A 57,671-nucleotide genomic window follows, 5' to 3' on the forward strand; every position below is an offset into this window, starting at 1 on the left:
AATTAAAATCTCATAGGATACAGCGTCAAGAGTACTAACTCCAGCAAGTAACTGTCCGGTGGTAATTCCGGGGATGGCTACCATCCCTACAAGCATCATTTGATTGAGAGTAGGAAGCAATGCGGATCTAATCGCCTCTCTGCGGTACTGGCTGACTGCTTGTGCTGGCGTTGCGCCTAAACTCAAGTGAGTTTCTATTTCTATAGGAAAAGTGTTTACGGAATTGACAAGCCGTTCACCTGCGATCGCGGCTGCATTCATCGCATTCCCTATTACCATACCTGCTAGGGGGATTACATAGCGCGGTTCATACCATCTATCTGGTTGAATGATGAGGAAAGTTGTGTAAAGCACTGTCAGGGCAGTACTGACAAAAATTGAACCCCATACCAAAGGTAATACATAAGGGATTTTCTGACTAATGCGATTTCGGGCGACAATCGCCGTAATTGTCAACATGATCCCTAAAATTGCCAAAACTGCCAAAGGGGTATCTAAAGCAAAAATGAAGTCTAAAATATACCCCAAAACCAATAACTGTAGGATAGTTCTACCAGTAGCGATCGCTAAATTCAACTCCAATCCCAATCTTTCCCATGCCGATAAACCAATAGCAATCGCCATCAATCCCACAGCCATACCCAAATCAGCCAAGTCTAACTTAATTAAATCCTGCATAGTCAATAGTCCATAGTCAATAGTCCATAGTCCACAGTCAATAGCCCATAACTGTTTTGGCCAATTACGAATTACAAATTACAAATTACCACCCTATGTCAGTTGCAGAACAGGCACTCATAACTCACCAATAATCTCAATCTTACCCATAGAATTATTTCAGTAATAATCCTTGTTTGATGCGTATCTAGAGCGACAACATTTTAAAATTTCTTGAAAGAAAAATTTCTACAGTCAAAATTGACAGTTGAAATGTATTCTGTGTATCTCCAGACAAAATGAAAACTCATGATCCAAAGCCTAAGTTCGATCCCAGCCTTTGATATTAAGCAGCAATATACTTCCATAGAAGCCGAAGTGAGTACAGCCGTTGTAGAAGTGCTGGCTTCTGGTCGTTATATTGGCGGCCCGCCAGTGGAAAGTTTTGAGCGACAGTTTGCTGCTTATCATGGCGTGACTGATTGCGTAGCTTGTAATTCTGGTACAGATGCCCTATTTTTAGCCTTACGCGCTTTAGGAATTGGTGCAGGTGATGAAGTAATCACCACGCCCTTTACTTTTGTGGCTACGGCTGAAGTAATTAGCGCAGTAGGTGCAAAGCCAGTATTTGTTGATATCGATGAGACAACATTTAACCTCGATCTACAACAAGTAGAAGCGGCGATTACCCTCAAAACCAAAGCAATTATCCCAGTGCATCTGTTCGGACTGCCTGTAGATATGACAACGCTAATGGCGATCGCCGAGGCTCATAATGTAGCAGTAATTGAAGACTGCGCTCAATCCACAGGCGCAAGTTGGGATGGAAAGAAAGTTGGTAGTATTGGTCATATTGGTTGCTTTAGTTTCTACCCCACCAAGAATTTAGGTGCTTGTGGTGATGGGGGAGCAATTACAACTAATGATCCTGAAATTGCTGCTAAGGTACGGATCATCAAGGAACATGGACAAAGACACCGTTATCAATATGAGGAAATAGGTGTTAATAGCCGCTTAGATGTAATTCAGGCAGTAATTTTACAGATTAAGTTACGTTATCTTGATACTTGGAATCAGCAAAGACAAGCGATCGCTGCCTATTACCAAAAATTCCTCAGTCAAATTCCGGGTATCATTGTCCCACAAGAATTAGCTGGTGGCGTTAGCGTCTGGAATCAATATACTATTCGCGTTATTACAGAAGGACGCAACGGTACAAGCGCCGCACATAGAGAAACAGTACGTAACAGCTTGCAAGAAAAGAAAGTAGGTTCAATGATTTACTATCCCTACCCTCTGCATTTGCAACCAGTTTATCAATATCTTGGTTACAAGCCAGGACAATTACCAGTTGCCGAACAAGCCTGTAATGAAGTTTTATCCTTACCCATGTTCCCCGAACTAACAACCCAACAGCAAGAGCAAGTTATCTATGCGTTGAAGGATATTCTTTGTTAGGGGAGTAGGGAGTAGGGAGTAGGGAGTAGGAAAAGAGTTTTAGATGTTCTCCCTCAATCTCCCTCATCTCCCTGATCCCCCTCATCCCTAACTAGACGATTACACGATCAACGGTTCCCAAAGCTTCTACTAAGCCGCGTACAGCCGCAATCATAGCTACTTCACTATTGAGTTGGTTGATGGCAGAACCGACACCAACACCAGCAGCACCAGCCGCGATCGCCAACGGTGCGGTAACGTTAGAAATGCCGGAAGCACACAATACTGGTACTGACACAGCACGAGAAATTTCATAAGCTGCGGCCAAGGTGGGGGCAGCTTTTTCAATTAACCCCAAGCTTCCGGGGTGGGTAGGCTGGCTGCTAGTACCGCCTTCAGTTTGGATAATATCTGCTCCAGCCTTAACTAGTTCTTCGGCTAACTGTACCTGTTGATCTAGTTTGAGAATGTGGGGAACAGTCACAGATAGGGTAATTTCTGCTAACGAAGCACGGGTTTGTTTTGTTAACGCTAGGACTTCTTCAGCCTCAAATCTGCGTCCTTGAGCGTAGAAAGAATCGAAGTTACCAATTTCAATTAAATCTGCACCAGCCTCTACTGCTAAGACAAATTTTTCTGGTTCTACTGCTGAGACACAAACTGGTAGAGTGATCAATCTTTTAACTAGCTGAACCAAATCAGCATCGGCGGCGATATCTACAAAAGTTGCACCACCCAGTTCAGCAGCTTTTACAATAGCTGCGACGTGATTAGCGTCAAAGTTGTTCAAACCGCTAATTACTTTCAGTACGCGGTGGTTGGTGAATGCACGTTGCAGTGTCGAAGGCATTGCCATAATTATTCTGTTGAAGCTACGAAAATTAGGTTTATTTTACCGCCCCTCAGATGACGACAGCACTAAATTTATCTAAAAAAGAGTGGGCGATCGCCACCGCAAGAAGTACCATAACATTCAAATCGGCGATTTTATCTGAGCATTTTTACCAATGACTATTTATTTCTACACAACTGGCGAACAATACGGTTGTTTTTCTAACTTTTCATCTCACGGATTTGTATTAGATGATTTGTATTGGTTCACCAGTGAACATTACTTTCAATCCCAAAAGTTTTTAGGCACACCTCATGTAGAACAGATTCGTTTAGTAAAATCACCAAAAGAAGCTGCCAAAATGGGACGAGAGAGAACTCGCCCTTTACGTCCAGATTGGTCAGAAGTTAAAGACGATATCATGCGGAAGGCGGTGTTACGCAAATTTGCAACTCATGCTGATATTAAGGAAATTCTGCTGTCAACTGGCGATGAAGAAATTGTTGAGAACTCTCCCATCGATTACTACTGGGGTTGTGGAGCCGATGGTAGTGGTAAAAATATGTTAGGCATAATTTTGATGGAAACTCGTGAAATATTACGCTAAATTAAAAATGTTAAAGTTAAATAATATACCAGTAATTTTGAAGTTTCCAATCATTGTAGAGGCTGATAATTAAGTGATATAATGATTTCATAGCACGAAGATAGTCTATTCTCCATTACAGTGGTAGTAAAAGTTACTAATCTTCGGTTAACACATTCTTAATTTCTGCTCCATATGCTGGCTCACATACACAAGCATATTCTTTTGGAGTACCTTGAGAATATGAGTCTCTATATTTAGGAGTAGAGCAATTATGTTTTCAACAAAAGAGCAAAAAAGATATTGTAAATGGTTTTGGGATGAAACCCTTGGGGGAGAGTTCGATACTTGGGGAACTAGTACCTACTTTATGGAAGTAACGCAGGTAGGGAATGATTTATGTCCTACCCGACAAATAGAGGTTTACGAAAATGGTAATGTCTTATCCTATGATGACAACCATTTTGCTGATAATTACGGGATGTTGTGTGATAAACCTTTAAATAAAGCAGATTTACAAGAATTTGGCATTACAAAGGCAGAATTTGAACAAATTTGGAATACAAAAACACCAATAAATAGATGACCCTGATAAGGTGAAGCTAATCACTATGATGCTTCTAGCTAGGGGAAGTCCAACTGCGTTTAGCAGTCCAATGGCGATCGCTTGACTGATAAATCTGCACACCCACCAACCCTGCTGTTATAATCAATTGACCAACCTCCTCTAAAGTCAGGGCAGCATGGAGGGAGTCACGAAATAATTTTTTTTGATAATCGTCGTATTCGTCACCAATAGTAGATACTAAAGCATCCATAGTTACTTCATCTTCCGGCCGGAATAAGTCACGGATAAAAATGCCGCCATGAGGTTTACAGACGCGCTTGATTTCTGAGAAGAAAGGTAAAGGATCAGGTAAGTGATGAACTAGGCTATTAGAGATAACTAAATCAAACATTCCATCTTCATAAGGTAAACGTTTCGCATCCACCAGTTCCAAACGCAAGCGTTCTTGCAACCCAGCTTGCTGGACATGCTGTGCTGCAATTTGCAGCATATTTTCAGCCATATCAATTGCTATTAAATGCCACTGAGGCTTTTTCTGACATATTAAAACCGGAATACGACCAGGGCCAGTACCCACATCCAAAACTAAACCCTGTCCTTGTGGCCCGAAAGTTATAGCTTCTTCAGCAAAAGCATTATTTATTTCAGTAAAGTCCATTGCATCGTATTCACTAGCTTCTTCCCAGCTATCCATCACTTCCGGCTCTAATTGTCTTTCCATTGCTAATTCCTACATACACCTGGCATAAGTCAAAATTAGCAAGAAAAAGGAAACTAGAGCTAGAGATTATTATTAGGTATTCATTGCACCAATATTGAAACAACCTGGGAATTTTGGGGAACACTAAAGATGTCATCCCAGCTAACAGGAATGGTCAATGTCACACGGTGAAGGGAACAACAACACTAACAACAGAGTTCCTGCGCAAGTTGCCAAATACTTAAAACAGGTAAAGCGCAACACAATTACCCATGAGTTTGGCCAAGGCGTGCCGAAAGAATTACTGACTTCCCAAGAAAACGATAACCATTCATCAGAAGCAGCCAAGTTACTACGGCAAGGAATGCAACAGCAGCAAGCTGGGGATTTGATAGCAGCCATCAAGTCTTTAGAACAATCTTTAGAGATGTTTCAGTTAGCTGGGAATACACAACAGCAACAACAAGTCCTTTCTTTACTGGCATTAATAGCTTACACCTCTGGAGACTATAGAAGCGTTATTTCTTACTGTCAAAAGTGCTTATCTATCAAAGATAAACCAGACCTAACAGTCAAAATGCAGGTATTGTCTCATATAGGTAATGCTTACCGCCATCTCAACGACCATAACAAAGCTAGTGAATTTCTTGAAGCCTGTTTGCAACTAACTCAACAGTTACAAGATAAGCGTAGTCAGGTAGCAGCCTTAAATAATTTAGGATTGGTATACAAAGCCTCTGGTAATTTTACTCAAGCGATAGAGTATCAAGAGCAAAGCCTGAAAATTGTCCAAGAACTCAAAGATAACTGGGGAATAGAACAGGTTTTGAAAAATTTGGGCAATACTTGGTATGCTTTGGACAACTACCCAAAAGCGATCGCCTACTACGAAAAATGTGTCAAAATCTCACTTAGCCTCAATAATCCTCGTAGTGCGGCTCAAGTATTAAAAAATTTAGGGAATGCTTGCTATGCAATAGGTGATTATGCCAAAGCAATTAAATATTATGAAAAACGTTTGCAATTAGCTAGAGAACTCAAAGATCAGCGTAGTGAAGAACAATCTCTTGGTACTTTAGGAGTTGCTTGTGAAGCTCTAGGAGACCACAGCAAAGCCATAATATATTATGAAGCACGCTTGTTGTTAGCTAGAAGCCTTAAAGACAAGCGGATTGAAGAACAAGCTCTCGCTAGCCTTAAAATTGCCTGCTATGCGTTAGGAGATTACGCCAAAGCAATGCAATATCAACAAGGGACGTAAATAATTACTAATTCGTAACGATGCTCCGCCCCGCTACGCTAACGTAATTCGTAATTAAAGAGGGTATAGCAAAATACCCGACTTATGAAAAAATCGGGCATTTATAATCTATGCTTTTACCGTTTAATTACTTGTTAAAAGCGTCTTTGATGTTATCAATAGTACGCTCAACGGCATTGAGGTTGTTGTCTACTGCTCTTTCTGTACGCGCAGCATCTTCGTCGGCTCTTCTTTGAATGCGAGACGCATCTTTGTTAGCTTTGCGCTCTACAGCACTACCAGTTTCGTCTGCATCATTGACACGGTTAGCATTTGATCTAGCTGCATCTTTAACTGTAGATTTTGTGTCGCGGATGAACTCTTTGGATTTTTCGCGTAAACCTTCGGTAGCGTCAGAAGAGGCGATTAAATATGTAGAGGTTCCAGCCATCGCTGAGGTATTAGCGAAAAATGTACCTTGCCAAACGAAAGCGATCGCAGATAAACAAAATACGGCTGTAGCTATCCAACGTCCTAAACCTGAGAACTTTTTCATAAAATTATTCAGTTCCATAGAATCATTAAGCATTCTATTTTTACTGTATCTAGCTCATCAGCCATATCGTTCTCTAGGCTGAGGTTTGATTGTCAAAAGTGATTAGATAAAATCGCTCTTTTAATAGATTGATTGAATAAACTCGATATTTTAAATTAGTTTTATTTACAGATTTTAATATATATAAACCTATAAGTTTTTTTATGTATAAATTTAAGTAACTCTATAGTTATAAATATAGGGTAGGCATAATGCCCACCCTAAAAAATAGAGAATTTCCTTTGAGAAAATCTCCATGTCAAAACAGAATTAACCTACAGTAGATGGTTGCTTCTGAAAGTAAGCTTCTATTACTCTTTCTGCAATTTGACGACCAGTTAAGCCTAATTCTGCCTTAGATTCTTCTGGAGTAGCGTGTTCCACCAACACATCAGGAATACCGATGCGCTTGATAGGAACTAAAACATCAGCATCTAATAAGGCTTCTGCAACTGCGGAACCAAAGCCGCCCATGACACACCCTTCTTCGAGGGTGACGACTTTGCCGATTTTCTTAGCCAAAGGCAGAATTAATTCTGTGTCCAAGGGTTTCACAAACCGAGCATTAATTACAGTTGCTTCAATGCCATGTTCACTGAGAATTTCCGCCGCCTGCATACTGGGGTAAACCATTGTGCCGTAGCCAATGAGTAACACATCGTCACCGTTGCGGAGAATTTCGCCTTTACCGATTTCCAAAGGTTCCCAACCTTCTTCCATCAGAGGGACACCATAGCCATTACCGCGAGGGAAACGCATAGCGATCGCACCATCGGTATAGTTAATACCAGTGACTATCATGCTTTGGAGTTCGGCTTCGTCTTTAGGAGCCATCAGCACAATGTTGGGAATGCAGCGCAGATAGGCAATATCATACATACCTTGATGGGTGGGGCCATCAGAACCCACAATGCCAGCCCGATCCAAACAGAAAAATACTGGTAAATTTTGGATACAGACATCATGGATAATTTGGTCGTATGCCCGTTGCAAGAAAGTAGAGTAGATGGCGGCGACGGGACGCATCCCTTCAGTCGCCAACCCCGCAGCTAGAGTGACAGCGTGTTGTTCAGCGATACCCACATCAATATATTGATTGGGCAGTTTGGCTTGCAACTTATCTAAACCTGTTCCTGTCGCCATAGCCGCAGTAATCCCGATAATTTTCGGGTTTTGTTCGGCAAGCTTCACTAGGGTATGAGAGAAGACTTTGGCATAGGAAGGAGGTTTGGGTTTGCTGGAAGGAATTGCTTTACCAGTTGTCAGATTAAAAGGAGTTTGGGCGTGATAGCCTACTTGGTCTTTTTCGGCGAGTTCATAACCTTTCCCTTTAGTTGTGGCTACATGAACTAACACTGGTCCAGCTATTTGGTGTGCTTGTTGGAATGTAGCAATCAATTCCTCTAAATTATGCCCATCGACTGGCCCCATGTAGGTGAAGCCCAGTTCTTCAAACACAGCACCCACTTTGGGAACAGCCAACCGCTTCATCCCTTCCTTGATTCGTCCTAGTTCGGGAGACCAAGTTTCGCCCACGAAGGGAATGTGTTTAAACTGTTCCTCAAAATTATCCTTGATAAACTGCACCGGAGGACTGAGGCGCATTTTGTTGAGATAGCGAGGAATTGCCCCAACGTTGGGAGAGATAGACATCTCATTATCATTGAGAACAACTAGGAGGTTGGTTTTAGGCAAGTGTCCAGCGTGGTTGATGGCTTCCAACGCCATACCGCCAGTTAATGCACCATCACCTATCACCGCAGCGACTTTAAACTTTTCCCCATTCATATCTCTGGCTAAAGCCATGCCCAATGCGGCGGAGATGCTGGTGGAAGCATGTCCTGCACCAAAATGATCAAATTTATTTTCACCACGTTTGAGATAACCAGCAATTCCATCTTTTTGTCTGAGGGTGTGGAAGTTGCTGTAACGCCCTGTAATCAGTTTATGGGGATAAGCTTGGTGTCCTACGTCCCAGATAACTTTATCCCTGTCTAAATCTAGAGTCTGGTAAAGCCCCAGTGTTAACTCGACAACACCCAAGCCAGGCCCCAAATGTCCACCAAATTCGGCTACTGTTTGTAAATGTTTATCTCGAATTTGACGGGCGATTTGTTGCAGTTGCCGGATAGATAGACCGTGCAGCTGATTGGGATGTGTGATTTCACTCAGATGCATATTATAGGGTTTTCCTCTCTAATCTCTACTTTTGGTATTCTGATTCTCCCACGGTCGGGTAGCCCAGAAAATTGAACTGTTACTAAGTAGCAATCTAAAATGTATTTACAAATGATGGGTAATTAAGCACTAGGCTTTAAGCATTTTTTACTAGTAATTACGCCTTATACCCTACACCGTAAAATTACTTTAAAGAGTGTAATTAGATTCATTTTGCAAAAATTACCAAGTTGTTGATGATTGTGATCAATTCCTCGTTGGGGTGGTCAATAGTCAACAGTCCATAGTCTAAAGCCCATAGCCCGTAATCAAAAATTGATTAGTATTGGCTATGTCATATTTTTAGTTTTGCTTTGGGGTTTTTACTTAATTATATAACTAAGGTAATTGTGGACTGTCGGTAGTCGTTGGAACTACTGGTGTTTCTGGTTGTTGTTGTTGTCTTTGCAAATATTTACTCAGCAAATAAGCCATGTCTCCACGAGTCATAGGTTTTAGTGGGGATATGTTATTCTGAGCATCAGTGTTGATAAATCCTTCTGTGACTACAGTGGCGATCGCTTTTCTCGCCCAAGGGGGAATAGATGCGGCATCAGGATAAGGCGCAAGTGTTTCGTTAACAGCATCATCAGAGAATTGAAATACACCATAGGCTTGAGCAAAAATCGCTAAAGCTTCCGCCCTTGTCACCCGTTGGTTAGGGAAAAACAAATTCCCCCGATAACCTTTCATCACATCCGTCTTCAAAACTGTCTGAATATCTTGATACGCCCAATGAGAACGGGGTACATCTCCAACTGAGATGGTTTTCGACTGGTTAGCGGCTTCTTGTTTATTCAGACGAAATGCTTTCACCAAAATAGAAGCTAGTTCAGCACGATTAATCAGCCTTTCTGGATAGAAATTACCATCAGTCGAATTAGTCATCAAATTGGCAGCAATTACCTGTTGTATCGCTTCCGATGATACGCCCCCAGTATTTTCGGTTACTTGAGCTTGAGCCACTACTGGAAAGCCTTGGAGTATCACTACCAATGAAAGGGTGCTTAGTAAATGCCGCATAGTTCTTACCTAAGATAACCAAAACTAATTTAGCAAGTGAATGTTGGGTTGTGAGTTGTGTTAGCGGTAGCGGGGCGTTCAGCCCGTGCTGAGAAATTTTGAATTTTGAGTTGATACACCACGCATTGACGCATTTCCACCCAGCTAAGTGTCCTATTTTCCAGATGAAGGTTTTGGAGGACAAAAGATTATTGAGAAATTTTTGAAATTTTTTTGTGAAACTAACTGAGAATTGTTTGCACTTAGGATATGCTAGTAACAGATGCTCTACTCTTAAAGATTCTCAATACTTGAGGAGTAGAAACATCATATTTACTGCAAGTTGGTTGTGCTTTGAGGGCTAGTCGCTTGAAACCGTTCAGTTCCGAAGTAGATGAAAAGTCTGTTGTAGAAGTAAATTGGGTAGATCGTTGGCTGGTATATCAGCGTCTACAGGAATTAGAGATTCCCTGTTGCTGTGAAGCTAATCAACCGTTAAAAGTTGAAGTTGTCAACCCTACGACAGTTGTTCAACTTTGGAGCGTGATGAGACAATTTACTTCTTCTCGCCAAGATTTAATTTACTCTCTTGAGATTTGTTGGCAAAGCCGCTATCCACATTCTTAATTAGTGGCTGCAATGTGTCTCATTTCATAACTCAGGCTTACTTTAGTTAATCAGAGGTGAAAGAATATGGGTGTATGTAATAGTAAAAATGTATCAGAGTTTTGCCTTGAGGGTAGATTTATTGAATTTGTTATTAAAGATGGCTATAAGCTTAAAGGCTTGTTATTACTCACTGCTGATGGTGAATGTTACGTTAAACTTGCCAAGCACTTAAGATTTACTTTTGATTTACGCTTACCTGCTGGTACTTTGTTACAAGTCGTTGGTCAAAAGAAGTATGATGCCAAAACTGGTGAAGTGACATTTAAAGCTGAACGTGTGATGGCGGCTAGAGGGGAAACACAAAAAGTTCAGACTATATCACCAATTAAGCAAGTGCCAGCTATGGAAAATACTGCCCCAAAACCAAATAAGGCAAAAGCAACGATTTTGGTATGTCAAAAGTCCGATTGTATGAAACGCGGTGGTAAAGCAGTGTGCCAAGCATTAGAAGCTGCTTTAAGCGATCGCGGTCTTGAAGACCAAGTTACCATTAAAGGTACTGGCTGCATGAAAAACTGCAAAGCTGGCCCTAATTTAGTGATGCCAGATAAAACTCGCTACACCCGTATTCAAGCCAGCCAAGTTTCATCTGTAATCAATACCTTAGCCAATTTACGAGGGTTCAACACCTGTGGAAAGGGGATGAATAAGTCCCAAAGAAGTGAGCTTGGCAAAAATTTGGGCTAATAAAATAGAGTCAGGCTTTTGAGGAAGTATTTTTAACATTTCATGAAAATATCGAAAACCCCGGTAATAAGCTTTCAGGTCAATAATGCCAGAACCAGGATTATGTTTACGGAAATCAGCCAGGAGATGATGGGATAAATTAACCATAAAGAAGGCGAGATTAGCAGCGTTAGTCACAGCAGTTTGACTCAGATTCATAAAATCTTCCAACCCCCAGAATTGTTTAGCATCCCGAAAATTAAACACGAGAGTGGAAACGTAGCTTGTAATAATCAATAATTTTCTCAAATGTCAAGTCTAGGTCGCTGGAAAATAAAATTACATGGCTAGCCGTATTGGTCTTAAGATTAGTTTTGACCAAAATAACTACATGTTTACGAAAAAACAGCCAAAACAATGTTGCCCAAGGTATGACTGTAGAGAAAAATCTCCCCATCGTCCGATAGCTACCACCTGTATCTGTCCAACGTGCAATTCCCAACATCGTGACTCGACCACTCATTGCTAACATTGCCAGGATAATTTGGTTCAACTGCCGCATCGTTGTCGCGTTTATCTGCGGTAGCAGGCATTGCAAGAGTGATAAGATGTCCGGCATGGGCTAAATCGTAGTTTTTGAGTTGTCGTTTGGCAAGACCATGCGATCGCACTCTCTGCGATGGTATTGGTAAAAACTAGCTTTGTGGTCAGAAATCAATAACGGTGATCGCACTTTTGGTAATTTGGCGGGGCGATCGCTGACAAACAAGAAACAATGCAATTCTTAAAATAGGCGATCGCACGTATGAGCAATCAAAATTGCTGAAGTTCCCTCTCCTTTGCAAGGGGAGGGTTAGGGTGGGGTAATGTGATTTGAACGATAATTTAGCCAAACGGTCACGAAATACTTCACTCTGTACTAGGACAACATATAGTTCAAAGCTATAAATGGAGTTCAAAAAACTCAAAACTTAATTACAGCAAGGAACATAGTCAAATAGTTCATTTGTACCGTACCGTAATGAGAGAGAAATAAAAATTCAGATTTCAGGCGATCGCTTTATCACTCAATTTTTGGCGAAACATATTTTTGAACCATATTGTGGACATTTTGAATTATATTTTGACCGAAAGTTTAAAATTTTCGACTAAATTAGTGTGTCTTGCTCGGCATTTTTTACCACATCTAAAAATAAAACTTTTGGTCGTATTATGGTTCACATTTAAAACACGCGGACATAATTTGATTCATAAAGCTAAGTTATTGATTGGCTCAAAAGCTTGAAATTACGTTAACTTTTAGTCACGTTATGGTTCAAAATTTGGTCACGCAGGGGGTAAAATCACAGGTAATCTGCCGCAATTGGCAAACTGTTTGTGCAATCATTGCGATCACACCTTCCAACTCTTGATAAACCTGTTGATTTGTAAACCTCAAAAAACGAGTTCCCTTAGATTCAAGAAAACATTGTCGTTCATAATCACAAACCTGCGCCCCTGCTTGAAAATGACTATCACCATCAAGTTCTATAGCAAGTTTTAATTCAGCACAATAAAAATCCACAACAAATACATCAATGCTGTATTGTCTACGAAATTTAAAACCATCAATTTGTCGATTTCTCAACTTGTCCCACAGAATCTTTTCCGCAGGTGGCATATTATTACGGAGCGATCGCCTTTTTTCTTTTTGTGAGGTTTTGTTATAAAGTTCTGTCACAATACTTAGTTTCAATATGCCTAATATTAAATTACCCCCCTTAATCCCCCCTTGCAAAGGGGGGAAACTAGAAATTCAGTTCCCTCCCCTTTGCAAGGGGAGGGTTAGGGTGGGGTATTTTTCATCCATATATCTCTATTTCCCAAAACCCTTACCGCGATTGGTTGAAGGAAGACACAGACAGTTTTCTAATTGAGTGAGTAAGGTTTCACGGTCTAAGTTTTGCCCAATTAATACTACTTGGTTTTTTGGTGTACCTTTCCACTCCTCATCATCTAAGGTAAAGCGTTTACCGCACAGGTGAAAAATGTGGCGTTTGGGACTTTCATCAAACCACATAATACCCTTAGCGCGGAAAATATTTGTGGGTAGTTGGTTATCTAGAAAATACTGGAACTTCCTAATAGAAAATGGCTTATCACTTTGGAAGGATATCGATGTGAAACCATCATTTTCTAAATGGTGCGAGTGGTCATGGTGGTCATGGTCGTGATGGTCATGACCGCAAGTTGAATGAACATGGTCATGGTCGTGATGGTCGTGACCGCAGGCTGAATGGTCGTGGTGGTCGTGGTGGTCGTGGTGGTCGTGACTATGAGTATCGACTGTATCAAAATACTTGTCAGACTCAAACAGACCAACACTTAAAATTAAGGGGAGAGGAACTTGCGATCGCTTCGTCCTTAATATCCTTGCACCTTCCTTGACTTCATTGATTTTTCTTTCCAATTCATTCAAGGTAGCTTCATCGACCAAATCTGTTTTATTCAACAGAATCACATCACCGTAGGCAATTTGACTATATGCGGCTTGTGAATTAAATAAATCTAAACTGTAATTCGCTGCATCGACTACAGTGATAATCGAGTCCAAACGGGTTAAATCCTTCAACTCTGTACCCAAAAATGTCAGGGCTACTGGTAAAGGGTCTGCTAGTCCAGTTGTTTCTACAACTAAGTAATCTAGCTTTTCTTCCCGTTCTAAAACTTTATATACCGCATCAACCAGGTCATTATTAATAGTGCAGCAGATACAACCATTATTTAATTCCACCATGTTCTCATCAGTGGAAACAATTAACTCGTTGTCAATGCCGATTTCCCCAAATTCGTTGACCAAAACGGCGGTTTTTAAGCCTTGTTGATTGTTGAGAATGTGATTAAGTAAAGTTGTTTTACCACTACCGAGAAATCCAGTAATAATTGTTACTGGCATTCCTTGTTTCGGAGCATCCATAGGTTGAGAATTTTGAGTAACTGCTGATTGCATAGCAAGAAAATCGCAAAATTAGAACAAATAAAAGAACTTTTGGGGCAACTGCTTTCCAGCAGAATGGCAAAATGGTAGCGTAGATTGTCTAGAAAACACTAGCATAGGGATACTCGGCACAAGTCCGAGCTGCTTAACCCTATTATTGCTTATCTTCTTATTTCAGCATTACTCTGTTATGGCACTAACTGTTTACAATACCCTCACCCGTCGTCAAGAACCCTTTAAGACAGTCGAACCCGGCAAGGTTAAGATGTATTACTGCGGCGTGACGGTTTACGATTATTGCCATTTGGGTCATGCTAGAGCTTGCATTGTCTGGGATGTGGTACGGCGTTATTTGCAATTCCTGGGCTATGAAGTGCGCTATGTACAAAATTTTACCGATATTGATGACAAAATCCTCAACCGAGCGCGGCAAGAAAATTCCTCAATGGAGGCGGTAGCAGAACGCTTCATTAAGGCATATTTTGAGGATATGGCACAGCTAGGGATTAAAGAAGCCGATGAATATCCCCGTGCTACTCATACAATCAACGGCATTCAACGCTTAATTCACGAGTTAGAAAATAAAGGCTTCGCTTATCCCTCGCAAGGCGATGTTTACTACGCAGTACGGCAATTTGCTGAGTATGGCAAGCTTTCAGGACGCAGACTGGAGGATATGCAGGCAGGTGCAAGCGATCGCGTCAATGTAGATGATCCAGAATATCAGAAAAAGAAAGACCCTTTCGACTTCGCTCTGTGGAAAGCAGCTAGACTTGGAGAACCTTCTTGGGAATCACCTTGGGGTGCAGGTCGTCCAGGTTGGCATATAGAATGCTCGGCAATGGTACGCGATCGCCTGGGTGAGACAATAGATATTCATGCTGGTGGTGCTGACTTAATTTTCCCCCACCACGAAAACGAAATCGCTCAATCAGAAGCCGTTACAGGCAAACCTCTAGCAAACTACTGGCTACACAACGGTATGGTCAAAGTTGATGGGGAGAAAATGTCCAAATCCTTGGGCAACTTTACCACCATCCGCGATTTACTAGAACGGGGCGTTGATCCGATGGCGATGCGGTTATTTGTGCTAACGGCGCAATATCGTACCCCAATAGATTTTACCGATGAAGCGATCGCAGCTGCTACCAATGGTTGGCACACAATCAAGGATGGCTTATTGGCTGGTTGGCAATTAGGAAATGGGAAATGGGAACTGGGGAATGGAATATCTAATACCTATGTTGAGCGTTTTACAGAAGCAGTCAATGACGATTTTAATTTCCCTGGTGGGTTAACAATATTATTTGAGTTGGCAAAAAAACTCCATCGTGAAAGAAACATCCTAGTGCATGGAGGAAAGACAGAAACACCGATAGAAGAATTAAAAATACAATGGCAAACTTTGGTTACTTTAGCTAACGTTCTCGGTTTAACCGCGCAGCCAGAAATACATAAAAATGGGCAAGATGGTTTAAGCGATGCGGATATAGAAGATTTAATTCAGCAAAGACAAGCAGCGAGAAAAGCCAAGAATTTTGCTGAAGGCGATCGCATTCGTAACGAACTACAAGCTAAAGGTATTACCCTAATTGATAGCCCTCAAGGTACGCGCTGGCACAGAGGTTAAAAGAAACTGGAAAAAGCAGAGAGCAGAGGAGCAGATAAGATCATCACTCCCCCATTACCAATTACCAATTACCCAATCCCTAGATTATTGTTATGTGGTCTGAACTGATAAAAGCGATCGCTAGTTTTAAAATACCTGCTGATTGGATCGGTATTAGAGTAGTTAAAGAAACTGCTGCTCATCATTATGTGCGTGATGGTTTGCCTCAACATAATGGTAAATCAAGCACCATTGGAGCCATGTTAGAAGTTTTGGTAAATGGCTCTTTCGGTTATGCTGCTACCAATTCCCTAGAATTAACATCACTGCAAGCGGCGGCGGAAATTGCTTACAAACAAGCCCTAGCTGCTAATCAGTGGTACATTTATCCCTTTGGTGTTAGCGAACGTCCCAAAGTAGTGGGTGAGTATAATTCACCTTTTGTAGAACCCTTAAATGCCCTCAGTCCTGGGGAAATTAATGATTTGTTGGTGCGGATTTGTCACACTTTAAAAGTAGACGACAAAATTGTCCAAACCACTGCAAATGCGGCTACTAGCGAAAAAGAGAGTTGGTTTGTTAGTAGTAATGGTTCTGAGGTATATCAAAAGTTTGTTTCTATCGGAACACATTATGGAGCGATCGCGCAAGATGGAGCGATCGTTCAACAACGGACTAACAACGGTTCCCAAGCAAACTGTTACCAAGGCGGAATTGAATTATTACAACAAAACCACCTATGGCAAAGGGTACGACAAATTGGCGAACAAGCGATAGAATTATTATCTGCCGAAGAATGTCCAACCACCCGCACCAATTTGGTTTTAGCCCCAGACCAAATGATGTTACAAATTCATGAAAGTGTGGGACATCCCTTAGAACTTGACCGAATTTTAGGTGATGAGCGTAACTATGCTGGTGGTAGCTTTGTCAGCACCAGCGATTTTGGCAACCTCAGCTATGGTTCGCCATTGATGAATATTACCTTTGACCCCACAGTCATCGGTGAATATGCCAGCTATGGATTTGATGATACAGGTGCAGTGGCTACACGGGAATATTTAATCAAAGAAGGCGTTTTGCAAAGGGGTTTAGGCAGTTTAGAAAGCCAAGCTAGAGCGAAAGTTCCGGGGGTAGCCTGTGCGCGTGCTTCCTCATGGAACCGACCACCAATTGACCGTATGGCGAACTTAAACCTAGAGCCAGGTAACGCCAGCTTTGATGAGATGATTAGTAACATAGAACAAGGCGTATATATGGAATCTAATCGTTCCTGGTCAATTGATGATCGCCGTTATAAATTTCAATTTGGCTGTGAGTATGCCAAACTCATCGAAAATGGTAAACTCACCAAAACCCTGCGTAATCCCAACTATCGAGCCACTACACCAGAATTTTGGCACAGCCTCATCCAAGTCGGTGATAATTCCAACTGGGAAATGTACGGCACACCATTCTGTGGCAAAGGTGAACCTAATCAATCAATTTGGGTAGGACATGGTTCACCTGTTTGTGTATTTGCTAATGTAGAGGTTTTTGGAGGTGGGAGTTAAATAATTCAAAATTTAGAATTCAAAATTGTTTGTAGTAGGCTTTTAATGCTTATTACAAACTACATTTTTCACTTATCATACATTATTATTTTCTACATCTATGAAGCTTGAGGATATATCTACTTTAGAAGTTAGTTTTAATCAATTATTAGAAACACTGCTAATTAAGAAAGCAGAAAATGAACAATTTACCGTTTCACTAAATAGTGAACGTAGTCAATTTATCCGGTTTAATCAAGCCAAAGTTCGCCAAACAGGTTTTGTGGCTGATGGTTGGATTCAATTAACTCTAATTACAGATCAATGTAGCAGCTTTCGCCAGTTTCCTTTTACTGGAAATTGGGAAAAAGATTGGCAATCAGCATACCAAGCTTTGCAGGAATTGCGTAGTGAACTACCTTTACTACCAGTTGATCCATATTTGGTAGTACCATCAGGAAATAACACCAGCCGAGAAATACATACAGGAAATATACTCCCAGCAGAATCAGTAGTAGCGAATGTATTGGAACCAGTAAAAGAATTAGATTTTACTGGCATATATGCTGGGGGGGTAATTATTAGAGCTTATGGTGATTCCAGTGGACAAAAACATTGGTTCGCTACCGATTCCTTCACTTTAGATTATTCTTTATTTATTACTTCTGGGCAAGCTGTTAAAGGTACATTTGCTGGCAGTGATTGGAATCCAGAAGCTTATGCAGCTAAAATTAATGAAGGTAAACAGCAATTAAAACTTCTCTCTACTCCTGCAAAACAATTAGCAAGAGGACAATACAAAACTTATTTTGCTCCGGCTGCTGTGGCTGATTTAGTGAGTATGCTTTCTTGGGGTGCAGTTAGTGAAGCAGATATTCAACAAGGTAATAGTGCGTTAGCTATTTTATCGCGTAAAGATAAACAGCTTTCCCCTTCGTTGAGCATTAAAGAGAATTTTCAACGGGGATTAGTACCTAGATTTAACAACTTAGGAGAAATGGCTCCTCCAGAATTACCGATAATTGAAAAAGGAATTTTAGTTAATAGTTTAATTAGTTCTCGTACAGCTAAGGAATATAACAAAACTTCTAACGGTGCGAGTAGTGAAGAAATGTTGCGTGCGCCAGAATTAAGTCCGGGAAATTTAACTTATGCACAAATATTGCCGAGTTTAGATACAGGGTTATATGTCTCTAATTTACATTATTTGAATTGGAGCGATCGCCCCACAGGTAGAATTACAGGTATGACCCGTTACGCCTGTTTTTGGATAGAAAACGGTGAAATTGTCGCCCCCATAGAAAACTTACGCTTTGACGAAAGTTTATACCGCTTCTGGGGAGAAAATCTAGTAGATTTAACCGATTTTCAAGAATTTATTCCCGAAGTAGGCAGCTACGAAAACCGTCATATAGGAGGTATTATGACTCCTGGAATGTTAGTCAACGATTTTACTTACACTTTATAGTGTTTTGTATGAGTGCGGCTGTGAAAGTTACAGCCGCCTGATAGCCACTTCTAAGCCTTTACATACCCCTGTGAGAAAATCTAAATCTAGAGTGGCGATCGCATCACTCGCTTTATGATAATGAGGATTCCGCATAAAGGCTGTATCCGTCACCATCATTGCTGGATAACCCACATCCCAAAACGGTGCATGATCACTTTGTCTAGTTTGGCGCACAATCAAACCCCGATTTGGTACTGGTAGCCACTGACTTGATACTCCCGCTTGGCGGATGCGACGACTCATGCTGATTAAATCTGGTATGGTGCGTAAATTACCAATTAATGCAATAAAATCTCCTGTATTGGGGTAAAACTTTTCCAACGGTGATGGATATCTCTGCGAACCTGGGGTGAAATCACGATATCCCAACATTTCCAAAGACATCATCAAGCGTAAAGGCTGCTGTTGCTGACGTAATAAAGCTGCATAATCAGTGCTACCCAACAAACCATATTCTTCCATATCAAAAGCCACCAACCGCAACGGATACTTGGCTGGCGTAGCCGCAAACATTTTTGCTAATTCCAATAAAACCACTACACCTGTAGCATTATCATCAGCCCCTGACGTTCCTGGTACAGCATCATAGTGCGCACCAATTAAAATAGGTGGTAGTTGTTTTTTTCCAACAGCTTGGGACGGTAAATTGAGAATGAGATTTTTAAAAGATTTATTACCTACTTCAAAGGTGTGGATTTCCACACTTCCCAATTGGGACAATTCTTGACGAATGTATTCTTGGACAAAAAAATGTCCAGCCGTCGCTAGATAAGGGTCACGTTCTCGTGCTATCTGCGTTAAGTGATGATGTAATCTGGCTTTTAAATTCACCTATGTATTAGTGGTCAGTGGTTAGTAGTCAGTAGCTTTCATATATTCTAAAACCACATACACTAGTTATGAGTATTAGATCAGTTATCAGGTTATGTTGACTGTTAAACTTTTATCCAAAACAACTGACAACTGACACACTTAGTAATTAAGGAGAGGGTGGATATCCCAACTTGAAGATGCCAAAAAGTTCACAGATGAGGCTACAACATTCACAAAGGCTAGAACATACTAACCATCGTCAATGTTATCCTAGTCTTGCAACTAAATCCTCAAGCTGTAATTCCTCCGCTTTTTGCCTTAATGACGAATGTTATACCATTGAGGCAAGTTGATTCTGTAGCAAAAAGCTAGAGGTAGTTCTGCCCAACCATAATATATATAGTAAGACACAGTTAGGAGAAAAGTAACGCATGGGCAAGGTAGTCGGCATCGACTTGGGTACAACCAACTCAGTAGTCGCCGTAATGGAGGGTGGCAAGCCGGTGGTGATTGCCAATGCAGAAGGAATGCGAACAACCCCCTCCGTTGTAGGTTTCAGTAAGGATGGCGAAAGGGTAGTAGGACAAATGGCACGGCGGCAAACAGTCCTTAACCCCCAAAACACCTTTTTTGCAGCTAAACGCTTTATTGGGCGCAGGTATGCCGAACTCAGTCCTGAATCGAAGCGTGTACCATATACCATCCGTAAAGATGAAATTGGCAATATTAAAATTGCCTGTCCTCGTTTGGGTAAAGATTTTGCCCCAGAAGAAATTTCAGCAATGGTGCTGAAGAAGTTGGCAGATGATGCTAGTGCTTATTTAGGGGAACAAGTCACAGGCGCAGTGATTACAGTACCCGCTTATTTCAACGATTCCCAAAGACAAGCAACTCGTGATGCTGGTAGAATTGCTGGTTTAGAAGTGCTGCGGATTCTCAATGAACCGACAGCCGCATCTTTAGCTTATGGCTTAGATCGGGGTGATACAGAAACTATTTTAGTTTTTGACTTGGGTGGTGGGACATTTGACGTATCGATTCTGGAAGTTGGGGATGGAGTATTTGAAGTCAAAGCCACCAGTGGCGATACCCAACTGGGAGGAAATGACTTTGATAAGAAAATTGTTGATTGGTTAGCAGAGCAATTCTTAGAAACAGAAGGTGTAGACTTAAGACGGAGCGATCGCCAAGCCTTGCAACGTTTGATGGAAGCCGCAGAGAAAGCCAAAATCGAACTTAGCGCCGTCAGCGTCACTGATATTAACCTACCCTTCATTACCGCCACAGAAGAAGGCCCCAAACATATAGAAACTCGCTTGACACGCGCCCAATTTGAAGGCTTGTGTGGTGACTTATTAGGACGTGTCCGTAACCCAGTTAAACGCGCCTTAAAAGATGCGGGACTTAGACCAGATGATATAGAAGATGTCGTACTAGTTGGCGGTTCTACGAGAATGCCAATGGTGAAACAGCTAGTGCGTGATTTGATTGGCATTGAACCCAGCGAGAATGTTAACCCTGATGAAGTGGTAGCAATGGGTGCAGCCATTCAAGCCGGGATTCTAGCGGGACAATTTAAAGATGTGCTGCTGCTAGATGTTACACCCTTATCTTTGGGTTTGGAAGCGATCGGTGGCGTGATGAAAAAACTCATCCCCCGCAATACCACCATCCCCGTCCGCCGTTCTGATATTTTCTCAACGTCAGAAAATAACCAAAACTCCGTGGAAATTCACGTAGTCCAAGGTGAACGGGAAATGGCTGGTGATAACAAATCACTAGGACGTTTCAAACTCTACGGTATACCCCCAGCACCGCGAGGCATTCCCCAAATTCAAGTAGCATTTGATATCGATGCCAATGGTATTCTACAGGTGACAGCCTTAGATAGAACCACAGGTAGAGAACAGAGTATTACGATCCAAGGTGCTTCTACTTTGAGTGAAGCTGAAGTTAATCGGATGATTCAGGATGCCCAAAAATATGCTGATATCGACCGGGAACGCAAGGAGAGGGTAGAAAAACGCACCCGTTCAGAAGCTTTAATTCTCCAAGCCGAAAGACAACTGCGAGAAGTTGCCTTAGAATTTGGAATGCAGTTTGCCCGTAACCGTCGCCAGCGCATCGATAATATCAGCCGAGAACTGAAAGAAAGTCTCAAAGAAAATGACGATCGCGGTATTGACCAAGCTTACGCCGACCTGCAAGATGCTTTATATGAGCTAAATCGGGAAGTTCGTCAGTATTATGCTGAAGATGAAGACGACGATTTATTTGCCACCATCAAAGACATCTTTGTCGGTGATAAAGAAAAAGAACGCGACTATCCCAGAGACAATTATCGAGAACGTGATTCCTACAACAACAATAGGGACTACGGCAGAGATTATGGACGAGACAGCCGTCCCTCCTACGACAATAACCGTCCACCCCGCAGATCCCGTCCTAGCTATCAGGATAACTGGGATGATGACGATGATTGGCTGTAAAGCGGGGAGATGAGGGAGTGGGGGGAGTAGGGGGAGATGGGGAAGTAGGGGAGTAACAACTGTCAACTGTCAACTGTCCCCTCCTGAATGCGGATTTAATAATTGGTAATTGGTAATTACTAACAATTACCACTATCTAAAATTTAAAAGTTAAATAAATGAATATGCAGAATTTGCAGAATTTTCGTGATTACTACGAAATTTTGGGAGTATCTAAAGATGCAACTAATGAAGACATTAAAAAGAATTATCGGCGGTTAGCAAGACAGTATCATCCTGATTTAAATCCGGGGAATAAAGAGGCGGAAGAAAAGTTTAAAATTATCGGCGAAGCTTATGAAATGCTTTCCGATGCAACTAAACGCGCCCAATACGACCAGTTTAGCCGCTATTGGAAACGACAAGGTTTTCCTAAGCAAACTCCCAAACCCAAAGGCTGGGGCGAGAGTCGAACAGGAGAACGTAACGACAATGAGAATTTAGATCCAAGCCAATTTGCTAATTTTGAAGATTTCTTAAATCAAGTTATCGGGGTTGGTGGTCGTAGAGAAAGTAAAAATGGCGCTAGTAAAAATGCGACAGCAGACCCGTTTCGTTCACCGAAAAGCCGAGTTGAATATACAGTCCCGAAAAGTCCACCCCGTCAAACCCGTCGGGATATTGAGGCGAGATTAACCTTACCTTTAGAAAAGGCTTATTCTGGTGGGAATGAACGTATTAGATTAGAGGATGGGCGATCGCTAGAAGTAACAATGCCCCCAGGTATGGTTACAGGTCAAACTATCCGCCTACGCAATCAAGGTATGGGCGGCGGCGACCTCTATCTCAAAATCACGGTAGAACCTCACCCATTGTTTAAGCTTGATGGTGCGAATATATTCTGTCAAGTACCAGTAACACCTAGCGAAGCAGTTTTAGGAGGACAAGTAGAAGCACCTACTTTAGATGGCCCTGTGAAGATGACAATTCCTCCAGGAGTCAGGTCTGGTCAAAGATTCCGTTTGGCAAATAAAGGCTATCCTACCGACAATGGTAAACGTGGCGATCAATTGGTAGAAATTCAAATACTTACCCCAAAAACTATTAGCCAAGAAGAAAAAGAATTGTACGAAAAGATTCGGCAAATTGAAACCTTTAAACCCCGTGCTGATTTAATTTAATTAAGTAAACTATCACAACAGCATCTGCCACAATTACTTAATTGTTTTGGCAGTTATTATCTTGCGTAAAATTTACTTTTATAAATTTTGAAATGAACTTTAGCAATTCCCATTTAAGTGAGGTACAAAATTAGTATTTTTCAACGCAGAGGGACGCAGCGAAAAGTTCTGGAGGAGGGTTTCCCTCTCTTCGAGACGCTACGCGAACCGCAGGAAACTTTTCAAGGCAGAGGAAAGCGCAGAGGAACTCTGAGGTTTTCCCAATTTTATTAACCATGTACTCAGTACCTCAGCAGATTAGAAAACACTAAATATAGTGTTAAGTCCTATTAAAAGATTACTAAAATCCGAGTTAGTAATAATAACTTCTCAGCCCCAATTTATATATATGTTAGTTGAATATTAGCCAGTTGTAGTGAAGCGGTGATCAGTGCTGAGATTTTACTTTTCCCCTTGTATAGCGAATCTACAGCACTTAATCAACAACTGGCGTTAGGGTGGGCATCTAAGAGTTATGTAAGTAACATTATCTCTTAGTTGAATCTCTACCTTCCCGTAACCCTCTTGATATCTTATTTAAACTGCAATAGCAGAATCTTGGTTGCCAAAATGCCACAAAAATTTTGTTTGATTAATTGATTAAAGAAAGGGGTAGGGAAGAACCCTTTTCTTTTTTAGTTGTGGGTTTTCCCATTTATAGCTGTTAGGTAAGGCTGAAAATCTTTTCTAGGCGATGCTTACTGTCATAAGGTTTTCAGACATTTCAAAGTTAGATGTGACATTTTGAACATCATCTAAACCTTCTAAGGTATCAATTAATTTAAGTAGCGATCGCGCTTGGTCATGTTCCGTCACCTCTACATGATTACTAGGAATCCAGCGCAACTCAGCATCTGTGATTTTAAAACCTTTGTCCTTGAGTGTCTGGTTGAGGGTTTCTAAATTGGCTATCTCAGTAAACACCTCTGCCGTCTCATCTTCAGTCATCTCATAGGTTTCCGCACCACCTTCTAAGGATGCTTCCAAAAGCTTGTCTTCATCCACCACACCTTGGACAACGCACACACCCTTCTGGTCAAACATCCAGCTAACGCAGCCGGTTTCCCCCAGATTTCCCCCATTTTTGCTAAAAGCCACCCGCAAGTCAGCAGCCGTGCGATTGCGATTATCGGTGAGGGCTTCAATTAAGATGGCGACACCACCAGGGCCATAACCTTCATAGCGAATTTCCTCTAAACTAGCGCCATCACTAAAAGTACCTGCACCTTTAGCGATCGCCCGTTCTATATTATCGTTGGGAATACCAGCCGCTTTCGCTTTATCTATAGCTGTACGCAATTGAAAATTTCCGGCTGGGTCTGGAATCCCATTTCTAGCCGCTAGAATAATCGCCCTAGATAACTGAGTAAATGTCTTGCCCTTTTTGGCATCTACTACCGCCTTTTGGCGCTTAATATTTGCCCATTTACTATGTCCTGCCATAATTCAAAGTTTGATAGTTGTCAATAGTCAATAGTCAATAGTCATTAGTCAACAGTCATTAGTCCATAGTCAATAGTTATTCTCCCCCCTCTCCCTCATCTCCCTCATCTCCCCCCACTTCCCCACTGAAGACTCGCAAAGTGCCAAGGATTACTGTAGCATGACAAATAATTGTGTCTTCCGCATGATAATTTTCCAAGATGGTAAAGCGAAACGGCTCAAAATTAGCACGACAACGCTTCAATTTTTCCAGATGGGCGATTGAGTATTCGTGGCTCACTGTCAGTTTTTGGATTGCTGTGGCGGTAGCTGGTGCGCTGGCTTTCAGTTCTCTTAAGTATGCTTTGTTTCCTGACATTACCTTTCCGGTAGTGGTGGTAAATGCTACGGCTCCTCTACAAACTGCTGTGGATACAGAAACAAAGCTTACCATACCGATAGAGGAGCGCCTGCGTTCTCTAGAAGGACTAGATGATTTGCGCTCATCTAGTTATCCAGGTCAAGCTGCTGTTAGTCTGGCTTTTAATGTGGGAATAAATCTGGAAACGTCGAAAAGGGAAGTTGAAACAGCACTTAAACAGTTAACTTTGCCTCAAGGTGCAAGTTACAAAATTATTCCTCTAAACTTGAATGAGTCGGCGGCGGTAAGTTATGCCATTGAAAGTAGTTCTCGCAGTTTGGCAGATTTAACTAAGTTAGCCGAAGACCAAATTACACCAGCGATCGCTAAATTGCCTGGAGTTCTCAAAGTCTCGCTTTTAGGTACTGCTAATACCTCACCTCCCACAAGCCCTGCTAATAATAATCTAGCAGCGTTGACTCAAGGTGCAGGTACATTAGTCAGGTTCAACGGTCAACAGGCTTTAGCATTCCAGGTAATCAAACGTGGTGACGCTAACACCTTAGAAGTTGTCAGTCGAGTGGAAAAGGAAGTACAAAGACTGCGGACTAACCTCAAAGATGTCAAACTTACCTTAGCTGCAACTCAAGCTGAATATATTCGTCAAGCAACCAAGTCAACAATAGATGCTCTTATAGAAGCGATCGTCTTATCGATTGTGGTGATTTACCCATTTTTATGGAATTGGCGAGCAACTTTCATCTCCGCACTGGCGATTCCTACCTCCTTGCTGGCAACTTTTATTGTGATGGCGTTTTTTGGCTTTAACCTAGAAACCATCACCTTACTAGCTCTAGCATTGGTCATTGGCAGTGTAATCGATGATGCCATCCTAGACGTAGAAAATATCCTGCGGCACATTGAAGAAGGCGAAAACCCTCGTCAAGCAGCTTTCTCCGCCACAGATGAAATTGGCTTAACAGTTATCGCCACTACAGCCGCAGCCGTAGCTGTGTTCTTACCTATTGGTTTGATGGGTGGAGTAGTTGGTCAGTTCTTTAAGCCATTCGGCATTACAGTTTCAGCTTCCTACATAGCTTCTACCTTGGTTGCTCGGACTTTATCGCCGGTGCTATCTACTTACTGGCTCAAACCGATTAAAAAAACACCTCAACGTCGAGAAGCCAACATTTGGATAAGATTTACAGAATTTTACAGAAACTTACTTAAATGGTCTTTAAATCATCGTAAAACAGTCGTCGCTCTAGCCGTAATCAGTTTTGTTGCTGGTATGGCATTAATCCCATTTATTCCTAAAGGTTTTATTCCCAAATTAGACCGGGGCGAATTTAATATCACCTACACTGCACCTCTACCAAAAATTCCTGATTTGGCGGCTTTACAGCAACAACTAGCACAAGCAAGACAAGGAAGCAATATTAACCCATCTCAAATACCTAATTCTCAACCTCTAATGCCCATCCCTCTCCCCCTCAACGACTCTCTGACAGTAGCTAAAAAATTAGAAGAGGCGGTGAGGAAGTACCCTGATGTGCAAACAGTGTTTACTACAGTTGGCTCCCGTGAGGGTGAACCAAATAAAGGCACACTGTACGTAAAACTCAAGGAAGACCGCAAAATTCAGACGGCGCAATTACAAGACGAATTGCGTAAAAGTTTACCCAGTCTTCCAGGTGTGACTACCAGCATCGAAGACATTCAATTTGTAGATACTGGCGGACAAAAACCTCTACAAGTAGCGTTACAGGGTAATGATTTACAACTTCTCAATAAAACCGCTAAGGCAATTAAAGAGCGTATTGAGAAAATACCTGGCTTTGCTGATGTTACAGTCACAGGTGAAAACAATACCCAAGAGCAGGTTTTCCAAGTGGAGCGCCTCAATAACAAGCGGGTAGCTTACATCAGTGCCAATTTGGGGCAGGGTTTATCTTTAGGTGATGCTACTGATAAGATAGTAGCAGAAGCCAAACCAATCTTACCAAATGGCATCACTTTGGACTTGGGTGGAGACTCGGAACGTCAAAATGAAGTTTTTGGTAGTTTTGCCTCTACTTTGGTGTTATCTGCACTGTGCATTGTTGGGGTATTGATTTTATTGTTCAGAAGTTGGATAGATCCCATAATTATCGGCGTTTCTTTACCACTATCAATTGTGGGTGCAATGCTGTCGTTACTTTTTACCAAGAGTGATTTCGGCATGATTTCACTGATTGGTTTTGTATTCTTACTGGGACTGGCAAACAAAAATGCGATCGTCTTGGTAGATTACATTAACCAATTGCGTCAAACTGGTTTAAGTCGTACAGAAGCAATTCTCAAAGCAGGCCCGGTGCGTTTGCGTCCCATCGTCATTACCACGATGTCTACTCTGTTAGGGATGCTACCGATCGCATTAGGATTAGGTGCAGGTTCAGAATTGCGATCGCCGATGGCTGTAGCTATTGCTGGAGGTCTAGTTACTTCTACCATCCTTAGTTTAATTGTAATACCTGTGGTCTACTCGATTTTAGATGATTGGTTCCCTCGTTTTAAAAAGGTAACAAAATAGAATCCGCTAGGGTGCGTCAAGGTCAAATTGTTCAATTCATTATCTAATTGTTCAATTGACTTTTTGACGCACTGAACTAGTGGTATAAGTTTTGTAAGTCTTTGAATCCCGTTAAACACTTATTAAGAACTGCTTTATTTTTTCAAGGTGAAATCCTTATTAACGGAGGCATTTTCTATCTGATTTCGAAATATATCAAGCATTGCAATAACTTCTGTATGTAATTGTATATATTCTTCTCTATCAATTAACAAAAAGTTACCATGTGCAATTTCGTTTCGTGTCTTTAAAAGCTGTTCATCTATTAATTTTGATTTTGTAGAATAAACAGAAAAGTCTATTCCCAAAATATGAGTTATTTCTTTTAAAATGTCCGAAGAAAGATTTGATGCAGTAGATATTGCTTCTTGGGGTAAAGAGCATTTGCCGTCTAATTTATAAACAAAGAAGTCACAAACAGGTATATATAATGATGGTTTATTTGTATCTTTTGCCTCTTTTAGTTTTTCTTTCATTGCCAAAGCTAGAAAGTTACTAGCTAGCTGATCATAGCGAAGTTTTTGTAGAGCAACGTGTTCTAGATAAGAGTTGGAAGCTAACTTAACAAAACCTTCCCAATGAGCATAAAGAATACATACTTCACTGCGAATTAGCGCATTGTGTCTTTGAAGAGAAACATCTCTTAATTCTATCAAGGACTTAACTTCTGAAAGTTCCTTTTTTCGCCAAGCAAGATCATCTGCCAGTTTATCGCTTAGTTGTTCAGATGTTCGGACTTTCATACAGGAGAAAATATTCTTCTACCAAGTGGAATCAGATAGGGTAAACGTCTTGCAGCATTCACACCTGCACCAGACCATTTTCTATAAATTTGATCTGACCAAATACCTTTTATGTTTTCACATATTTGCTCAACCGGGGGTAGATTTTCATAGTTGTATCCAATTCCTAATGCTACTACCTCAAATGCGGATAATAGAAACCCACCTAAAAATCTGTTTTGTTCAGGTTTATATCTTCTGAAACTATCATCACCTGTAATTTCGTTAAGAATATCAAATGTTTTTTTAAACGCTGTTTCTATATGGCCATAATCTAATTCTTGCTCAAGAGCCATTTTCCTCATCTCTTCTGTTAGAAAGACGCTAACATCATCACCTAATTTGCTAATATCTGCCTCAGTTTTATCAAATAGAAGAATAAAACGTAATACCAATTCCATATCATACTGTTCTTCGTAAAGCCTATCACTGAGAGCAATACAATTTTTGAATTTTTCATAATCTGCAAGAGAACGCATTAAATCATATAGTCTATTATTTAACATCAAAAGTATACAATTCCTCACTTCTTGAGGCGTAGCAATTGATCCTCCTGTATTCAGTCGTTGGAATAACTCATATTTAATCATTGCATCACTTTCTTTTTTGACAATATTGACTATGATTTTTGCTCGCTTAATCAGTAAGCGCTGTGCTTGAGTCAAAGAATTGTCAGGATCATTTGGATCATCCCATTTTTTACCTTTTAAAGAAGGTAAATATGTGGTTTCTTGTAAAGTCACTGGATTTTGACTTTCTTCTTGCTCTTCTTTTCCTAAAATACCTATAAATTCATATATAGTTGATAGTCTCTGAAGACCATCCACAACATCCCAAATACCATCATCTCTCTGGCTGACAAAAATTGGTGGGATTGGTATGCCTAAAAGAATAGATTCAATAAAAGTCGATTTTTGATGTTCTGACCAACGGAAAAATCTTTGAAATTCTGGATGAATATCGATCTCATTACTCTGATAAAGGCTTATCAATTCACCAATAGACATTGAATAGTCGTCCGTCCGAATTTCTTGCCTTGTTTTGTCAATTTCTTCTTGCAGGGGCATGATTAAAAATAATGTATAATTCTATTTATAACTATCTTTTTATGATAATTATATTAAAATTATATCCTTAGAGAATCATTATAAACATAAAAAAATCGGCAAAATTGCCGAATACTATGGATAATAAAATACTGAGGATTAAGAGGTCATTGAATGCGGGTTTTTGTCACAGGGGCTACAGGCTTTGTTGGGGCTAATTTAGTCCGCTTGTTACTGGAACAGGGATACACAGTCAAAACCTTAGTCCGCCCTCACAGCAACCTGGGTAATTTACAAGGGTTGGATGTGGAAATTGTTGAAGGGGATTTCGAGAACCAGTATCTTTGGCGACAAATGTCTGGCTGTCGTTATCTATTCCATGTAGCCGCCCATTATTCCCTGTGGCAAAAAGACCGTGATTTACTTTATCGAAATAATGTGCTTGGTACTTTTCAGGTGTTGGACGCAGCCCAAAAAGCCGGAATTGAACGCACTGTGTACACAAGTTCCGTAGCGGCTATTGGGGTAAATCCATCGGGTGCAATTGTCGATGAAACTTATCAAAGTCCTGTGGAGAAGCTAATTGGACATTATAAAAAGTCTAAGTTTTTAGCAGAACAAGAAGCTATGCAGGCAGCCGCTAAAGGACAAGATGTGGTTATAGTCAACCCCAGCACTCCCATAGGCCCTTGGGATATCAAACCTACACCCACAGGTGATATTATTTTGCGATTCCTACGGCGACAAATGCCAGCTTACGTCAACACAGGACTAAATTTAATTGATGTGAGGGATGTAGCCTGGGGACATTTACTAGCATTAGAGAAAGGCAAAAGTGGCGATCGCTATATCTTAGGAAATCAAAACCTTAGCCTCAAGCAATTACTAGAAAAGCTTTCCGAAATTACAGCTTTACCCGCTCCCCAATTGACTGTCCCAGGATGGCTACCCTTAACAGTCGCCTGGATAGAAGAAAAAATCCTTGCCCCATTAGGAAGAACTCCCTCAGTACCTATAGATGGTGTCCGTATGGCACAACAAACCATGTACTACGATGCTTCAAAAGCTGTCCGAGAATTGGGTTTACCTCAATCTCCAGTGGATGTTGCTCTGAAAGATGCGGTGAATTGGTTTGTTTCTCAGGGGTATGTGAAGTGAGGAGATGTAGCTTGCTTCTCGTAGAGTGGGAGATGAGGAAGATGAGGGAGTAGGGGAAGATAAGGGAAGACAGTTTACTGTCAACTGTCAACTGTCAACTGTCAACTGTCAACTGACTATGAGGAGTGATCAGGAAAATGGGTGTTAATTTACAACAAGCGATCGATATTGGTAAGTATTTAGTAACTCAACGTCTTCTAGGACGTAAGAGATTTCCTTTAGTGTTGATGCTGGAACCACTATTTCGCTGTAATTTAGCTTGTACTGGTTGTGGGAAAATTCAGCATCCTACAGAGATATTGAAACAAAACTTGACTCCTGAACAGTGCTTTGCCGCAGTGGAAGAATGTGGCGCACCAGTGGTTTCAATTCCTGGGGGTGAACCACTACTGCATCCCCAAATTGACGAGATTGTTCAGGGATTAGTCGAGCGGAAAAAGTATGTTTACTTGTGTACAAATGGGTTGTTATTAGAAAAGAGCTTAGATAAGTTTAAACCCTCACCTTACTTGACTTTTAGTGTGCATCTAGATGGGTTGAAAGATTGGCATGATAAATGTGTAGATCGGCAAGGGGTATTTGACATTGCTGTCAAAGCCATCAAAGCTGCCAAAGCTAAAGGATTTCGTGTCACCACCAACACCACAATTTTCGAGGGTTGCGATCCCAAGGAAATGCAGGAGTTCTTTGATTTCCTGGAAACACTCAACACCGATGGCATGATGATTTCGCCTGGTTATAGTTACGAATGGGCTCCGGATCAAGACCATTTCCTCATAAGAGAACAAACACGCGCCCTTTTCCGAGAAATACTTACTCCTTATAAGACTGGTAAGAAAAACTGGAATTTCAACCACAACCCTTTATTCTTAGACTTTCTTGTAGGTGAGAAAGATTATGAATGCACACCTTGGGGTAGCCCTAGCTATAGTGTTCTTGGATGGCAAAAACCTTGTTATCTTTTGAATGAAGGACATTACAGCAGTTTCAAACAACTGTTAGCAGAAACAGACTGGAGTAAATACGGCCGCGCCAGTGGTAATCCCAAGTGCGCAGATTGCATGGTTCACTGTGGCTACGAACCTACAGCCGCTATGGATGCGATGCAGCCGCAAAATATTACCCGTTCTTTGGGTAGTGTGTTTGGGAGATAGTAGGAATTAGGGGGGATGAGGAGTGGGGGAAGATGAGGGAGAATAAGAAGTAATGATTCTCTGGTACTTACTAATAATTACTTTCTATACCTACTCCCTACTTCCACTTTTAAGGATTTTCATATGGCACAAGCAGAAAATGTAATTGGCACAGATTTAGAGCTTTGTTGTTCTTCGCCCGTAACTGGCTTTTATCGTGATGGGTTTTGCCAAACAGGCGCTTATGATACAGGGATGCACGTTGTTTGCGCTCAGGTGACGGCAGAATTTTTGGAGTTTACTAAATCCCGTGGTAATGACTTGAGTACCCCCTATCCTGAATATAATTTTCCTGGTTTGAAGCCGGGCGATCGCTGGTGTTTATGTGCAGCACGTTGGCAAGAAGCCTTAGAAGCTGGAGTAGCGCCACCTGTAGTTCTCGCCGCTACCCATGCTAGAGCTTTGGAAGTATGTTCGTTGGCGGATTTGAAACAATATGCGTTGACAGTTGACAGTTGACAGTGGGCAGTTGAGGTTGAAGGGAAAATATTAAGTTTTACTTTTTTTCTTCTCTTTTCCCTTTGATTTTCCCCTTTTGCCATCACTTTGCCAAAATATACAAAAACCTGTCCCGATTTTTGCCAATATAATATATTATTTCCGAAAAAATTCGCTTGGCAAAAATCGGCATGAGTGAAAAAACATTAGAAAGTAACGGGAAGGCTTTTCTCGTTCTACTTTTGCCAATATCGTTCTTAGTTATTTTCCTGGTTTCCACCTGGAGATTTTTGCTGGCGCTTATTGTCCTGGCCATTGGTTTCAGAATTTGGCAAGAATATCAATGGCAACAGTGGTGTCAGCGAGTTAACCCAATTTTCAGTCAGTTAGTTCGGGAAAACCAAGGCAAAATTACGCCAATGGATTTGGCAATTCGTGGCAATTTTCCTGGCCCGACGGCAAAACGTTATTTAGATGGTAAAGCTTCAGAATTTGGTGCAAGTTTACTACCAGCCCCAGAAGGCGGTGAAATTTATTACTTCATCACGGCAAGTATTCTAGGCAACATACTTGATAGTAGTGAGCCTGTGAGACAAATTGCATCTCAACCAGTGGCGACAGAAGCGCGATCGCTCCTAGCACCTCCCCCAGAACCAGTAGTTGAACCAGAACATATAGCTGAAACTGAAGTTGAACTGGAAGCTGAGTTACTACTACCAGCTACCCATCAAGAAGTTAAGCCAAATTTATCAAGACAGCTAGTTTTTGGTTCTCTAATTCAATCTGAATTGGCGAAACGGCTTAACGTTTATTCCAGCACTGTGTACAAACGGCGCAATGATCCAGAATTTCCCGAATGGACTCGCAGCCGCGATCCTGATGGAATTGCTTGGAGTTTTTCTGAAAGAACTAAGGAGTTTTTCCCATTAGAAGAAAGTGAAGACAAAAGTTAAATTGATTGTTGACTGTTGACTGTTGACTATTGACTATTGACTTCTCCACTTTTAAATTCTAAACCTACAGCTTCGCTGATGGAATTTAATCCTTGTTCTTCTAACTTAGCCAGCAACCCAGTCAAAATTCGGCGTACCATCATTGGGCCTTCATAAATCCAGCCTGTATAAACTTGAATCAGGCTGGCTCCAGCAGTAATTTTTGCCCAAGCATCTTCCGGGGTAAATATGCCACCAACCCCAATGATGGGTATTTGCCCTTGGGTTTGCTGCCAAATAAAACGAATGACTTCCGTGGAGCGATCGCGCACTGGCGCACCGCTAATTCCTCCCGCTTCCTCTTGGGGTGGCTTGCCTGTCTGCTCAATTACCTGAGTTTTCAACCCATCACGGCGAATTGTGGTGTTAGTGGCAATAATCCCCGCTAACTGGTAGGTTTTAGCCAATTTAATAATGTCCGCGATCGCTTCCCATTCCAAATCCGGCGCTATCTTGACAAATATTGGTTTGTGTGAGTTATTTTCTGTTTGTAATAGCTCTAGGATAGAACTGAGCATAGAGGCATCTTGGAGCGATCGCAAACCTGGGGTATTGGGAGAAGAAACATTCACTACAAAATAGTCACCCAATTCCTTAAGTAAGCGAAAACTATATAAATAATCTTCTGCGGCTGCTTCTAGGGGTGTCACCTTAGATTTGCCCAAATTGACACCTATAGGTATAGAAAACTGCCCCTTTTCTGGAGCTAAACGTTCTGCCAATGCAGCCGCACCACTATTATTAAAACCCATACGGTTAAGAGCAGCCTGATCCAACGGCAAACGAAACAGACGCGGCGGTGGATTTCCAGGCTGTGGGATGTAAGTTACAGTTCCCAGTTCTGCAAAACCAAAACCCAAACTAGACCAAATTTTAGCTGCTACGCCATCCTTATCAAACCCAGCAGCCAAACCCACAGGATTAGAAAAATCTAAACCAAACAAACTCTGTTGCAACCGAGAATCGTGTAAGCATAGAGACTTTTGTAGTGCATTATATACCCACTTAGTGCTGGTGCGATCGCTTGTGTGTGACAACCAACTAAAACTCCGCATAGTCTGCTGATGTAGCCACTCAGGATCAGCCTTCAGCAAATTAAATAAAAGCGGACGCAAAGCAAATTGATATATGTCCATAGTCATTAGTCATGGGTTATTAGTAATTAGTCCATAGTCCATAGTCAAAAGTCCATAGTTATTAATCTTTCTCCCCCATCTCCCCCCACTCCCCACTCCCTTTCTTCCCGAACTATCAATAAACACTCGAAAAGATATAAGTGAGGGTAAATTGGGCATCTTATATATTACAAGTTATGTTTATTAAAAATCAGATGGGGCAGTCCTACAAACCGATAGCCGCCGCCGAACAACCTATTCTTGCCTTGGGGCGTGTTTTGCAAAGTCTCAGGGAAGAAGATGATGTTGATGTTCTGATTGAGACTGCTATTGCTTATATTAAACAGGAATTTAACTACAATCTCGTGTGGATTGCTAGTTATGATCGCCTCAAGCACGCTTTGTTGGGACGGGGGGGTATTGCGCCTAGTCGTGATCTGAGCTTTTTACGAAAACGGCTGGTGCTACAACCAGGCGATTTATTGGAACAAGTAGTTATTCAACAGTCTCCTTTAGGAGTTGCAGACATCCGCAATGAAAAACGGGCTGGGGAATGGCGAGAATTTGGCACAAAATTTAATATTCAAGGGACGATAATGTTGCCCATGCGTTATAAAGACCGATGTATGGGCTTACTGTTACTAGGTTCGGAACGCTGGGGTTATTTGCTACCGGAAGATGCTAAGGCACGTTTAATGATAATCTTGGGTGAATTAGCAGCAATACTTTATCAAAAGGAAATAGATTTGCAGCACAAGCAAATCAAACGTCCTGATGAACCATTATTAAAATTATTAGAAAATGTCCGTAATTTAACTAGTTTAGAAGAAAGGTTAAAAGCGGTAGTAAAAGCTACCCATGATTTTGTCTCTCCTAGTCGTACCAATGTTTACTGGTTTGAGAGACAAGGGCGCTATTTTTGGTGTCGGATGGGTAATCAATTAGTTCACCTGGGAAGGGATAATAACCGTGAACAGCCAGCCGCAGGAATGACGGTACAAGAGTTAAATGATTTGTATTATGCTTTGTCGGTAAATCAGATAGTTTGGGTTGGTGATGCTCGTAGTTCCCTTAAAGGTCAGTTTACTGCTAAGTTGTTGGAACGTTTGCGGGTGCGATCGCTCCTAGCTGCACCCATTATTTGGCAGAAAGATTTATTGGGTTTCGTGGCTGTGGAAGATTATGAACCGCGTATCTGGACGGATGCGGAGAAAAATTTTGTCCAAGGTGCGGCAGGGTTTATTTCCTTAGTAGCTCCCAATGACAATATAGAAGATACTGTTAAACAAATTCAAGAAGATTCTCAGTTAACTAGTGAAGTTGCCCAAAGTATTTACACTCATCAAGACTTAAAAGAAACTTTACGTACTTGTGCTGCTAGGGTAACAAATCGCTTAAATGCTTCACGCTTTTTACTATTACATTACGACCACGACCTCAATAATTATCAAGTTATTTACCAAACTCAGCCTCACAACCGTCGTTCTTTCAACTCTGGTTTTAGTCTGTTGACTGAAACTGATAGACAGATGTTGAAATCTGCCAAAACTACGGTAGCAGTTGAAAATATAGAAGAAGATTTACGCTTTTTTAACTGGCGTTCCCTTTTATTAGAAAATGGTGTGCGATCGCTGTTAATTTGCAATTGCGCTCAAGGTCATAAAGGAGAAACATTATTAATTGTTACCCATGCCAGCCCTCGCAGTTGGACAAATCAAGAAAAAGAATTACTGTGGGTTGTCAGTCAACAAATTGGTGTAGTTGTCAGACAGTGGCGTTTACAAACAAATAACGAACAGCAGCAACAAGTCCTCCACAGTATTGAACAATCTTTAAACATTGTCAAAGGAACTGAGAGCGAAAATAATGAACCCAAACAACATCATCTAGAATCTAAAGCACTAGAACAAATTGCATCTGTACTTAATTGTCCTTTGGCACTGTTATTATCTTGGTCGGATGGAGATTCTACAGCAGAAATTATTCCTGGTGTAATTGTTGATAGTAAATTTGATGTTTTAATAACTGCTAAACTTCTTGTTCAGTATGAAGCCTTAATTCAATGGGCGTTATCTGAAAAAGGTTACTTATGTGTGAGCATAGATCAAATACCAGCAGAAACGCGCAGATGGTTAAAAGGTTCGGGTATCGGACAAGTCCTAATCATAGCTTTACGGACTGGTGTTGATCACCAACCAACAGGAGTAGTATTGTTAGCAGACCATCGAGAACGCCACTGGTCGCAATATAGCCTCAATGCTGGGGAAATTCTCATTAATCAACTAGCTTGGTTGCGTCGTCAACAACAAATTAATCAACGTCTTAAGTCTACAACTCAAAAACTACGCCAACTCAATTGGTATAAACATCGCCGTCTAGAAGAAATTCAGCGCACAACGACAAGTTTACTTGGACAAATTCATGATTTGGGCATTCCCAGCAATGATTTAACACAGACGCGCTATCAATTATTGCTGCGACAGTTAGACCATACTGCAACCTCAATGACAGCAATGGTTAAGCAGGAACAATGGCAATTGTATATAGGTTGGGAAACTATGCCTATTGCTACCTTGCTTAAGCGATCGCTTGAGCGTGTAGACTGTTTAGTCAAACAACAAAAGCTGTGGGTTGGTGTCCACGGTTTGGCACAACCTTTGACAGAAAAGGAAGCTGTTCCTGCTCCAAGTAACCCTTCACTTATGGCGATCGCTGGCGATATTATAAAATTTGAATTGATTCTCCACGAATTATTACTTGCCGCCTGTCACCGTTCTCCCAACAACAATAGAGTAGATATTTGGTGTCGTCGTTTAAATGAGCGCTTTTTAGAAGTGTCAATTACTGATAATGGCACGATTGAACCCCAATTGTTGACAGAGTTACAACAAAAGACGCATCAAGACATTCTTGCTATATCTCGTTTAGAGAAATCACCTATTTTGAATTTGCTGATTTGCCAACACTTGATGCAGCAATTAGGAGGAGAATTAGATATTTACCAATTACCCGATCATCGTGTAGCCAGTCGCTTAGTGCTGCCATTGGCTGAAGGTAATTCGTAATTTGTCATAATTAAGTATTAACCATAATATCTGCTTGAGAAATCCCCCTGAGCCTTTGTGGTAAAAATTATTAAACCACAGAGGCTCAAAGTCACAGAGAGACAATCAGCGTTTTATTAATCACCTTGAAAGTAGGGGAGTACTGCTGTGCGCCCCTAAAGATAATCGATGTGTTGCAAAGATTTTTTGAATCGTTATTAGATGGTTAATACCAACCTTACTAATGATTTTTCTCCCTGTTCCTGAGTGACTACGGAATTTCTCAAGCTGTACTATGTCATCAAACCTTGATATTTACTACAGATGATTTTGTTATGAAATATTGTTAATTACACAGTTCGGTGAAAAGCCCGGTAATTTTATCGGATTGTGATAAAAAAGTTGTCTTTAAAAGATATCAAAAGCTGGAAATGGTTATCATATCAAGATTTTAGCTTTTTACTTCTCCCGATCCCCGCATTGATAATTGCAGGGATTGAATCAGCAAGTGAAATTACCCCTTTTTCTTGTGGTTATTGGGTTTTTTAGTTGAGGTACGAAGTTGCTTTAGCATAAATTTGGAGTTTTTCACCGTAAATTTATGAGTAAGCAGCAAGCATGACTCACTCAAACTATGAACAACATCCTCAACCTCAGTGTTTCACCTGCATCAATTGCCATTATTGGCGGTGGTTTTAGTGGTTCTCTGGTAGCCGCCAATCTTCTACGCAATGCCACAACACCCATATCTATCAAGTTAATTGAACGCAGCCCAGAAGTGGGTAGAGGAGTTGCTTATGGTACGAAATTTGATAGTCACTTGCTGAATGTGCCAGCCGGGAAAATGAGCGCATTTCCTGATGAACCCGATCACTTTTTGCATTGGCTGCACAGCAACGGATATCAACACATGACCGCCGCTACCTTTGCACCACGTAAAGTTTACGGCAATTATATACAAGCAATTTTACATGAGGCAGAAACCAACGCCCCGGCCGATGTGCGACTGGAAAGAATTATAGATGAAGCGATCGCCATCGAAACCAATAAGCGCGGTACTAAGTTATACCTCAGTAGTGGTAAATATTTGTATGTACAGAAGGCTGTATTAGCATTAGGAAACTTCCCAGCATCCTTACCTGCGCCAATTGCCACCTTAAATAATGTAAAAGATGCTTGGTCAGATGATGCAATTGAAGATTTACAACCAGACGATAGCATTTTGTTGGTAGGTACTGGGTTAACAATGGTCGATGCGGTTGTCGCCCTGCATCAACAAGGCTTTACCGGAAAAATTCATGCTGTCTCTCGTCATGGTTTAATGCCCCAGCGTCACAAACAAGTTAACGCCTATCCAACATTTATTAATGTAGAAAATGCGCCTAAAACTGCATTAGCACTGCTACGCTTGGTACGTCAAGAATTGAGCAAAGCGCAAGATTGGCGTGCTGTTATTGATGCCATTCGCCCAGTTACTCAAAAACTTTGGCAAGCAATGCCAGTCAAAGAACAAAAGCGTTTCCTGCGCCATGTCAAAGCTTACTGGGAAGTTCACCGCCATCGTATTGCTGAGGGTATTGCTGATATTTTGGATGGTTTGATGGCTTCTGGGCAGTTGAAGCATTACGGCGGCAGGATTCAAAGCTGTAGCCAGTCAGAAAATGGTATAGATGTGACCATTCGGGAACGAGAAACCCAAAAAGACCTAGTTTTACAAGTCAAGAGAATTATTAACTGTACAGGGGCAAACTGTAACTATCGCAGATTTCAACATCCCTTAATTGCTAGTTTGCAAGAACAACGGTTAATTCGCCCTCATGCTTTATCTATAGGCATTGAAACAGCCCCCAACGGTGCGCTTATCGATGCCAACGGTGATGTATCGACAATGCTTTATACCTTGGGAACACCACGCAAAGGTAATTTGTGGGAAACAACAGCCGTTCCAGAAATTCGGGTGCAAGCAGCTTCTTTGGCGCAAGAGTTACTGAAATCTGTTACTTCTACAACCTATGCTGCTGTAGGAAGAGATTGCTTCATTTCCAGCCCATCGTTCGCGTTGCAGCAACCAGCTATGCTATTTCGCCAACTATTTGACAAAGAATCGAGTACTTATACTTACTTAATTGCTGACTCACAAAAGGGGACAGCTATTTTGGTAGATCCTGTATTAGAACAGGTAGACCGTGATTTACAAGTATTGCAAGAATTAGGCTTAACTCTGAAATATTGCCTAGAAACTCACATCCACGCTGACCACATTACCGGGACAGATAGATTGCGATCGCTTACAGGGTGTTTGGGTATTTTACCAGTGAAAGCCGCCGCTACCTGTGCAGATTTTTATATTGCGGATGGTCAAACATTAGAATTAGATAGTGTGAATATTCAAGCGATCGCCACTCCAGGTCATACTGATAGTCACATGGCTTACTTGGTTAACGGTACGCATTTATTAACCGGAGATGCCCTATTCATTCGCGGTTGTGGTCGTACCGACTTCCAAAACGGCAATCCTGGTGCATTGTACGATGCCGTCACCCAGAAACTATTCACTCTCCCAGAAGAAACCCTAGTCTACCCTGGTCATGACTACCAAGGGCGGACAGTCTCCACAATTGGCGAAGAAAAGCGCTGGAACCCACGTTTTGCCGAACGCAGCCGCAGCCAATTTATTGAGTTAATGAATAACCTCGACTTACCCAAACCCAAGAAAATGTTAGAAGCTGTACCAGCAAATCAGCAATGCGGCAGAGTTTTATTAGCATTGGATTATCAGATTTGAATCAACTAGGGAGCGGAAATAATTAGGTCGGCGTAAATAATTATTGTTGTAATAAGGCAGGGGGCAGGGAGCAGGGAGAGAAAGAGTTTGAGTCTTATTTACTTTTCTTTACATAGTTTGATTTTATTGCACCGACTTACTTAATTGATAATTTAATATTAGGAATTATCAATTAAATTCTCGCTCTTTCTACGGCTTCTAATGCTTACTTATATTCAAAAGCCATACAAATTTATCGCATTAATACTGATATTAATTATCTCAAACGCTGTAACATTACCTGCTATGGCTGATGTATGCCGCAATTATTTCGGTCAGCGTATTTGTATTGTGAGTATTAATCGCAGTGCTAAAAATTATTGGGAATATCGGGCTAGTTTAACTGTTGACGGAGTGAAAAGACCCCAGGAAGTTTACAACTGTCGTCAAAAATTTAGGGTGCAACAAGACGGAGCTATCGTACAATTCAAACCCAAAGATCCAGGTGAATTAATCTGTAGTTTTTTCAGAAAGACTTGATATAAGGGACAATAAAATTTTCACCATTGTCAAAGTCTTGCCCGATGGATGGACGCGAGTTTTACTCAAGCTTGATTCGGCTTCACATTTTGCACCATGCAGTCCATGAGCCAATTTTTGGGCTAGGGATCATTGAAGAATTAGCGCGTCACGGTTATAAACTAAGCGCCGGCACACTATACCCCATGCTGCACGACATGGAACGTAAGGGTTATTTATATTCTGTAGAAGAAAAACTAGGCAGACAAAACCGCAGACTCTACAGAGCCACAGATTTAGGTAAAACGACTCTGGAGAATGCCAAAGAGAAGGTAAGAGAATTGTTTGGAGAATTGTTTGCGGAGTAATACTAATAATATATAGCTTTTCGTTATCGAAATCCGATATATTAATCCTGTCAACATTGCTCAATTAGGAAAACTACAGTGACACAGGAAGCTGAAGACATCCAGCAAGAGCAAGAAGCGGTTTCCTATGATGCTCTGACTCGCAGCCAACAACGGCAAAGATTAACAGAACTAGCATCAGTCTTTTTACGGCTGGGGGTGATTGCCTTTGGTGGCCCGGCTGCCCACATTGCCATGATGGATAATGAGGTGGTGAACCGTCGTCAATGGATGAGCCGGGAAAAACTACTGGATTTGTTGGGAATTACAAATTTGATTCCTGGCCCCAACTCGACAGAATTAGCCATTCATATTGGCTACGAGCGAGGCGGATGGCGTGGTTTATTAGTAGCGGGTAGTTGCTTTATTTTGCCTGCAATGCTCATCGTTTGGGCATTAGCTGCCATTTATGCGCGTTATCAAACTGTGCCGCAGGTGGAATGGTTGCTTTATGGCATTAAGCCTGTAATTATTGCGATTGTGCTTCAGGCGGTGTGGAATTTGGGTAAAAAGGCAGCCAAGGATACACCAACAATTATTGCAGGTGTGGTGGCGATCGCCCCCTACTTTGCTGGGTTGAATGAAATTTTGCTGCTAATTTTGCTAGGTATCGCCGTCATGCTGCTGAAGAATTGGCGAGGGCGTACAAGCACAGCATTTCTATTACCTTTCTCTGGTGTTCTCGCTCAAGTCGGGACAACGACAGCCGCAGTTACATCAGTTAGTTGGGTAAGCGTCTTTGTGTTTTTTCTGAAAATTGGCTGTGTTCTCTATGGTAGTGGTTATGTGTTGCTGGCATTCCTACAACGGGATTTAGTCGAACGTAACCAGTGGCTAACATCACAACAGCTTTTAGATGCAGTAGCCATTGGCCAGTTTACACCGGGGCCAGTCTTTACCACCGCTACATTTATCGGCTACTTGCTGGCAGGAAATGCCGGAGCGATCGCAGGTACAATTGGAATCTTCTTACCAGCTTTCGTGTTGGTGTGGGTAGTGAATCCTTGGGTAAATAAGTTACGCCAATCCCCTTTAGCTAGCGGCTTTCTTGATGGTGTCAACGCTGCCTCACTCGGACTAATGGCAGGAGTCACATATACACTAGGACGAGCCGCAATAGTAGATTGGTTAACAATTATTTTAGCTATTGTGAGTGCGATCGCTGTATTTCGCTTCAAAATCAATTCTGCCTGGCTAGTCCTAGCAGGCGGAGTCATAGGACTAGCCACACACACATTTAGATAAGTGCTGAGTTATGAGTGTTAAGTAAGCTTTTCTCTCTCGTCTCGCCATATCACCGCTTCTGTGCAACAAACACACACCACATTACAAAAAGCGTCAAACCTAAATAGGCTGATACAGTTAACCACTCTTGCCAGCTACCAGATAAATAATTCATCAGTAAAAATGCGGTAAATTACCAGAAAATGTCTGCTTATCTCCATGTTACGCCCTCAATCTATCCGTATATTCCTCATTGAAACCGCAAAAATTTTTTGATATGTTTCCGGAATTGATCAAAATGGCGTGGTATTACCTATCAGTAGAGCCAATTATACAGAACTTTTATATCTGAACCCTTGGGGAATATATCCTCACAGCTTACACAAAAACCCGGTGGTTATGACCGGGTTTTTGTCTGTAATGGGGTCATTAGTCATTAGTCAACAGCCAATAGTTTTTCTCCTCATATCCCTATTCCCCGTCTGAGAGGGTTAAGGGATGGGTTACTCCGTTATCTTCCCTAACTTATTTGATATCTCTCTGTAGTAGCAAACAGGTACTCCCATTTTTGAGTAGATTAAAACAAAGTATCTTAAAAAAGTCATGACTTCTGGAATAAATGAAGATTTGGTACTGGTGGTTGGTGCTACGGGTGGGGTAGGACAGCTTGTGGTAGGTAAGCTGTTAGAGAAAGGTGTGAAAGTTCGGACTCTGACGCGGAATGCAGAAAAAGCCAACAAGATGTTTGATAACAAAGTAGAAGTTTTTGTTGGCGATATCCGTGAAGCAAATACACTTCCAGCCGCAGTTGATGAAGTCACTCACATTATTTGCTGTACCGGAACTACAGCTTTTCCCTCTGGTAGATGGGAGTTTGACCCACAACCCAATTTCTTTGAATGGGGACAGATTTTTCTAGATGCTAACTATCGAGAAGCAAAAGCAAAAAATACTCCCGCTAAGGTTGATGCAGAAGGTGTAGCTAACTTAGTCGCCGCCGCGCCTCAGAATTTGAAAAGATTTGTTTTTGTCTCCTCTGTGGGTATTCTTCGCAAGGATCAGCCACCTTTTAGCATTTTGAATGCCTTTGGTGTGTTGGATGCCAAACAAAAGGGAGAGCAAGCAATTATTAATTCAGGATTGCCTTATACTATTATCCGCCCAGGACGTTTGATTGATGGCCCTTATACTTCTTATGACCTGAATACCCTCTTAAAAGCAACCACAGGCGGAAAGCTTGATGTCGTTATCGGGAAGGGCGATACCTTAGCAGGTGATGCTAGTAGAATTGATGTTGCCGCAGCTTGTGTGGAATCTATTTTTTATTCAGCTAGTGAAGGGCAAATTTTTGAGTTGGTAAATAAGGGAACAAGACCGCCTACAATTGATTGGGAAAAACTTTTTTCTCAGTTGGGTTAGCTTGTATTATGCGGCTTTAGCCCTGAGCCTTAACTTTAGATATTTTAAAGGGATGTATCAAGAAGGTAAAATTGGTTATCCTGTATGGATAATATGCGTAAGTATTGTAATTCTCTTAGCAGCTAGTAGCTTACGACATGAGTTATTTCAATCAACAGCTTTTGATTTAGGCATTTTTGATCAAGCTGTTTATTTAATTAGTCAGGGTAAAGAGCCAGTAACTACCATACAGGGTTTTCATATTCTTGGCGACCATGCAGCTTGGATTTTCTATCCCTTGGCTTTACTATACAAAATTTATCCTAGCGTATATTGGTTATTTGCTGTTCAGGCGATCGCACTAGGTATAGCTGCATTACCAATTTGGTATTTATCCCTACAAGCAGGCTTAAAGGAAAGTCAAGCGATCGCAATCATGCTCGCGTATCTTTTATATCCTTTGGTATTTAATGCCAATTTATTCGATTTTCACCCAGAAGTAATAGCTGTACCTCTACTTTTATCTACTGTGTTAGCAGCACGTTTACAAAAAATAGGATGGTTTTGTCTAAGTATTATTGTGGTGTTGGGATGTAAGGCTGTACTATCTCTCACTGTTGCAGCAATGGGAGTTTGGTTTATTTTCTTTGAAAAGCGGCGTTTATATGGTGCGATCGCTCTTGGTGCTAGTGTAGCTTGGTTTTTTATAGCTACTCAGGTAATTATTCCCCATTTTAGTGGTGCAGAAGCAGGTGCAGTAGGACGTTATAGTTATTTAGGTGACTCAGTTTTGGGTATTGCTAAAAATTTAGTGATGCAGCCCCAATTAATTCTGGGAAAAGTATTTTCTCTAGATAATTTAGGTTATCTAATTTTGGTTTTAGTACCAGTAATATGGGGAATTTCTCTGCAAAGTTTAACCCCTTTAGTCGCTGGGATTCCTTGTTTAGTGCTGAATATTTTGGCTGATTACCAACCACAAAAAGATTTAGTACATCAATATTCTCTACCTTTGCTACCATTTTTAATTTTAACGGTGATATCAACCCTCGCCGCAGGTAAGGGATGGTTACAACACAGAAGAGCTATTATTATTTGGTCATTAGTTGGTTTCTTGAGTTTGGCAAAATTTACGCATTTTGGGGGTAAATATTTAGAGTCTGTAGATACTTGGCAGGCTACAAAACAAGCGATCGCCCAAATCCAAACAAAAGACCCCGTTTATACCACAGCACAAATTGCACCACATTTAACTAATAGAGAAATTATTTACTTTACTAATGAAACTGCAACAGCAGTTAATTTAGATAATTTTAATTATGTTCTACTGAATATTCGTCACCCAGGCTGGGCAAGTAGTCAGACATTCGCTAGTAAATTGGTTGCTAAACTACAAAGTAAGGCAAATTTTCAAATTAAAGTTCAACGCAATGATGTTTATTTATTTGTCAAAAAATAGTTTTGCATATGGATTTACTTTGTAGATGTTTTCACTAAAGTAAAGTTTTCAGCCTTACCTAAAATTTGACTTTCAGCTAAATTGATTTTGTCTAACGCCACTGTATCTGTTAACCAATAATTATTTTCTCTTAATTGTAAATCTGAAAAATCGGCAGGCATGACTTTACAATTACAATAAAAATCCAAACTAGGACGACCATAAGCAAAAGAAGTATAGATTTTCGTTGCTGGTGGAACGTGTTGACGAATTAATGCTGCAACTGGTTTGACTGGAAATGCTTCGTTTAATTCCCAAATCCATACTTGCGAACTCATAAATAGAAATAAAACCGCATACATCCCAACAAATAAAATAGGAATAAAGTTGCGATCGCTCCTACTCACGAGCCATGATACTATAGCCATACTCACACCTAAAACAAGGCTCATGGCAATTAATACAGGCTGAGGCTTGGTAATTGTAAAGTAAATACAGCCACCTAAACCTGCGATCGCTAGAATTGCAAATAAAACTACCCAAGCTTTTGATTTAACCTGGCGATGTTCCCAAACCTCAGCTAATTTAACACCAATTGCCAAAGCTAAAAATGGATATATAGGCATAACATACCAAGGCAGTTTTGTTCTCATGATGGAAATGCTTACTAAGTAAACAATTGTGCCAACAAGAATTAAACAACCCCAGGAAGTAAGGCGTTTCTTCCAAGCAAGAATGATTCCTCCCGGTAAAAACAATAGCCAGGGAAAACTATATTTCAGTATTTCTAATAAATAATACCAAGGTGGGCCGCTATGTCCTTCTACCGATTGAAAAAGACGGTTAAAACTTTGTGATTGTAAATTGGTTTGTAAGAAATTACTACCATAATATTGCAATTGAGCGATATGCCAAGCGATCGCAGGTGCATTTCCTAAAAATAACCCCAGCCATAAATAAGGACTTCTTAATAAGAAAAACTGTTTATCTATGAGGAGAAATAACCCAGCAATTCCCCCCAATAGGAAAACAATCATGCCTTTAGTCAGGGCAATTAACCCTAAACTTACACCTACGCCTAAAGCATATCTCTGATTATGGCGTGCTTTCAGCAAACAATATAGTGCTAATAAGAAAAAAGTGATAACTGTACCGTCTAACATCGCCAGCCTGCCGTGTCGTACCACAGGTAGCATAGTTAAATACACTAAGGCAGCAAATAAAGCTGGTAAACTGCGACCAAACAATAATCTTCCTAATAAATACAACAAAGGTACACCAGACGCAGTTATGACTGCACCAGGAAGACGAGTTGTCCACTCATTTACACCACCAATAGAGTAAGCCCAAGCAATTAACAAGTGCATTAAAGGCGGCTTATTATGATAAGGTTCCCCTGCTAAGGTGGGATAAAGCCAACGAAAAGAACCTGATGGAGCTTGCCAAATATCACGAGCGACTTGTGCTATTGTACCCTCGTCCCAATCACGCAGAGGACATTCACCTAAAAATATTAGCCACAAAGTTAAAGCAGCAACCGATAAACATACTAATATTTTTTTTTCTGTGATTGAGTACATATCGAAATCTAGCTAAGATTTTAGAAGTGAATTATGGGCAAAAATTTCATGATATTGGTCACAGTTTTTAATGTTTTTAATTCTGGTATATTTGGTTGGAGTTGTTCGGCGATCGCTAATTTTGGTTCAGCCTGTCTAGGTTGAAAATCATATAAATAAACAAAAGCTAGATAAAGCCATACATAAGGGTTTTGACTATCATATTTAGTTAATTGGGTTAAATTCTGGATTAACTCAGGAACTTGACGTTGCAAAAGTTGTGCAAGCACCAAAGTATAACGCCAATTCAAATTATCTGGTTCTGTTTGTAGATGATAGTTGGCTGCAAATTCAATTTGTTTTAAATAATCTTGAGTAGGATCATATTGATTAAAGTTTGATATTTGTGCAAATATATTGTCTAATTTACCCTGTTTTAATTCTAAAGCTAATTGAGACATTTGCGAGACTAAATCTAATGCAGGTGATTTGACTGCTGCACCTTTATTTGTTACATCCAGATTAGTTTTTTGAATGTTCAAAGGTGTAACTTTGCCATCTCTTCTATCTAAATAAAGTGCGGATAGATGATATTGCCCTAATGGTAAACTTTTAGGAATAAATGTAGCCAGATTCTCTGTTATCTGAAAAGTTCCTTGAGGATGGCATTTAAGACCACAGTATAAATTACCTAGTGCGATCGCATGGTCATGTTCAAAGTATGATCGCCCATTTTGCCATCTTAATAGTAATAGACCATTTTGCAAATCATCCCATGTACCATTCACTTGGTAAGTAATGGGGTTATTTTTATCTACCACAAGCTGATTGGCAGTAATTACTTGTTTCAAGGTGACTGGAGAAGTAGCATTATCTAGTTTTTCTACAACTATGGCTGGCTTAATTCGATGATATAACCTTAATTTCTCTCCAAGGGGTAAAGTCCATTCACCTTGCAATTTTAAATCTACCGAAGACTCAACTAAAGATTTGAGTTTTCGTTTAGTCTCTCCCCTTTGTCCACGCTCATCAGGTTCATTATCTCTGGTAACATACCAAGAGAAGTTTTCTAAATCCTGCTCTACTTGAGATAGCTTTGTAGTTAGTTTTCTTGCATATACTCGAAAATCAGCCAATGTGCCAAAATAATCTAAAGTAAATTGATTAACTTGCGGCGTAGAAACAGGAATTACACCCAAAGTTGACCTTAAATATGGATTAGTTTGGTTAATTATCTCTATCAGTTGTGGAAGTTGATATTTTTTACTGTCATCATTAGGTAAATGTTTTATCCCTCCCCAGGCTTGAAGGATGGGTAAAGGAAATAGACTATTTAACAAAACTATAAAACTTAATACCAGAGTAGATATCCTGACCCTATTAAATAATTTATTATCAATTAAGTGAAAGCAATAGGACAGAATTAAAGCAATTACAGGGAAGCAAGGTAGGATAAATCTACTGTCTTTGTTTGTTCCCAAAGAACAGATTATATAACTACTTACTAAAAATATGATTAACCAGCTTAAACGCGATTGACTATACTTATTCTTAACTAAATTAAAATCAAACTTATTTTTAATAATATAAGCTAATAAAATTCCCAAACTCACAAATAATATAGGAAACCCTACAGTCTCTGGTATTATTTGTGGATAAGCTAACCATCCGGCAATAGTTGTAGCAGGAGGATCACCCTCTCTTTTACCTACTTGATTAGCATTTAAGGCAGAAGTAATAATTGTCAGCCAATTTAAGCTGTACCAAAAACCACAAACTAGCCAAGATAGAATTAAAGATAACCCCGCTTGAATTAATTTTAAATACTTACGTTTTCTAATAAAACTAATTAATGTCAGAATACTAGGAATAAGGATAAAGATGAAACCCGTAGGTTTAGATAACATTATCAGTCCTATGCCTATTCCCAAAGTAAAAGTCAATATCCATGAAAAGAAGCCACTATATTTGTCTTTCCAAATTGTTAAAATCGTAAAAGTTACTATAACAATTGCTGTTAAACCATAATCCAATAAATAATCTATACGCATAATTCCCAAGATAGGGAACAACAAGCAAAATACACTGGCTGTTATAGCAATTTTGCGATTATTAAATAGATAAATACCTAAATAGTATACAGAAAATATAATTATTAAAGTATATAGTGAATTAACTAAGACTGCCTGGTCATAGCTTCTAGAAAGTAATAAAAAAGGTACAGTACAAATATATACAAAAGGAGCGCGGTAGCTAGGGGTTAACTGCCAAAGCGATCGCCACCATTCACTAGAAAAAATATTAAAATCTTGAAAAATCCGATAATGATGTAGTGCTGTTGTTAAGTGTGCGCTTTGATCATAGGCGGGAATTGAATTATCTAAAGACAACCAAATGCTATCGATAAAAAATACTACCAAAAAAAATATTAAGAGTATGAAATAGTCTGACTTAATTTTAGAGTAGTTAAAATAATTCATATCCAATTAAATATTAGAGAGCCTAAATATTTGTTAGCCTAACATTAATGTTACAAAAAGCAACAAAAAGTATGAAAACAGACAAAATACTGCAAGTATAAACTTATCTCAACTTGGGAAATCTGTATCTCATGAGAATAAGCGCGTTTATATTGCTTTAAAACACGCTTTGTTAAACCTTATACAATTGACATCGGTTATTGCATTCCTTAGCAAACCCATAAAATACTGCAAATACTTATATGTAAAACTTTACCAAAAAATTATATTTTTCCTATAAAAAATAAACATTACATACGCTCAACAAAGTAAATTTTTTAAATTTAGCATTTATAATGTTAACTAATTTCAGTAAAAATACTGTAACCACCTATATTTAATTTTTATATTAATAAGGTAGTGACCTTCATTAATTCGAGGGTTAAGGTAGTGATGTCAAGTTACTACATCCCCTTAAAATTCCTTTTGATACTTAAGAAATGTATTGTTTTATTACAGATATTAATCTGGATTCAATAATCAATTCTGCATAGATAGTCAAAAGGTATATAGACCAATTACTCTAAGCTTTTTGTTAGAGGGAAACTATCTCTGTGTGGAGATCGTCTCTGTGTTGAAGATGAGAGTAATATATTTGTTTTAGTCTTCAAAGATTTAATTTTTTCTTAAAAAGGTAAAAATGTTACTTAGCAGTAGAATATATCGTATCGACAGACAAACCTATAATGCTTTGGTATTTACGTAGATAAAATCACTTAACTTTAATACTCAATATTTTATCCTTGAAAAAACTTATGGAAAGTATATTAATTATTGATGGTTAATTAAGCCAAATTATAGTAATCAAAAACTCTTATATTTTAAGAATACTATTTGGCTTAAAAAAGATAATAACTTTGCTTTATTCAATAAAGCATACATGATGATAAAAATGTAAGCTTTGCACAGTGGAGAATATTTATTTACGGTTAAATCATAGTAATCAATAATATAGTTCATTGGTTTACCAAAAAAAATTTCATAATTTTGGGTTAAACCCATATCAAACAAATATTAAATATTTTGATAAATCTAAATCCTGTTAATTTTCTTACAAAATCTAAGATTAATAGAATTTAGCTAAGTATCTAAATACTGATAAAACATGTGAGCAAAATTACTGTTATAAATGTTATTCATAATCTTAACCTTGAAGGAGCTATGAAGTGGAAAACAATAAATCGTTTCTCTGGCCACAAGGAATATTATTTGCATTGTTAGCTATTAGTGCCAGTTTGAGTGTAGGAGTAATGATGTTGTTTAAACCAAACACTTCCGATGCTCAAATTAAAACAAATATAAATAGTATAAATACAATTACTACACCAGCTAAAGTCGGAACTAGTCGGCAAATTGAGAAATTAAAATCAATGATGCTGAATAGTTTACAACAAGAAGCTAGAAATAAAGGTTTGTCCGATGGTGTACCATCACGTTTTCAAGGAGCAATTATTAAATCAGCAAACGTTAACCAATCTCAAAAAGTAATTGCATTAACTTTTGATGATGGCCCTTGGCCTCAAAGCACCGCACAAGTATTAGATATTCTTAAACAAAATAATATTAAAGCGACCTTTTTTGTAGTTGGGCAAAATGTCAAAAATTACCCAGATTTATTAAAAAGAGTGGTGGCTGAAGGTCATACAGTTGGCAACCATACTTGGCATCACTGGTATCACTTTATGAATCCTCAAGTAGCAGCTTATGAAGTTGCTAATACAGCGAAGCTTATCTATCAAATAACAGGTGTGAAAACTGACTTATTTCGTCCGCCTGGAGGTATGATGAACAATGGATTAGTTTCCTATGCCAAAAATAATAAGTATGCCGTAATTATGTGGTCTTCTGACTCGGCAGACTATTCCCGTCCCGGTGTATCAAGATTAATTAATAATGTGTTTAGACCAGCACAACCAGGCGGAATTGTACTCATGCACGATGGCGGCGGGAACCGTTCCCAAACTATCAAAGCTTTACCAGAAATTATTAGTAGATTTCGCAAGCAAGGTTACAGCTTTGTTACTGTCCCTGAACTTTTAGAAATGCAAGAGAAAAACGAAAAATTAATTGCTAATAAAAAACAAAAGTGATTTGAAACTTTTAATAAAAAAAAGACGCGAAATTTCGCGTCTTTTTTCACATCTAGTTTTGTGTTTGTCATTAGCCATCATCAACTGACTAATGACTAATCCTAATAATTAAACTGAACTCAGATGCTTCTCTACTACAGCTTGAGGGTTAGCTTCTGCGCTTTCAGCTTCTGAAGGTGGTACTAATTGCCAGAACTTGGGCAAGTATTCCTGCCAATTTTGCAAGATAAATTTAGCCTTTGGTGAACCTGTACGTTCTGCATGAGCTTTAATTAATTCTTGCAATTGTTTCTCTCCGGCTGCGGTTAGTACACGTTGAATCTTGACGATTTCGCAGTTGACTAATTCAGGGAATGAACCATCTTCATCTAAGAAGTAGGCTAGTCCACCAGTCATCCCAGCCGCGACGTTGCGTCCTACTTTACCAAGAACGACAATTACACCACCTGTCATGTACTCGCAACAGTGATCCCCAGCACCTTCAATTACTGCTACACCTTTGGAGTTGCGTACAGCGAAGCGTTCACCGCCTAAACCATTGGCATACAACACCCCACCAGTAGCACCGTAAAGGCAGGTGTTACCAACAATCACGTTTTGAGCAGGATCGTAAGTAGCATCGGCTGGCGGTTTGATAATAATTTCGCCACCGTGCATCCCCTTACCTACGTAGTCGTTGGCTTCACCTTCCAGTGTGAGGATAATTCCTGGTAAGTTGAAAGCACCAAAGCTTTGACCGACGCTACCTGTGAAGTTGAGGTTAATTTGTCCCTCAAAACCACTGTCGCCATATTGAGATGCGATCGCCCCCGCTAGTCTTGCTCCCAATGTTCTGTCAGTATTGACTATAGGTAGGGTCTTAGTCACTGTAGACTGGTTGCGAATAGCAGCTTGAATTTCCACATCAGCCAATAACTGGTCATCTACAACTGGGCCGTTGCTGTGGACTTCTTCATGCACTAACCAACTACGGTTATTTCTGGTATCTGGTAGCTGAAGTAAGCAGTTGAGGTTGAGCGATTGAGTTTTGGTGAGTTTTGCGTCCTTACGATTTGTCAGAATGTCAGCGCGACCGATAATTTCTGATAAAGAACGATAGCCAAGTTTGGCTAACAAACCGCGTACTTCTTCAGCAATAAAGTAGAAGAAATTGACAACGTGTTCAGGGATACCTGTAAACCGCTTGCGTAATTCTTCTTTTTGCGAAGCTACACCCACAGGACAGTTATTGGTGTGGCAGATCCGCGCCATAATACAACCTTCGGCAATCATAGCGATGGAACCGAAGCCAAATTCCTCTGCCCCCATCAACGCCCCGATTAACACATCCCAACCACTCTTAAGACCGCCATCTACACGTAAAACTACGCGATCGCGCAAACTATTTTCCATCAAGACGCGATGCACTTCACTTAAACCTAGTTCCCAAGGTGAACCAGCGTGTTTAATCGATGAGAGTGGTGATGCACCTGTACCACCATCATGTCCAGAAATTTGGATAATATCGGCGTTGGCTTTAGCCACACCAGCTGCAATTGTCCCGATACCAACTTCCGCCACTAATTTTACGGATACTTGAGCTTTGGGGTTAATTTGGTGCAGGTCGAATATTAGTTGTGCGAGGTCTTCAATTGAATAGATGTCATGGTGGGGTGGGGGTGAAATCAAGGTAACACCGGGCTTAGACCGCCGTAACATCGCAATGTATTGGCTGACCTTCGGCCCTGGTAGTTGTCCGCCTTCCCCTGGTTTTGCACCTTGGGCAATTTTGATTTCGATTTGTTTAGCACTGGCTAAATATTCAGGTGTTACACCAAAGCGCCCTGATGCAACTTGCTTGATAGCACTAGAAGCTGTATCACCATTCCGCAAACCGCGCAAATGCGGCAGAGTTGGTGAATGTCCAGAAGCATCCACATCATCCAGAACTTTGTAACGTACTGGGTCTTCTCCACCTTCCCCGGAGTTGGATTTACCACCAATCCGGTTCATAGCGATCGCCAATACCTCATGGGCTTCCCGTGACAACGCACCCAAAGACATCCCCCCAGTACAGAAGCGTTTGACAATATCACTGACTGACTCTACTTCTTCTACAGGGATGGGTGAGCGATCGCTGTGGAAGTCTAGCAAGTCGCGCAGGGCTGTAATTGGTCTATTTTGTAAATACTGTTTGTAAACTTCGTAGTGGTCGTATTTCTTGCCATCTACCGCCTCATGCAGTGCTTTTGCTAGTTTGGGGTTGTTCATGTGGTACTCGCCTGTAGGACGGTAGTTGACAAACCCCAAGTTTTCTAACTTAGTGAGGGCTAGGTCTGGGAAAGCCTTGATGTGGATGGAAAGTATTTCTTGGGCTAACTCCCGCACACTCAAACCGCCAATACGGGAAGCTGTACCTTGGAAGCCCAACTCCAGTAAATCGCCACCAATCCCAATGGCTTCAAATATCTGCGCTGCTTGATAGCTGGACAGAAGGGAAATCCCCATCTTGGAGAGGATTTTCAACAACCCAGACTCGACAGCTTTGCGATAGTTAGCGATCGCTTGTTCTAAAGAAATGGCTGGTATTTTACCCCGTTCCATGAACTGTTGAGTTGAGGGGTCAGACCACCAAGCACGCACTGTATCCAACGTCATGTAAGGGCAAACAGCACCCGCACCATAGCCGATTAAACAAGCAAAATGGTGTGTACTCCAGCATTGGGCAGTATCGACAATTAAAGATGTCTTCGTTCTCAATCCTTCACGAATTAAATAGTGATGGACTGCACCCACCGCCAACAAGGGAGGAATGTAACTATATTCTGTGCCAACACCTTCACCTGCGCGATCGCTCAAAATGAGAATTTTTGCCCCAGCACGCACAGATTCAGCCGCTTGTTTTTGTAAAGCTTGCACTGCGGCTTTTAGACTATCTGGGCCGTTGGCGATCGCAAATAGGGTTGACAACTGTGCTGTAGCAAATCCTGACAGCTTGATTGTTTCCAACTCTGCTGTTGTTAAGACTGGTGACTCTAATTTCAGCCGTCTGGCGTATTCTGGCTTCGGTTCCAATAAGTTACCGCGTTCACCCAACTCCACCTTCAAAGACATCACCAACTTTTCCCGTAGTGGGTCAATTGCTGGGTTGGTTACTTGGGCAAAACGCTGTTTGAAATAGTCATACAACAAGTGGGGCTTCTCTGACAGCACCGCCAAAGGAATATCATCACCCATGCAGAAAGTCGGTTCAGATCCAGTGCTGGCCATTGGTTGGATGACCATTTCCACATCTTCTGTGGTGTAACCAAAAGCCAATTGTTGACGCAGTAAGTTTTCTCTGTCAATTTCTTTGACTACATGATGACCATTGCCGTTACCGTTACCGTTACCATTGGCAGAACTATTAACTTGTTTTAGTTCCTGACGATATTTTTGCAACCATTCCCCATAAGGATGCTGCTTGGCGATACGCTGTTTAATTTCCCAATTCTTGAGGATTTCATGGTTGACTAGATCCACAGCAATCATCTGTCCTGGGCCGAGTCTACCCTTCTCCACAATATTGGCTTCTGGGAAATCCACAACCCCAGCTTCGGAAGCTACAACAATGTAGTCATCTTTGGTAATTACATAACGCGCAGGTCTTAAGCCGTTACGGTCTAATGTTGCGCCTACTGTTTTACCATCACCAAATACTAACAGTGCTGGGCCGTCCCATGCTTCTTGCAAACCACTGTAATATTCGTAAAAATCAACAATCTCTGGATAGTTTTGCAAAGATGGTTGGTTTTGATAAGCCTCTGGAACCATAATCATCAAGGCTTCCAAGGGGCTGCGTCCAGAATGTACCAATAATTCTAGGACGTTATCTAGGGTTGCCGAGTCACTATTACCCAACAAAACTAATGGCTTGAGTTCATCAAAGCGATGATCCCATACTGGATGACCCAAGTTAGCTTCTCTGGCCATCATCCAGTTAATATTACCCAACAGGGTGTTAATTTCCCCGTTATGACCCAATAGCCGCATCGGTTGGGCTAAGGGCCACTTGGGCATGGTGTTGGTACTAAAGCGGCGGTGATATACAGCAAACGCACTCTTATAAGCTGGGTTTTGTAAGTCTAGATAAAACTCTCCCAAAACTGCCGATCGCACCATGCCTTTATAAACAATCGTGCGGCTGGATAAAGAACAAATGTAAAATTCTTCCGAAATGCTCTTTACAGCTTTGAATAGGCGTTTGCGAGCAATAAACAATTGCCTTTCTAGCGCATCACCACTGTTATCTGCGGCTAGAAAAACTTGCTCAATGCGGGGTTGATTTTCTTTAGCTTGTACCCCTAATAATTCAGGTCTTACAGGAACTTCTCGCCAGCCCAGTAAGGCGAATTTTTCTTCAGTGACTATTTGCTCAAAAACGTATTTGGCTTTTTGCGCTACTTGTAAATCTTGGGGGAGAAATATCATCCCCACCGCAATATTATTACTAGACAAAAAGTCTATCTGTCCTGGGGAATAATCTTGTTGCAATAACTCCCAAGGAATGGCAGTTAATATACCAGCACCATCACCGGAATCTTGGTCTGCACTACAACCACCCCGATGTTCTAGACAAGTCAAAGCCCCTAAAGCTTTAGAGACAATTTCGTGGCTGGCTTGATTTTGACGATGAGCTATAAAACCTACACCACAGGCATCCCGTTCTTCTACTAACCACTTCGGCCCTTGGTAGGTGTCCCCTGAATTGATAATATTTGCTGTGATATTTTGGTCTTGATTCATCGGTTTATCAGTCATAGAGCCTGTTCCTGAGATCGTTGAGTCACTAGTGCTGCCACTGTTTTGTGAGAAAAATTTCTAAATTTCGTGTCGCACAAATATATAAATCAGCGAAATTTAGAGAAAAAAAATTTTAACTTCGGCGTTTTTTCGTCGCCACGTTAAAATATCTGCTTTATCTTTTTATGTGTTTATTCTATGGAAGACAAAATCTCTGTATCTGGACAGTCCTCATTTTTATATCGTGTAATTTTATATTTTCTCAGCTTGTGTGTTTTGAGTTGCCAGAACAAAACATAATCTTCGGTACTATCAACAGCACCTTACTTTTACACTTTACTGTGCTTCGACTATAAACAATCCTGATTTAGCAGCAAAATCAGCGTATTACACTATATACCCCTTTGACAATTCCTAAATATTTTGATTGTTGTGAGTTTTTCTGCTGTTGCCACTAAACATCTCTACTGTTTAACCCTCACCAAGTAGCAACAGCAGGAACAATGTATAAGGATCTAATATCTTATCCAAATATAATAACTAAAACTACTATTTCTAGTTTTGTCTTTACTAGTGCTAGTTAAAGCATTTAGTTACAGTGATTTTAGCGGCAAAATTTTAGCTTGTCACTTACAAGAGATAACAAGCCAATATACATATTATCACATTTATTACAAGATTATTTAGCCATTTTTCAAGATTTCCACACATTAGCCAATCGACTAATGTGTGGTAGCTTTCAAAAGTACTTGTGTAAATTATCGTCAAAATGAAAAATCACTGTCAGCGTAAAAATCAAAATTGCGCTATCAAACCACATAATTACAGCCTTTGGCAAATTGTTGTGTCACCAATCACAGTAATATCACTATATTTATCTGCAACCTTTGCCACAAACGCCCAGCAGCCAGCCAAGTTAGGTCAAGCAAACACACAGCGTCCAGTATCACCTGCATCGGTGCGATTAACTTCTGGTAGCCAAATCTCCCTCAATGGTCGTAATTTACCAGGAGCTTGGTTGCAACAACCAGGAGGAGCAACATTTATCAGTGATGGCGCTCTGCGGCAATTAATAGGCGTAGACCTATTAAGTAGTAATAATCCAACAAAACAACCCGTTGTCTGGTTTTCTCCTACTACCCAGCCTTTAGTTTTAAATACTAGACTGCAAGGCGGATATCGCTATCTCGATATTACCAACTTTGCCCGGACAGCCGGATGGCAAATTCAAACCCAAGGTAACACTTTAGCGATCGCAACTCCCAGAGCGCAAGTAAGCAATCTTCGCTTCAACCAACCACCAGCCACGCGCATTGTTTTAGATTTAGACCGCCCCACCCCTTGGCAAGTCAGACAAGGGCAACCAATTAAACTCCCAGTTGACCCTAATGCCCCACCAGATGCCAAACCCCCAGCACCAACTTTGAGGGAATGGACAATAGTGCTTGATGGTATAGCCGACCCTGGTTTAATACAACGCTACACACCCTTACCCGTAACGCCACCATCTCCATTAGAAGCAAATCCACTCA

At 40.7% G+C, this 57,671-nt stretch carries 43 protein-coding genes and 1 pseudogene (2 of these 44 only partly in view); 25 read left to right on the forward strand and 19 right to left on the reverse strand.

The genetic code is table 11. The annotated features are described in order from the left end of the window. A protein-coding gene (locus NSMS1_RS16005; protein ID WP_224095247.1) for an ABC transporter permease crosses the window boundary here: on the reverse strand, positions 1-678 show its 5' portion. The gene continues 99 nt to the left of window position 1, outside the view; 678 of the gene's 777 nt are visible here — the first part of the coding sequence; it begins with the start codon at positions 676-678; its stop codon lies beyond the left edge, outside the window. A gap of 288 nt (positions 679-966) precedes the next feature. Between NSMS1_RS16005 and NSMS1_RS16010 the strand changes: the two genes are divergently transcribed. After that, on the forward strand, positions 967-2,115 hold the full coding sequence (locus tag NSMS1_RS16010) for a DegT/DnrJ/EryC1/StrS family aminotransferase (protein WP_224085545.1): 1,149 nt from the start codon (positions 967-969) through the stop codon (positions 2,113-2,115). 91 nt (positions 2,116-2,206) lie between these two features. Here the strand turns inward: NSMS1_RS16010 and NSMS1_RS16015 are convergent, their stop codons facing one another. Next, entirely contained in the window at positions 2,207-2,950 is a 744-nt protein-coding gene (locus NSMS1_RS16015; RefSeq protein WP_224085546.1) for a DUF561 domain-containing protein, read from the reverse strand. A 151-nt stretch (positions 2,951-3,101) separates the two neighbouring features. On the opposite strand from NSMS1_RS16015, the gene NSMS1_RS16020 reads away from it, so the two are divergent. Together NSMS1_RS16020 and NSMS1_RS16025 are read left to right on the forward strand one after the other, a co-directional pair. Next, positions 3,102-3,533: an NADAR family protein gene (locus tag NSMS1_RS16020; protein WP_224085548.1), complete on the forward strand. Its 432-nt coding sequence runs from the start codon at positions 3,102-3,104 to the stop codon at positions 3,531-3,533. Between the two features lie 253 nt (positions 3,534-3,786). Continuing rightward, complete coding sequence (locus NSMS1_RS16025; protein ID WP_224085549.1) at positions 3,787-4,098, forward strand: hypothetical protein; 312 nt, start codon at positions 3,787-3,789, stop codon at positions 4,096-4,098. Between the two features lie 34 nt (positions 4,099-4,132). On the opposite strand, the gene NSMS1_RS16030 is transcribed toward NSMS1_RS16025, so the two are convergent. Next, on the reverse strand, positions 4,133-4,801 hold the full coding sequence (locus NSMS1_RS16030; protein ID WP_224085550.1) for a class I SAM-dependent methyltransferase: 669 nt from the start codon (positions 4,799-4,801) through the stop codon (positions 4,133-4,135). Positions 4,802-4,958: 157 nt separating this feature from the next. On the opposite strand from NSMS1_RS16030, the gene NSMS1_RS16035 reads away from it, so the two are divergent. Further along, the gene (locus NSMS1_RS16035; protein ID WP_224085551.1) at positions 4,959-6,041 is read left to right on the forward strand and encodes a tetratricopeptide repeat protein; all 1,083 of its coding nucleotides are present in this window, start codon (positions 4,959-4,961) and stop codon (positions 6,039-6,041) included. A 127-nt stretch (positions 6,042-6,168) separates the two neighbouring features. Here the strand turns inward: NSMS1_RS16035 and NSMS1_RS16040 are convergent, their stop codons facing one another. The 3 genes from NSMS1_RS16040 to NSMS1_RS16050 all read right to left on the reverse strand — a co-directional run bounded on the left by NSMS1_RS16040 (position 6,169) and on the right by NSMS1_RS16050 (position 9,855). Continuing rightward, positions 6,169-6,576, reverse strand: a complete 408-nt coding sequence (locus NSMS1_RS16040; RefSeq protein WP_317986518.1) for a hypothetical protein — start codon at positions 6,574-6,576, stop codon at positions 6,169-6,171. Between the two features lie 309 nt (positions 6,577-6,885). Beyond that, positions 6,886-8,793, reverse strand: a complete 1,908-nt coding sequence (gene dxs / locus NSMS1_RS16045) for a 1-deoxy-D-xylulose-5-phosphate synthase (protein WP_224085552.1) — start codon at positions 8,791-8,793, stop codon at positions 6,886-6,888. A gap of 378 nt (positions 8,794-9,171) precedes the next feature. After that, positions 9,172-9,855 carry an S-layer homology domain-containing protein gene (locus NSMS1_RS16050; RefSeq protein WP_224085553.1) on the reverse strand — a complete coding sequence of 228 codons (684 nt, stop codon included), beginning with the start codon at positions 9,853-9,855 and terminating at the stop codon, positions 9,172-9,174. A gap of 348 nt (positions 9,856-10,203) precedes the next feature. On the opposite strand from NSMS1_RS16050, the gene NSMS1_RS16055 reads away from it, so the two are divergent. Further along, complete coding sequence (locus NSMS1_RS16055) at positions 10,204-10,461, forward strand: Asr1405/Asl0597 family protein (RefSeq protein ID WP_224085554.1); 258 nt, start codon at positions 10,204-10,206, stop codon at positions 10,459-10,461. Between the two features lie 66 nt (positions 10,462-10,527). Continuing rightward, a complete protein-coding gene (locus NSMS1_RS16060; RefSeq protein WP_224085555.1) occupies positions 10,528-11,190 on the forward strand; it encodes a (2Fe-2S) ferredoxin domain-containing protein in 663 nt (220 codons plus the stop codon). Here NSMS1_RS16060 and NSMS1_RS16065 read toward each other — a convergent pair. The 4 genes and pseudogenes from NSMS1_RS16065 to NSMS1_RS16080 form a co-directional block, all read right to left on the reverse strand. Further along, a pseudogene (locus tag NSMS1_RS16065) lies at positions 11,116-11,788 on the reverse strand (transposase). The gene NSMS1_RS16060 and the pseudogene NSMS1_RS16065 sit on opposite strands and share 75 nt — an antisense overlap. 88 nt (positions 11,789-11,876) lie before the next feature. Beyond that, positions 11,877-12,128 carry a hypothetical protein gene (locus tag NSMS1_RS16070; RefSeq protein ID WP_224085557.1) on the reverse strand — a complete coding sequence of 84 codons (252 nt, stop codon included), beginning with the start codon at positions 12,126-12,128 and terminating at the stop codon, positions 11,877-11,879. Between the two features lie 356 nt (positions 12,129-12,484). After that, a complete protein-coding gene (locus tag NSMS1_RS16075) occupies positions 12,485-12,889 on the reverse strand; it encodes an endonuclease domain-containing protein (RefSeq protein WP_224085559.1) in 405 nt (134 codons plus the stop codon). A 135-nt stretch (positions 12,890-13,024) separates the two neighbouring features. Further along, a complete protein-coding gene (locus NSMS1_RS16080; RefSeq protein WP_224085561.1) occupies positions 13,025-14,158 on the reverse strand; it encodes a CobW family GTP-binding protein in 1,134 nt (377 codons plus the stop codon). 178 nt (positions 14,159-14,336) lie between these two features. On the opposite strand from NSMS1_RS16080, the gene cysS reads away from it, so the two are divergent. The 3 genes from cysS to NSMS1_RS16095 all read left to right on the forward strand — a co-directional run bounded on the left by cysS (position 14,337) and on the right by NSMS1_RS16095 (position 18,755). Then, positions 14,337-15,776, forward strand: a complete 1,440-nt coding sequence (cysS, locus tag NSMS1_RS16085) for a cysteine--tRNA ligase (RefSeq protein ID WP_224085563.1) — start codon at positions 14,337-14,339, stop codon at positions 15,774-15,776. A 92-nt stretch (positions 15,777-15,868) separates the two neighbouring features. After that, positions 15,869-17,308: a TldD/PmbA family protein gene (locus tag NSMS1_RS16090; protein ID WP_224085565.1), complete on the forward strand. Its 1,440-nt coding sequence runs from the start codon at positions 15,869-15,871 to the stop codon at positions 17,306-17,308. Positions 17,309-17,408: 100 nt separating this feature from the next. Further along, on the forward strand, positions 17,409-18,755 hold the full coding sequence (locus NSMS1_RS16095; RefSeq protein ID WP_224085567.1) for a TldD/PmbA family protein: 1,347 nt from the start codon (positions 17,409-17,411) through the stop codon (positions 18,753-18,755). Between the two features lie 27 nt (positions 18,756-18,782). Here NSMS1_RS16095 and NSMS1_RS16100 read toward each other — a convergent pair whose 3' ends face one another. Continuing rightward, complete coding sequence (locus NSMS1_RS16100; protein ID WP_224085569.1) at positions 18,783-19,628, reverse strand: M28 family peptidase; 846 nt, start codon at positions 19,626-19,628, stop codon at positions 18,783-18,785. Between the two features lie 413 nt (positions 19,629-20,041). Here NSMS1_RS16100 and dnaK point away from each other — a divergent pair, with 413 nt between their 5' ends. Continuing rightward, entirely contained in the window at positions 20,042-22,099 is a 2,058-nt protein-coding gene (gene dnaK, locus NSMS1_RS16105) for a molecular chaperone DnaK (protein ID WP_224085571.1), read from the forward strand. A gap of 164 nt (positions 22,100-22,263) precedes the next feature. Further along, positions 22,264-23,259 carry a DnaJ C-terminal domain-containing protein gene (locus tag NSMS1_RS16110; RefSeq protein ID WP_224085573.1) on the forward strand — a complete coding sequence of 332 codons (996 nt, stop codon included), beginning with the start codon at positions 22,264-22,266 and terminating at the stop codon, positions 23,257-23,259. 726 nt (positions 23,260-23,985) lie between these two features. Here the strand turns inward: NSMS1_RS16110 and NSMS1_RS16115 are convergent. Continuing rightward, positions 23,986-24,741 carry a YebC/PmpR family DNA-binding transcriptional regulator gene (locus NSMS1_RS16115; RefSeq protein WP_224085575.1) on the reverse strand — a complete coding sequence of 252 codons (756 nt, stop codon included), beginning with the start codon at positions 24,739-24,741 and terminating at the stop codon, positions 23,986-23,988. 76 nt (positions 24,742-24,817) lie between these two features. Continuing rightward, the gene (locus tag NSMS1_RS16120) at positions 24,818-25,099 is read right to left on the reverse strand and encodes a hypothetical protein (RefSeq protein WP_224095434.1); all 282 of its coding nucleotides are present in this window, start codon (positions 25,097-25,099) and stop codon (positions 24,818-24,820) included. Between NSMS1_RS16120 and NSMS1_RS16125 the strand changes: the two genes are divergently transcribed. Next, a complete protein-coding gene (locus NSMS1_RS16125) occupies positions 25,041-27,653 on the forward strand; it encodes an efflux RND transporter permease subunit (protein ID WP_263432514.1) in 2,613 nt (870 codons plus the stop codon). The genes NSMS1_RS16120 and NSMS1_RS16125 overlap by 59 nt on opposite strands. A gap of 134 nt (positions 27,654-27,787) precedes the next feature. Here the strand turns inward: NSMS1_RS16125 and NSMS1_RS16130 are convergent, their stop codons facing one another. Then, on the reverse strand, positions 27,788-28,435 hold the full coding sequence (locus NSMS1_RS16130) for an MAE_28990/MAE_18760 family HEPN-like nuclease (protein WP_224085577.1): 648 nt from the start codon (positions 28,433-28,435) through the stop codon (positions 27,788-27,790). Continuing rightward, a complete protein-coding gene (locus NSMS1_RS16135) occupies positions 28,432-29,541 on the reverse strand; it encodes a DUF262 domain-containing protein (protein ID WP_224085579.1) in 1,110 nt (369 codons plus the stop codon). Before NSMS1_RS16135 ends, NSMS1_RS16130 begins: the two co-directional genes overlap by 4 nt. Before the next feature lie 153 nt (positions 29,542-29,694). Here NSMS1_RS16135 and hpnA point away from each other — a divergent pair, with 153 nt between their 5' ends. The 4 genes from hpnA to NSMS1_RS16155 all read left to right on the forward strand — a co-directional run bounded on the left by hpnA (position 29,695) and on the right by NSMS1_RS16155 (position 33,262). Beyond that, complete coding sequence (gene hpnA / locus NSMS1_RS16140; RefSeq protein WP_224085581.1) at positions 29,695-30,678, forward strand: hopanoid-associated sugar epimerase; 984 nt, start codon at positions 29,695-29,697, stop codon at positions 30,676-30,678. A gap of 137 nt (positions 30,679-30,815) precedes the next feature. Continuing rightward, positions 30,816-31,832, forward strand: a complete 1,017-nt coding sequence (hpnH, locus tag NSMS1_RS16145) for an adenosyl-hopene transferase HpnH (RefSeq protein ID WP_224085583.1) — start codon at positions 30,816-30,818, stop codon at positions 31,830-31,832. Between the two features lie 123 nt (positions 31,833-31,955). Continuing rightward, positions 31,956-32,330 carry a DUF2237 family protein gene (locus NSMS1_RS16150; RefSeq protein ID WP_224085584.1) on the forward strand — a complete coding sequence of 125 codons (375 nt, stop codon included), beginning with the start codon at positions 31,956-31,958 and terminating at the stop codon, positions 32,328-32,330. A gap of 170 nt (positions 32,331-32,500) precedes the next feature. Then, the gene (locus tag NSMS1_RS16155; protein ID WP_224085585.1) at positions 32,501-33,262 is read left to right on the forward strand and encodes a hypothetical protein; all 762 of its coding nucleotides are present in this window, start codon (positions 32,501-32,503) and stop codon (positions 33,260-33,262) included. Positions 33,263-33,288: 26 nt separating this feature from the next. On the opposite strand, the gene NSMS1_RS16160 is transcribed toward NSMS1_RS16155, so the two are convergent. Further along, positions 33,289-34,437, reverse strand: coding sequence for a quinone-dependent dihydroorotate dehydrogenase (locus NSMS1_RS16160; protein WP_224095250.1), 1,149 nt, complete (start codon positions 34,435-34,437; stop codon positions 33,289-33,291). Between the two features lie 176 nt (positions 34,438-34,613). On the opposite strand from NSMS1_RS16160, the gene NSMS1_RS16165 reads away from it, so the two are divergent. The 7 genes from NSMS1_RS16165 to NSMS1_RS16195 all read left to right on the forward strand — a co-directional run bounded on the left by NSMS1_RS16165 (position 34,614) and on the right by NSMS1_RS16195 (position 45,231). Continuing rightward, positions 34,614-37,481 carry a GAF domain-containing protein gene (locus NSMS1_RS16165; RefSeq protein WP_224085586.1) on the forward strand — a complete coding sequence of 956 codons (2,868 nt, stop codon included), beginning with the start codon at positions 34,614-34,616 and terminating at the stop codon, positions 37,479-37,481. Positions 37,482-38,094: 613 nt separating this feature from the next. Further along, entirely contained in the window at positions 38,095-40,245 is a 2,151-nt protein-coding gene (locus NSMS1_RS16170) for an FAD/NAD(P)-binding protein (RefSeq protein ID WP_224085587.1), read from the forward strand. A 201-nt stretch (positions 40,246-40,446) separates the two neighbouring features. After that, positions 40,447-40,764 carry a hypothetical protein gene (locus NSMS1_RS16175; protein WP_224085588.1) on the forward strand — a complete coding sequence of 106 codons (318 nt, stop codon included), beginning with the start codon at positions 40,447-40,449 and terminating at the stop codon, positions 40,762-40,764. 44 nt (positions 40,765-40,808) lie between these two features. Next, a complete protein-coding gene (locus tag NSMS1_RS16180; protein ID WP_411908688.1) occupies positions 40,809-41,111 on the forward strand; it encodes a PadR family transcriptional regulator in 303 nt (100 codons plus the stop codon). Between the two features lie 78 nt (positions 41,112-41,189). Continuing rightward, positions 41,190-42,395, forward strand: coding sequence for a chromate transporter (locus NSMS1_RS16185; RefSeq protein ID WP_224085590.1), 1,206 nt, complete (start codon positions 41,190-41,192; stop codon positions 42,393-42,395). Between the two features lie 582 nt (positions 42,396-42,977). Beyond that, the gene (locus NSMS1_RS16190; RefSeq protein ID WP_224085591.1) at positions 42,978-43,793 is read left to right on the forward strand and encodes an SDR family oxidoreductase; all 816 of its coding nucleotides are present in this window, start codon (positions 42,978-42,980) and stop codon (positions 43,791-43,793) included. Positions 43,794-43,845: 52 nt separating this feature from the next. Further along, a complete protein-coding gene (locus tag NSMS1_RS16195) occupies positions 43,846-45,231 on the forward strand; it encodes a DUF2079 domain-containing protein (RefSeq protein ID WP_224085592.1) in 1,386 nt (461 codons plus the stop codon). 14 nt (positions 45,232-45,245) lie between these two features. Here the strand turns inward: NSMS1_RS16195 and NSMS1_RS16200 are convergent, their stop codons facing one another. Both NSMS1_RS16200 and NSMS1_RS16205 read right to left on the reverse strand, forming a co-directional pair. Further along, the gene (locus NSMS1_RS16200) at positions 45,246-46,790 is read right to left on the reverse strand and encodes an ArnT family glycosyltransferase (RefSeq protein ID WP_224085594.1); all 1,545 of its coding nucleotides are present in this window, start codon (positions 46,788-46,790) and stop codon (positions 45,246-45,248) included. Between the two features lie 20 nt (positions 46,791-46,810). Further along, a complete protein-coding gene (locus NSMS1_RS16205) occupies positions 46,811-49,249 on the reverse strand; it encodes a hypothetical protein (protein WP_224085595.1) in 2,439 nt (812 codons plus the stop codon). Positions 49,250-50,454: 1,205 nt separating this feature from the next. Between NSMS1_RS16205 and NSMS1_RS16210 the strand changes: the two genes are divergently transcribed. After that, positions 50,455-51,378, forward strand: coding sequence for a polysaccharide deacetylase family protein (locus NSMS1_RS16210; RefSeq protein WP_224085596.1), 924 nt, complete (start codon positions 50,455-50,457; stop codon positions 51,376-51,378). A gap of 108 nt (positions 51,379-51,486) precedes the next feature. Here NSMS1_RS16210 and NSMS1_RS16215 read toward each other — a convergent pair whose 3' ends face one another. Then, positions 51,487-56,157: a glutamate synthase-related protein gene (locus tag NSMS1_RS16215; protein ID WP_224085597.1), complete on the reverse strand. Its 4,671-nt coding sequence runs from the start codon at positions 56,155-56,157 to the stop codon at positions 51,487-51,489. Between the two features lie 751 nt (positions 56,158-56,908). On the opposite strand from NSMS1_RS16215, the gene NSMS1_RS16220 reads away from it, so the two are divergent. Continuing rightward, on the forward strand, positions 56,909-57,671 hold the start of the coding sequence (locus tag NSMS1_RS16220; protein WP_224085598.1) for a phosphodiester glycosidase family protein. 1,217 nt of this gene lie beyond the right edge of the window; only the first 763 of its 1,980 coding nucleotides appear in the window; the start codon lies at positions 56,909-56,911; the stop codon falls past the right edge of the window.

Origin of the sequence: Nostoc sp. MS1 (genome assembly GCF_019976755.1) — a bacterium.
GTDB lineage: Bacteria > Cyanobacteriota > Cyanobacteriia > Cyanobacteriales > Nostocaceae > Trichormus.

Excerpts from the sequence above, each read along its gene's own strand:
- NSMS1_RS16010 (WP_224085545.1), top strand. The coding sequence starts at position 967 with ATGATCCAAAGCCTAAGTTCGATCCCAGCCTTTGATATTAAGCAGCAA.
- NSMS1_RS16015 (WP_224085546.1), bottom strand. The coding sequence starts at position 2,950 with ATGGCAATGCCTTCGACACTGCAACGTGCATTCACCAACCACCGCGTA.
- NSMS1_RS16020 (WP_224085548.1), top strand. The coding sequence starts at position 3,102 with ATGACTATTTATTTCTACACAACTGGCGAACAATACGGTTGTTTTTCT.
- NSMS1_RS16025 (WP_224085549.1), top strand. The coding sequence starts at position 3,787 with ATGTTTTCAACAAAAGAGCAAAAAAGATATTGTAAATGGTTTTGGGAT.
- NSMS1_RS16030 (WP_224085550.1), bottom strand. The coding sequence starts at position 4,801 with ATGGAAAGACAATTAGAGCCGGAAGTGATGGATAGCTGGGAAGAAGCT.
- NSMS1_RS16035 (WP_224085551.1), top strand. The coding sequence starts at position 4,959 with ATGTCACACGGTGAAGGGAACAACAACACTAACAACAGAGTTCCTGCG.
- NSMS1_RS16040 (WP_317986518.1), bottom strand. The coding sequence starts at position 6,576 with ATGAAAAAGTTCTCAGGTTTAGGACGTTGGATAGCTACAGCCGTATTT.
- dxs (WP_224085552.1), bottom strand. The coding sequence starts at position 8,793 with ATGCATCTGAGTGAAATCACACATCCCAATCAGCTGCACGGTCTATCT.
- NSMS1_RS16050 (WP_224085553.1), bottom strand. The coding sequence starts at position 9,855 with ATGCGGCATTTACTAAGCACCCTTTCATTGGTAGTGATACTCCAAGGC.
- NSMS1_RS16060 (WP_224085555.1), top strand. The coding sequence starts at position 10,528 with ATGGGTGTATGTAATAGTAAAAATGTATCAGAGTTTTGCCTTGAGGGT.
- NSMS1_RS16080 (WP_224085561.1), bottom strand. The coding sequence starts at position 14,158 with ATGCAATCAGCAGTTACTCAAAATTCTCAACCTATGGATGCTCCGAAA.
- cysS (WP_224085563.1), top strand. The coding sequence starts at position 14,337 with ATGGCACTAACTGTTTACAATACCCTCACCCGTCGTCAAGAACCCTTT.
- NSMS1_RS16090 (WP_224085565.1), top strand. The coding sequence starts at position 15,869 with ATGTGGTCTGAACTGATAAAAGCGATCGCTAGTTTTAAAATACCTGCT.
- NSMS1_RS16095 (WP_224085567.1), top strand. The coding sequence starts at position 17,409 with ATGAAGCTTGAGGATATATCTACTTTAGAAGTTAGTTTTAATCAATTA.
- dnaK (WP_224085571.1), top strand. The coding sequence starts at position 20,042 with ATGGGCAAGGTAGTCGGCATCGACTTGGGTACAACCAACTCAGTAGTC.
- NSMS1_RS16110 (WP_224085573.1), top strand. The coding sequence starts at position 22,264 with ATGCAGAATTTGCAGAATTTTCGTGATTACTACGAAATTTTGGGAGTA.
- NSMS1_RS16115 (WP_224085575.1), bottom strand. The coding sequence starts at position 24,741 with ATGGCAGGACATAGTAAATGGGCAAATATTAAGCGCCAAAAGGCGGTA.
- NSMS1_RS16120 (WP_224095434.1), bottom strand. The coding sequence starts at position 25,099 with ATGTCAGGAAACAAAGCATACTTAAGAGAACTGAAAGCCAGCGCACCA.
- NSMS1_RS16130 (WP_224085577.1), bottom strand. The coding sequence starts at position 28,435 with ATGAAAGTCCGAACATCTGAACAACTAAGCGATAAACTGGCAGATGAT.
- NSMS1_RS16135 (WP_224085579.1), bottom strand. The coding sequence starts at position 29,541 with ATGCCCCTGCAAGAAGAAATTGACAAAACAAGGCAAGAAATTCGGACG.
- hpnA (WP_224085581.1), top strand. The coding sequence starts at position 29,695 with ATGCGGGTTTTTGTCACAGGGGCTACAGGCTTTGTTGGGGCTAATTTA.
- hpnH (WP_224085583.1), top strand. The coding sequence starts at position 30,816 with ATGGGTGTTAATTTACAACAAGCGATCGATATTGGTAAGTATTTAGTA.
- NSMS1_RS16150 (WP_224085584.1), top strand. The coding sequence starts at position 31,956 with ATGGCACAAGCAGAAAATGTAATTGGCACAGATTTAGAGCTTTGTTGT.
- NSMS1_RS16155 (WP_224085585.1), top strand. The coding sequence starts at position 32,501 with ATGAGTGAAAAAACATTAGAAAGTAACGGGAAGGCTTTTCTCGTTCTA.
- NSMS1_RS16160 (WP_224095250.1), bottom strand. The coding sequence starts at position 34,437 with ATGGACATATATCAATTTGCTTTGCGTCCGCTTTTATTTAATTTGCTG.
- NSMS1_RS16165 (WP_224085586.1), top strand. The coding sequence starts at position 34,614 with ATGTTTATTAAAAATCAGATGGGGCAGTCCTACAAACCGATAGCCGCC.
- NSMS1_RS16170 (WP_224085587.1), top strand. The coding sequence starts at position 38,095 with ATGAACAACATCCTCAACCTCAGTGTTTCACCTGCATCAATTGCCATT.
- NSMS1_RS16175 (WP_224085588.1), top strand. The coding sequence starts at position 40,447 with ATGCTTACTTATATTCAAAAGCCATACAAATTTATCGCATTAATACTG.
- NSMS1_RS16180 (WP_411908688.1), top strand. The coding sequence starts at position 40,809 with ATGGATGGACGCGAGTTTTACTCAAGCTTGATTCGGCTTCACATTTTG.
- NSMS1_RS16190 (WP_224085591.1), top strand. The coding sequence starts at position 42,978 with ATGACTTCTGGAATAAATGAAGATTTGGTACTGGTGGTTGGTGCTACG.
- NSMS1_RS16195 (WP_224085592.1), top strand. The coding sequence starts at position 43,846 with ATGTATCAAGAAGGTAAAATTGGTTATCCTGTATGGATAATATGCGTA.
- NSMS1_RS16200 (WP_224085594.1), bottom strand. The coding sequence starts at position 46,790 with ATGTACTCAATCACAGAAAAAAAAATATTAGTATGTTTATCGGTTGCT.
- NSMS1_RS16205 (WP_224085595.1), bottom strand. The coding sequence starts at position 49,249 with ATGAATTATTTTAACTACTCTAAAATTAAGTCAGACTATTTCATACTC.
- NSMS1_RS16215 (WP_224085597.1), bottom strand. The coding sequence starts at position 56,157 with ATGACTGATAAACCGATGAATCAAGACCAAAATATCACAGCAAATATT.